This window comes from Pseudarthrobacter sp. 05T312, from assembly GCF_056396685.1.
On the sequence record NZ_JBFTLY010000012.1, the window covers coordinates 1 to 56,089 of the forward strand.

Here is a 56,089-nt window from a genome sequence, read left to right on the forward strand (position 1 = left end):
GCATGATGTATTGGGCACGCTCGGTGCCCTGTTCCCTGATCAACGCATCCAGGGACTCAACCCACTCGGCAGTCTCTTCCGGATCACGATCAGGCAGCTGGTTAGTCAACCCGCTGAGGATATGGGAGGTCTCTTCTCCTGCAGCCACGGCAGCCTCTTTTCGTCTTTGAAAGCGTTGGGCAGTGTTTTCGTATGGTGAGAAAACACTTTTGCCATTCGAGATTAGGAAGACGTGGACGTACGATGCAATTATGACTGCCGAACGAGGAGAGCATCGTGAGTACCCCTGAGCAACGCAGAAGAGTAGCTGTGGTCACCGGGGCCGGGTCCGGCATCGGCCGGGAGGTCGCACGGCAGATGCTGGCGGACGGCTACCGGGTGGCACTCGCCGGGCGCCGGGACGCGCAATTGAAGGAAACAGCGCAAGGCCATCCGGATGCGCTCGTGGTGCCTTGCGACGTCACGCGGCCCGACGACGTCGCGCGGCTGTTCGAGGCAGCCCGGCAACAGTGGGGACGGGTGGACGTGCTGTTCAACAACGCCGGCGTCTTCGGCCCGGCAGCGGGCGTGGACGAAATCAGCCTGGAAGACTGGAACGCGACCTTGGCCGTGAACCTCACCGGCTCAATGCTGTGCGCCGCGGCAGCCGTCAGGGCCATGAAGGCGCAGGTGCCGCAGGGCGGGCGGATTATCAACAATGGCTCCATCTCCGCGCATTCGCCCCGGCCAAGAACCGTGGCCTACACCGTCACCAAGCACGCGATGACCGGGCTGACCAAAAGCATTGAACTGGACGGACGAGGTTACGGCATCACGTGCGGACAGATCGACATCGGCAACACTGCCACGGAGATCATGGACACCATCGGCGTCGGCTCAGGGGCGTTGCAGGCGGATGGCTCCCGGAAGATCGAGCCGATGTTCCCGGTAGCGGATGCGGCGCGAGCGGTGCTGATGATGGCCAACATGCCGGCCTCGGCCAGCGTGGGTTCGGTGGTGGTTACGGCCGCGGGCATGCCGTTCATCGGCAGGGGCTGACCGACAGGGAGCGCAGGCCTAGAAGGGGAGCAGGGCCGAAAGGTCCGCACGCAGGCCGGATGCCGCAACCCTGCCGGCCGTGACGGCCTCAGCCCAGGCCAGCTGCCCGGTCACCATCTCAAGCCAGGTGGCGGCGTCGCACTCAATGACGGTGGGCGGCGTGCCGCGGGTGTGGCGCGGCCCCTCCACGCACTGGGTGACGCCGAATGGCGGCACCCGGACTTCGACCGAATTCCCCGGCGCCTGCGCCGTCAGCTCCTCCAGTGAATACCTCACGGCAGTGGCCAGGACGGTCCGCGGAACGGGAGTGTCCGACGGCGGTTGCGCGCCTTCGAGCCACGCCTTCAGCGCTGCTTTGCCTTCCTGGACGTCAATACGACGGCGGGCCACGCCCATGCTTTTAATCTTCCTTTTGCGTCGACAGGGAAATCAGGAGTCAGTCCAGGAGTGCGGACACTGCCGGACCCAACCGGATCTTGCCCACCGGATGGCCGCCGCCAAGCACGGGTTCCACCACTTTCTCCAGGGCGCTGGCGACCCCTGGGATCTCGACGGCCCCGGCGGCAGCAAGCAGCGTCAGGGCCACCAGGGACGTAGCCCGGATGTTGCCGTCCAGGATCTTAACGGCCACGGAAACCCCCTGCGGCGTTGCCATGGCAAGGACCCCCTCGGCCCCGATTTTGGCGATGATCTCAAGTTCATCCATCACCAGGGTGTTGGCTTCACCGCGGCCCTGGACGGCCCAGGGATAATCGAGCATCGACGTGGCAATGGTTGCGGCCCGGGCACTGAAGCTTTGGTCTCCCGGGGCCTTGGCCAGCTGGGAGTACGCCCGGGCAAGGCCTTTGAGGGAAACAGCAGCCACCGGAGCCCCGCAGCCGTCAATCCCCAGGTGGGCAATCTTCTCGTCGGTGTATTCCTCGATCACACTCCGGACCCGCTGCTGGAGTGGGTGGTTCGGCTCCAGGTAGCTGTTGGTGTCCCAGCCGTTTTCCTTGCAGGCCCAGAGGAAAGCGGCGTGCTTCCCTGAACAGTTGAACGCCAGCCGCGACTTCCCCTTTTCGGAACGGACCAGCCAGTTCCTGGCGGTTTCGTCCTGCGGCCAGGCTTCCGGGCACTGCAGTTGGTCCTCGCGGACCCCTGCAGTATTGAGCATGCCCGCCACCACGTCCATGTGGTCCAAGGATCCGGTATGGCTTCCGCAGGCGATGGCCACCTGGGCGCCGCGGAGCGGAACCCCGGACTGCATGGAGGCCAGGGCCTGGAAGGGCTTCAGGGTGGACCGGGCAAAGATGGGAGTGTTGATGTCGCCAAGCTCGGTAACCACCGAACCGTCGGCGGACAGGAGTACGGCGGAACCGATGTGCCGCGACTCCACAAAGCCGCTGCGTTCGATCACAGCCAGTTCGACGGCGGAGTCCACGGTAAAGGTTGCGTGCGGATTGTGCGGCATACCGCCAGTCTAGGGGCCAGGCCCCTACTGGACGGTGACCATCACCGACTGCCAGCCCGAGGCGCCGTCCGGAACCGGGTCCGCGCGCTGGTCAGTCTGGACCTGCCCTGTGCCGTCGGTGGCGCGCACCTTGATGTAGTGCGGGCCGGGCGTGGCATCCCATTTGTAGGACCACTGGCGCCAGGTAACGGTGGAGGCTTCGGTGGACAGGGTGGTTTCCATCCAGTCTCCGTTGTCGATCTGGACCTCCACCTTGGCGATGCCCCGCGTCTGCGCCCAGGCGGTGCCACCCACGGCCACCTTTCCGGCAGGTACTTTCGCGAAGGACTTGGGCACCTCCACGCGCGCCATTGTTTTGATGGGGCCACGTTCGGACCAGCCACGGTTGGTCCAGTACGCCTTGTTGTCGGCGAACCGGGTGACTTCCAGGTCAACCACCCACTTGGTGGCCGAGACAAACCCGTAAAGCCCCGGAACCACCATCCGCACCGGGTAGCCGTGCTCCAGCGGGAGCGGTTCGCCATTCATGCCGATGGCCAGCATGGCATCCCTGCCGTCCTGCAGGACCTCCAGGGGAGTGGAGGCGCTGAAACCGTCGATGGACTTTGACAGGACCATGTCCGCCCCGTCCTTGGGCTTGGCCCGGGCCAGGACATCGCGGATGGGAAGGCCCAGCCATTTGGCGTTGCCGGCGAGGTTGCCGCCGACGGGGTTGGAGACGCAGGTGAGGGTCACGTGGGATTCGATCAGCTGCGCGTCCAGGAGGTCCTTGAAGGTCAGCGTGACTTCCTGCTCCACGAGGCCGTGCACGCGCAGCTGCCAGTCATCAATGTTGATTTCAGGGACGCTCAGGGCCGTATCGATGCGGTAGAAGTCGTTGTTGGGTGTCAGCCATGGGGTTACGCCCGGTACCGGGGACTGGACTCCCGCGGGGACGGGCGCGGCGGACTTTGCCGGCGCGGGCAGCGTGAGCGCGTCGCGTGCCCTGGTGACGTTGCTGCGGGCGGCACCCAGGAGCCGCCCGCCCGTGGCGGCGATGCCGGCAGCCACCGCGGTAACCCCGGCAGTGGCGAAGAATCGACGGCGGTTGGTGCCTTGGCCCTGTTGCCGGGCATCGTCGTCGTACGCCTGGTCCGCCGGTGCTTCGGGCCACTTCTTGAGCCCCCACAGCTGCATCATGAGCCGGCGCAGGACCGCCAGGCCGGCAACCGTTCCCAGGACGGACGGGATGGCGTCCGCCGGGCCCACACCCGCGCGGGTGACCACGCAGGCCACGATCACGGCGCCCATGAAAAGCACCCCGAGGACGCCCAGCATCCACTTCCGGTAGGCCACCACGCCCAGGATGCACGCCAGCACCGCAATGGTCAGGCCCATGCCCACAAAGAGGGCGGCCTTGTCATTGGTGCCAAACGTGGCGATCGCAAAGTCCTTCATCCACGGCGGGGTGAAGTCGATGAAGGTCGAGCCCAAGGCGAACAATGGCGTTGCGCGGGCAGTAAAGAACGCGCCGATCAGCTCCGCAACGGCAAGCACGACGGCGGCCGCCACCACGCCTGCCAGTGCGGCCTTGGGGGCGGGTCCCGTCAGATGGTTTCGAAGCTTTGTCATGTTAAGAGTTCGGAGCGGCAGGTGGCGCGGATTGACCTGGCGGGCGGCCCAGGACACAGCTTAGGAGCGGAAAGGGTGCACAAAGTACCCTTGGAGACTGTGAAGGTACTCGTCATCGGCCCCGGAGGCCGCGAACACGCCATTGTCCGCTCCCTGCTTGCCGACCCCAACGTGTCCGAAGTCCACGCGGCGCCCGGCAATGCCGGCATCAGCAAGCTGGTCCCCACACACAAAATCGACGCCAACGATCCCGACGCGGTTGCGGAGCTGGCCACCCGGCTCGCCGTGGACCTGGTGGTGGTGGGCCCCGAGGCTCCGCTGGCCGCCGGTGTCTCCGACGCCGTCCGTGAGGCCGGCATCCCCGTCTTCGGACCGAGCAAGGCAGCGGCCCAGCTGGAGGCGTCCAAGGCATTCGCCAAGGAAGTCATGGCCGAGGCCGGCGTTCCCACGGCCATGGCCCTGGTGGCCACGAACGCAGAGGAAGCGGCATCCGCCCTGGACACCTTCGGCGCCCCCTACGTGGTGAAGGACGACGGACTGGCCGCCGGCAAGGGCGTCGTGGTGACCCGTGACCGCGACGAAGCCCTGGCCCACGCCCAGTCCTGCTTCGACGCCGGCGGCTCCGTGGTCATCGAGGAGTTCCTCGACGGTCCCGAGGTTTCCCTCTTTGTCCTGTGCGACGGCCAGAACACCGTGGCACTCTCGCCCGCCCAGGATTTCAAGCGCATCTTCGACAACGACGAAGGGCCGAACACCGGTGGCATGGGTGCCTACACGCCGCTCGAGTGGGCGCCTGAAGGGCTGGTGCAGGAGGTCCTGGACCGCGTAGCCCAGCCCACCGTGAACGAGATGGCCCGCCGCGGCACACCCTTCGTCGGCGTGCTCTTCGTTGGCCTGGCCCTGACCTCGCGTGGCACCCGGGTCATCGAGTTCAATGTCCGCTTTGGCGATCCAGAGACGCAGGCGGTCCTCGCACGGCTCAAGACGCCCCTGGGTGCGCTGCTCATGGCCGCTGCCAAGGGCGAGCTGGACAAGGCGGAAGAGCTGCGTTGGGCCAAGGACGCCGCTGTTGCCGTCGTCATCGCCGCGGAGAACTACCCGGACAAACCCCGCACGGGCGACCGCATCCGGGGCCTCAAAAAGGTGGAAGCCCTGGATGGCGTGCACGTCATCCATGCCGGAACCGCGCTGGACGAGGACGGCAAAGTGGTGTCCGCCGGCGGCCGTGTCCTGGCGGTCGTCGCCCTGGGCAGCGACCTCGTGGAAGCCCGCGAAAAAGCGTACGACGGAGTGGAGCTGGTCCACCTGGAAGGCTCGCAGTTCCGCAGCGACATCGCCCGCAAGGCCGCCCGCCGTGAAATCAAGGTTCCCTACGGCGCCACCGGTTCGATGCCCATCGTGAAAGCAAAGGCCTGACATGACTGAAACCCCGGAAAACCGCGGCTACGCCACCGAAACCCTGGACCTGCCCGGCTGGACGCACGTCTATTCAGGCAAGGTCCGCGACCTCTACGAGCCGGCCGACGAAGCCGTCCTTCAGCGCTTTGGGCAGGACTGCGTGCTGGTGGTGGCGAGCGACCGCATCAGCGCCTATGATCACGTGCTGTCCAGTGAAATCCCGGACAAGGGACGCATCCTCACCCAGCTGAGCCTCTGGTGGTTCGACCAGCTGGGCGTCGAACACCACGTGCTCGGCTCAACCGCCGAGGACGGAGTGCCCGCCGAAGTTGAAGGCCGGGCCATGATCTGCAAGAAACTGGACATGTTCCCGGTGGAATGCATCGCACGCGGTTACCTCACCGGCTCCGGGCTGGTGGAGTACAAGGCTTCCGGTACGGTTTGCAACATTCCGCTGCCTGAGGGGCTGGTGGACGGGTCGCGGCTGGAACGCGCCATCTTCACGCCGTCGGCCAAGGCCTTGATCGGCGAGCACGACGAAAACATCACCTACGACGCCGTGGTTGCCCTGGTGGGGGACGACATCGCCGCCCGCCTGAGCGAGCTGACGCTGAAGATCTACACAACGGCGGAAAAGATCGCCCGGGAGCGCGGGATCATCCTGGCCGACACCAAAGTGGAGTTCGGCTACGACGCCGTCTCCGGGTCCATCACCCTTGGCGATGAGGTGCTGACCCCGGATTCCTCGCGTTTCTGGGACGCTGCCACCTACAAGCCGGGCCAGGCGCAGCCGTCCTATGACAAGCAGTACGTCCGTGACTGGCTGACCTCGCCCGAGTCCGGGTGGGACAAGTCCTCCGACACCCCGCCGCCGGCGCTGCCGGCAGATGTGGTGGAGCGTACCCGCAGCCGGTACGTCGAGGCGTACGAGAAGATCACCGGCAAGACCTTTTCCTAGGACTTAGCCAAAAGCCGGGCAGGCCCATGTGGATGGGCCTGCCCGGCTTTTTGGTCAGCTGGCCTTCTTTGGTCAGCTGGCCTTGGAAGCCGAAGCCGCCCGTTTCTGTGCCAGGTTGATTTCAAGGATCGCATCCAATGCCTGCTGGACCCGGTCCTGCGCGCCGGCGGCGGCAAATGCCTTTCGTGATTCCTCCAGGTGCACCAAAGCCTCCTCTGTTTCTCCTGAGGCTTTCAGCGACTTGCCAAGCAGAAGTGAAACTTCTCCGGCTGTGTGCTTGCCCAGGGCGTCGCGTTCGGCATGGATTTCACGGAGCTTTTCGACGGCGGCCACGATGTCCCCGGTCAGGTAGAGCCAGCGCGCGCGAATAAAGGCGACTTCGAGTTCGTCGCTCTTGGTTCCGCCGACGATCGAGAAGGCCAGTTCCGCACGTTCGATGGCTGCCAGTGTTTCCGGCTCCACGATTCCAGACGATAGACGGACGGCTGCGGAAGCCTTGTTGAACCGGGCCCAAAGCTCAATATCGTTAGCGGGAGAGAGCAGTCGTGCTGCCCGCTCGTGGTGCTTGACGCCTTCGGTGTAATCGTGCCGCATGAACGCCACATTGCCGACAACCCAGGCGACTTCGCCAGCAAGCTGGGACATGGAGTGCTCGTCCACCTGCTCCAGCAGGGCCTGGCAGTACTTCCAGGCTTCATCCAGCCGTCCGCTTTCGGCGAGGGCGCCAATGAGAATCCGGTGCGCGCCGATGAGGACCGTGGACCCCCTGGGAAGGTTGACCGATAACTTTACGGCCTCAAGCGCATGGTCCACAGCGAGTGCCAATTGGCCCTGGCCATGGCAGACAGCGGCCAGCATCTGCAAGGCGCGAACGCCCAGGCCGACAGACTCTCTCGCCATGGGGTGTTCGAGGAGGCGTTCGATAATCTTCTGGCACTCCGGCAGGTCGCCCTGCTTCATGAGGCACTCGGCCTGCATGTAGGTCATATTCCACCAGGCACTGGTGTTTTTGCCGTCGAGCGCTATTTGCGCGGCGGTGGCTGCGTGGCTTGCCGCCAACGGATAATCCCGCAGATCCCATGCTTGGCGGGCGTAAAGCCCAGCGAGGACATATTCGGCGTCGCTTACGGAAATAGGTTGGCTCCAAGCCTCCAGTGCCTTGGGTGCCAACTCGAGCCGCCGGGCCAGTTCTTCGATAACTTCAGCTGTTGGTTCGCGCCGACCCGTCTCAAGTAAAGAGATGTAGCTGGGTGAATACAGGTCCTTGCCCAGTTCGGCCTGTGTCAGTCCACGCTCGAGGCGCTCCGCCCGGAGCTTTTCTCCGAATCCGTTGCCCACGCGTTTCCTCCTTCTGGACAGCCGGGACTGTGAATGCTTGACAGCCCCTGTGGAAAATATTTTACAATGTGTGTCAACAAGGACAGTGCTGGCTTTGTAACGAATCCGACTCGTATTGAGGAACTTATATGTTGAAGAAGATTGCAACCGCGGCCGCCTTGGCTGGGGCCCTGGCCTTTTCCGCGGCGGCTCCGGCCGTTCTGTCTGCAGGTTCCATCGCCGATAACTCGGGTACGTCGGTAGCTATTGGCAACTGGCCTGACCCCGCCTCCACCAAGGCGAAGAAGGACAAGAAGACCACCACTACCACGGACACCTCGATCGTCACCTACATCGGTAACTGGCCTGACCCGGCGTAAATAGCTTCCTCACAACAGGAGGCGAGGACAGCCCCGGAGCAACAGCTCCGGGGCTGTTCCTTTTAAATCGGCGAGAAACTTAGGCCGGCAACAAACTGTCGTAACCACATCGAGATACAAAAAGAGGGCCTCCGTAGGGAGACCCTCTTTCCGTTATGGTCGGGATGACAGGATTTGAACCTGCGACCTCTTCGTCCCGAACGAAGCGCGCTACCAAGCTGCGCTACATCCCGATCCGCTGCAAAAGCAACTTTACAAGGATAGCCGATTCCTGGTCCCGATGCGAAATCCGGGGGCCGGGCCCCGTGCCGGCAACCTCAGACCAGCGAATCCTTCCATGCGCCGTGGAGGTCAGCGAACCGTCCGCCGCCGCCAATGAGTTCTTCGGGCGACCCGTCTTCCACGATCCGTCCGTCGTGGACCACCAGCACCCGGTCCGCCGTTTCCACCGTGGACAGGCGGTGGGCGATGATCAGGGCCGTCCTCCGTGCTGCCTCAGTGCCGGTCAGCAGCCGGGCCAGCCCTGCCTGCACCAGCCGTTCGGACGGGATGTCCAGCGAGGAGGTGGCCTCATCCAGGATCAGCACGGCTGGCCGCGCCAGGAAGGCCCTGGCAAAGCTGATCAGTTGGCGCTGGCCGGAGGAGACCCTGCCGCCGCGCTTGTTGACGTCCGTGTCGTAGCCCTCGGGGAGCTCCAGGATGAACTCGTGCGCTCCCACGGCCTTGGCGGCCTCTTCGATTTCGGCCCGGGACGCTTCCGGACGGCCCAGTGCGATGTTGTCGGCAACGGAGCCACTGAACAGGAAGGCTTCCTGGGTGACCATGACGATGTTGCGGCGGAGGTCGGTGGTGGCCAGGTCGCGGAGATCGACCCCGTCCAGGGTGAGTGTTCCAGAGGTGACGTCGTAGAAGCGGGCGATGAGCTTGGCGAGGGTTGATTTTCCTGCGCCCGTCTGGCCCACCAGCGCCACGGTCTGTCCGGCCGGGATGTGCAGGTCCAGGGCGGGAACCACCAGGGGGCCGTCCCCGTAGCGGAACTCAACGCCGTTGAAGTCGATCCGCCCCGTGGCGGTGGGCAGCGCAACCGGGTTCTTGGGCGGCCGGACCGTGGGCACCTCTTCTAGGAGCCCGGAGACCTTCTCCAGGGCTGCCTGCGCGCTCTGGAACGAGTTGTAGAACATGGCCATCTGGTCCACGGGCTGGAAGAACCGCTTGGTGGACAGGATAAGGGCAAGGAGTACGCCCACTGCGAGGTCGCCGCCCAGCACGCGGAACCCGCCGAAGAGCAGGACCACTGCCACGCAGACGTTGCCGATCAGCACCAGGCCAGGCTGGAAAATCCCGTTGAGGTTGATGGAGCGGACAGTCACCTGCCGGTAGTCTTCAGCCAGTTTCCCGTAGCGCTCCGAGTTCTCCTTCTCCTTGCGGAAGGCCTTCACGGCTCGGATGCCGGTCATGGTTTCCACGAAATGCACGATCAGCCGGGCGGAGACCACACGTGATTCGCGGAAGGCGATCTGCGAGTGCTTCTGGTACCAGCGGGCCAGGAAGAACATCGGTACGCCGGCGGCCAGCACCAACAGCCCGCTGCGCCAGTCCAGCGCAAAGATGGTGGCGGCGGTGAAGGCCATGAACAGCATGCCGGAGGCCAGGGAGCTGACTCCCGAATCAAGGAGTTCGCGCAGCGCCTCCAGGTCAGAGGTCTGGCGCGCGATGATGCGGCCGGAGGTGTACTTCTCGTGGAACTCAAGGCTAAGCCGCTGCGTGTGCCGGAACACCCGGACGCGGAGATCCAGCAGCATGGCCTGGCTGAGCCGCGCCGTGGAGGTGACGTACAGGGCGGTGAGTCCCGCCGTCGCGATCGCTGCCAGCAGGTAAGCGACGCCGGTGAACACCAGCGGGAGGTTATCGCCGGCCTGGAGCGCTGGGAGGGCATGGTCGATGCCGAAGGCAATCAGCGCCGGGCCAGCCACGCGCGCAGCCTGGGAGAGCACCACCATGGCAATAGTGAGCCAGAACCGTACCCGCACCGGACGGATCAGCGACCCCAGCAGGGCCAGGGACCGGCGTCGGACTGCCCGGCTCTCAGCCTTGCTGAGGTGGGCATTGTCCTCGTTGGCTGTGCCAAACGCTGCGCTCATCGGGTCACTTCCTCGGCCTGGTCTTCAAGCGCCGACAGTTCGGAATCCAGGTCCCGCGGCTCCCGGTCCAGGCTGGCGATGACGTAGCGGTAGTGCGGGTTGCGGGACAGCAGTTCGGTGTGGGTTCCGACGGCGGCGATGCGCCCGTTTTCCAGCAGCGCCACCCGGTCAGCGAGGGCCACGGTGGAGGGCCGGTGGGCGACGATGAGGGTGGTGGTGTCCTTCAGCACCTCCCGGAGGCGTGCCTCCACCAATTCCTCGGTGTGGACGTCCAGGGCGGACAGGGGATCGTCCAGCACCAGGACGCGCGGCCGCGCGGCAATGGCGCGCGCCAGGGCAATGCGCTGCCGCTGCCCTCCCGACAGGCTCAGGCCTTCCTCGCCGATCAGCGTGTCCACACCCTGGGGCAGGGAGTAGGCGAAATGGGCCTGGGCAACGTCGAGGGCTTCATCGAGTACCTCCTCGGAGCGGACCGGGGCGCCGAGGAGCACGTTGTCCCGCACCGAATTCGAAAAGAGCGTGGTGTCCTCGAAGGCCACCCCCACCATGCGGCGCAGTTCGTCCACGTCGAAGTCCCTGATGTCGATGCCGTCAATGCTGATGGCACCGCTGGTGACGTCATACAGGCGGGGAACCAGTTGGATCAGGGCACTCTTGCCGCTGCCGGTGATGCCCACCAGGGCCATCGTCTCCCCGGGCCGGACCTCGAGGTTGATGTCCTTGAGGATCGGCTTGTCCGGGGCGTCTTCGAAAGCAAAGGTTGCGTTGGTGAAACGGAGCGCACCGGCGGGCTGCCCCGGGCGCCGTGGCTCCGCCGGGCTGGTGATGGTGTTGGGGGTATCCATCACCTCGTAGTGGCGGTCGACGGCGGTCTTGGCAGTGAGTGCCATGGCCAGCAGCATGCCGGAGAATTCAACGGGGGAAGCGATGACCGCGGCCGTGGCGAAGAAGGCAACCAGCGAGCCGATGCTGAGCTGGCCACTGGCGCACAACATCACGCCGACCACCAGTCCGGCACCGAGGGCAAGTTCGGGGAGCAGGGTGACCACCATGGTGAAGGTCGCCTGGTGGCGTGCTTTCGCAATCTCCGTCTGGCGCAGCTCCTCCGCCTGCTCGTTGAAGTTTTCCAAGGCTTCGCGGCTGCGTCCAAACGCCTTCAGCACGCGGATGCCATGGACCGATTCTTCAACGGTGGTGGCGAGGTCGCCGGCCTGGTCCTGGCTGCGACGGGCAACCTTGCTGAACCGGGTACGGAACCGGAAGCTGTTGATGGTGATGGGAACGGCGGCGGCAAGGAAGATCAGGGCCAGTTGCCAGCTCATGGCAAACATGGCAACGATGCCGATCACCACGGTCAGGGTGGTGACCACCAGCATGATGGCGCCGAAGGCCATCCACCGCCGCAGGAAGTTCAGGTCCGTCATGGCCCGGGACAGCAGCTGTCCGGAGCCCCAGCGGTCGTGGAAGGAGACGGTCAGTTCCTGCAGGTGGTCGTAAAGCGAAACCCGCATCCGGGTTTCCACCGTGGTGGCGGGGTTGATGACGAACTGCCGCCGGAGGGCCACCAGGCCCGCCTCGGCGATGCCCAGCACCAGGATGACGCCCGCTGCGGTCCAGACTGCCTCCGCGGTACCCCCGGGCTGAAGGGCTGTATTGACCAGGACGCGCAGCACCTGGGGGATGGTCAACGCCACGATGCTGGCCAGCAGTGCACAGAGAAGTCCCAGCACAAGCCTGGGAAGGATGGGCCGGACATGCGGATAAACACGGCTGATGGATCGGAAAAAGGGAGTCTGCTTGGCCATGCCCGCTTCTCAAGCTCTAAAACGAATGTAGTTTCCTCTAGCAACTACCCTATGCCATCGAGTGAGACGATTCACAGGGACGTTGGCACCCTTCGACGGCTTGCACAGTTATTGCACTCCGTAATGCCCGACGCGTCTTCAATTCTGGCCCCAGGAACGATGTTTTGGGACTCCGGCTGATGGGGCGACAGGTCAGCTGGGGGAGGTCAGGGTCAGCAGGACGGCCTCGGGCTTGCAGGCGATCCTTACCGGGGCGAAGCGCGAGGTGCCGATGCCGCCGGAGACGTTGACCGGCGTCGTCCTCCCGTTGCTTGACCAGTCATTGAGGCCCTTGGCGCGCCACGTGGGAATGTCGCAGTTGGCGATGATGGCCCCGTAACCGGGGATGCACAGCTGGCCGCCGTGGGTGTGGCCGGCGAGCAGGAGGTCTGCGCCGCTTTCCGTGAAGTGGTCCAGCACGCGCTGGTACGGCGCGTGGATGACGGCGATCCGGAGGTGGTCATTGGAATCCTGGTTGACCGTTCCCCGGGGCCATCCGGCGTAGCGTTCCCGCTTCAGGTGCGGATCGTCGACGCCGGAGAAATCGAAGCGCATGCCGTTGAGGATCAGCGACTGGTTGCGGTTGGTCAGGTCCACCCAGCCGCTCATGCCGAACCCGGAGCGGAGGCGCGGCCAGTCCAGGGCGACCGGCTTGGGCTTCACCTTGGAAGGACCCAGCAGGTAGGACGCAGGATTCTTGGGGCTCGGGGCGAAGTAGTCATTGGAACCCGGGACAAAAACGCCGGGAAACTGAAGCAGCGGCTTCAAGGCATCCAGCAGCGGGTCCACAGCCTTGACGTGGCTGAGGTTGTCGCCCGTGTTCACTACCAGGTCCGGCCGGAGGTCCGCCAGCGACCCAAGCCACTCAGTCTTCTTCTTCTGCCCGGGGACGAAGTGGATATCGCTCAAGTGAAGAATCCGGAAAGGGTCCCTGCCGGGCGGGAGGATGGCCAGGGTTTCCTCACGGAGGACGAACTGGTTCTTCTCCCAGAGCCCATAACCGAAGGCGGCCATCCCGGCCGCGGTTCCGGCTCCTGCAGTGACGGCAAAGCCGCGCCCGATGGAACGGGCGCGGCTTGCCAGGCTATCGATGTCCATGCGTGGTCAGCCGTTTCCCTTGCCGTTGCCGTTTCCGTTGTTGCTGGGTGCGGGCGCCGGCGCCGGCGCCTGGGTGGCGGGAGCCTGCGTTGGCTGCGTGGACGGGACCGGGACCGGGGCCTGGGTGGCCTGCGGCGCGGTGGTGGCGGGGGTGGTGTTCCGGGTGGGGCCGCTGACCATGTTGCTCGGCGGCGCGGGGAACGGGTTGGTCCCGTACGCCGGGGCAATCTTCGTCATGAAGTTGGAGAACATGGGGCCGGCAATCATGTAGCCGTCAATACCGGGGTAGAACTTCCCGTTGACCGTGATGTTCTGCCCTGCACGGGTCTGGCCGCCCAGGGGGTCACCGAACCAGGCGGCGGTGGCCAGACCGGTGGTGTGTCCAACAACCCAGGTGGAGCCGTTGTTGTTGGACGTACCGGTCTTGGCGCCGATGGGGAAGCTGGTCTTGGTGGAGAGCCGCGGCCGGATGAGGGAGCCGGAGCCCTGGTTCATGACTTCCTGCAGCGCGTAGTTCACGCCGCGGGCAACCTCCGGTTTGATGGCGTCGCGGCAGCTGCTGGACTGGGCCGGGAGCTGCTTGCCGGTGGCATCGACAACCGAGGTGATGGCGATGGGTTCGCAGTACTTGCCGTCGTTAGCGAAGGTGGCGAAGGCGCTTGCCATGGTCAGCGGCGCCGTCTGGGTGGAACCGAGCAGGTTGCCCAGGGTCATCATGTCCACCTTGGGGTTAGGCTCGCTGCCATCCGCGGACGGGAGGCCACTGTGCAGGCCAACGGCGTCAACGATCTTCTGGATTCCGCAGAAGTCCAGCTGGGCGGCGGAGGCGAAGGTCACCGTGTTGATGGAGTTGTAGAGGCCCTCAAGAACCGTGAGCGGTTTGTACCACTGCGGCTCGGCGTTCTGGAGGTCGTCCGCCGCGCCCAAGGACTTCTGCGCCGTGTTGTAGGCGCCGTTGACCTTGCCGCAGGTGTTCTTCCATGGGTAGTTCAGCGGGTAGACGCGCTGGGCTGCGTTGACCACGGTGTTCATGGTCTTGCCCTCGTTTAGCCACTCAGCGAAGGTGAACGGTTTCATGGTGGAGCCGGGCTGGAAGCCACCAACGCCGTTGAGGTCGTTGCCGTCCTTGTCCAGCTTGTCCACATTGAAGTTCAACTGGGAATCGAAGCCCTGGCCGGGCAGGAAGGTGGTGTTCTGGGCCATCGAGATGATCTTGCCGGTCCCCGGCTGCACCGACACCATCGACGATCCCCACTTGTCGGGATTGGACCCCGTGGCTGCGTTGACCTGCTCCTGGGCCGTGGCCTGGGCGTTCGGGTCAAGGGTGGTGGTGATGGTCAGGCCGCCGCCGTAGATCAGGCGCTGGCGGTCCTTGACGTCTGCGCCGTAAGCCGGGTTGTTTTCCAGCAGGTGCAGGATGTAGTCGCAGAAGTACGGGGCAGACGCGGCGTAGGCGCAGCCCTGCTTCGGCTGGGTCACCTTGGGCTCCACCGGGGTGGCGACGGCGGCTTCATACTCTTCCGCGGTGATCTTCTTCTGGTCCTTCATCAGCCCCAGCACCAGGTCCCGGCGCTGCTTGGACTTCTCGGGGTTGGTGATGGGGTCGAAGGCGGAGGGGCTGTTCACCAGGCCGGCAAGGAGCGCTGCCTGCGGCAGGGTCAGGTCCTTGGCGCTGGTGCTGAAGAAGTAATGCGACGCCGCCTCGATGCCGTAAGCGTCACGGTTGAAGAACACGATGTTCAGGTAGCCCTCAAGGATCTGGTCCTTGGTGAACTCCTTCTCCAGGGCGATGGAGAGCTTCATCTCGCGGAGCTTGTCGCCAACACCCTTGTTGACGCCGTTGAGCTTGATCTGGTCCTCTTCGCCGGCGGCCGCGAGGTTGGCGTTCAGGACGTTGTTGACATACTGCTGCGTGATGGTGGACGCGCCCTGCTTGTTCCCGCGGGCCGTGGCGACCAGCGCGCGGAGGATGCCGGTGGTGTCCACGCCGCCGTGGTCGTAGAACCTGCTGTCCTCCACCGCGATGATGGCGTTCTTCATGTTCGGTGAAATCTGGTCCAGCGGAACCTTCGTGCGGTTCTCCGTGTAGACGCTGGCGATCTCGCTGCCGTCCGCAGCCAGGATCCTGGTGGTCTGGCTCGGGGGATCAACCTTCAGTTCGGCGGGAAGGGAATCGAAGAAATCGATGGAACCGCTTGCCGCGCTGCCGGAGACAGCCGCGGCAGGGACCAGCAGGCCCGCCACGAGGACACCGCAAATCGCGCTCACACCAAGGAAAAGAAGGATCTTACCCAGTGTGGTGGCAGTGTCGAATAAGGGGTTGTTGCGAGTCGCCATGTTTTCCACTTTACCGGCAAGGGCTACGCTTTCTCTCATGACCAAATGGGAGTACGCGACGATTCCGCTCATCATCCACGCTACAAAGCAGATCCTTGACCAGTGGGGAGAGGACGGCTGGGAGCTCGTCCAGGTAGTCCCCGGACCCGACGGTAACGGCCTTGTCGCCTACCTCAAGAGGGAGAAGCAGTAGCATGAGCACCCCCGCAGAAGCCCAGTCCAGCGCGGCAACGGCACCCGTTTCCGCCGTCGAGCAGCGCCTCGCGGAACTTGGCCTTGCCCTTCCGGAAGTTGCCGCCCCGGTAGCCTCCTACGTTCCCGCTGTCGTCTCCGGCAGCCACGTCTACACCTCGGGCCAGTTGCCGTTTATTAACGGCAAACTCGAAGCTACGGGCAAGGTTTCCGCCGGAACGGAAGGGTTCGCCGATGAGCCCACGGTGTCCCCGGAGGACGCCCAGCGTTACGCGGCAGTGTGCGCCGTCAACGCCCTGGCTGCCGTCAAGAGCGTGATCGGTGACCTTGACCGCATCACCCGCATCGTCAAAGTTGTGGGATTCGTCGCCTCGGATCCCTCCTTCACGGGCCAGCCCGCCGTCGTCAACGGTGCCTCGGAACTGCTGGGCCGCGTCCTTGGTGACGCCGGGCAGCACGCACGTTCCGCCGTCGGCGTTGCCGTTCTTCCGCTCGACTCTCCCGTAGAGGTCGAGCTGATCGCCGAATTCAGCTAAGACCGGACACTTCCCTTGCCGCACCTCGCACGACGCCTTTTTGCACTGCCCCAGGATCTTGAAGGGGCAGCGCAAAGCTGGCTCGAACACGGCGAGCGGACCCCCAGGGCCGCCCGCTTTGCATCATCCGTAGTCCTCCTGCGCGATTCCCCCTCCGGTTTGGAGACGTGGCTGGGTTACCGGCCCGGCTCCTCGCCGCTGGGGGTCCTCGCCTTCCCCGGCGGGTCCCTTGACCCGGCCGACGACGAGCCCATGGGGTGGCTTGGCCCGTCGCCGCAGCACTGGGCTGAGCAAATGGGAACGGACGACGTCGGGCTGGCGCGGCGCCATGTGGTGGGAGCCATCCGGGAGCTCTTCGAGGAAACCGGCATCCTGCTGGCTGGTCCGGACATGTCCAATACGGTCGAAGCCACGTCAACGTCCGAATGGATGCGCGCCCGCGTGGCCGTCGCCGACCAGGAAAAGACGCTTGCCCAGGTCCTGGGCAAGCGCGGACTTTCCCTCCGCACCGACCTGCTGAAGTCCCTGGTCAACTGGCGCAGCCCCGACTTTGCGCACCGCAGGTTCGACACCCGGTACTTTGCGGCCACCCAGCCGCTTGGCCAGGAACCGTCGCTGCTTGAGGGCAAAGGCGTGTGGGGCCGGTGGGTCAACGCCGCGCAGGTGGTCCAGGAACGGAACACCAGCAACCTCGGTGACGAGGCCGGCCAAGACAACACCGTGGGCCGGCGCTTGGGCGAACTGCTCGTGCCGGGCTCTGAAATCATGCTGGAAAAGATGGCGACGGCCAACGGCTGCATCGCGTACCTGAGCTACAAGCGGAAGCACCACGTGTACCAGCCGGCCCTGGTCGAAGAAGACGGCAGGCTCATGCTCGAGGTCGAGGCGGCCAAGACCGTGGCAGGGGACCACCAGCGGGAACGCTGACGCCGCCCGGTTGAGCTCGTCAGTGTGACGGCTCCGCCGTGCGCAATAAAAAGGCCGCCCCGTGGGGCGGCCTTTTTTATATGGTCCTAGCGGGAGCGCTGGCGGAGGCGCTGCATGTCCAGGATGACCACCGCGCGGGCCTCGAGCCGGAGCCAGCCACGCTGGACGAACTCGGCCAGGGCCTTGTTGACGGTTTCGCGGGAAGCGCCCACCAGTTGCGCCAGTTCCTCCTGCGTGAGCTCGTGTGCCACCAGGACGCCGTCCGTGGCCGGGCGGCCGAAGCGGTCCGCAAGGTCCAGCAGGGCCTTGGCCACGCGGCCCGGGACGTCGGAGAAGACGAGGTCCGAGAGGGAGTCGTTGGTGCGCCGCAGTCGGCGGGCCAGGGCCTGCAGCAGCTGGGCCGAGACCTCGGGGCGGGTGCGCAGCAGGGCGTTCAGGCTCTCGTTCTTGAGCCCGGCCAGCCGGGTTTCGGACACCGCGGTGGCGGTGGCCGTGCGGGGGCTGGGGTCGAACAGGGCCATCTCGCCGAAGAGCTCGCCCGGGCCGAGGATGGCCAGGAGCGACTCGCGGCCGTCCGGGGACGTGCGGCCGAGCTTCACCTTGCCGGAGACGATGAAGTACAGCTGGTCACCCTGGTCGCCTTCGCGGAACACTGATGCACCGCGGGAAAGGTCCACCTCGGTGAGCTCGTCCGTCAGCAGCCGGAATGCGTCGTCGTCGAGCGTGGCGAAAAGGGGTGCTCGGCGCAGTACCTCGATGTCCATGAAATCTCCTGAGTAAAAGTATCGGCTGTGGGCGCTTTTGCCATTGTTTCAGAATTTTCAAGGTTCTGTGACGAACTTGGCACGGGAAACACGGGCGGGCTGGCCGCAGCCGGTCTTCCGCAGGCCGCGGCAGCCCACAGAAGATTGTCAGCGTCCGCCACTAGAATGGGGGTTCAACTGTAAATAAGGAGCCTTTGTGGTCGGCCTGACTGTCCTGGACATTGTCCTGATCCTGGCGCTGCTGTCATACCTGATCTATGGCTTCCGCAATGGGTTCCTGGTCACTGTCGGCGGCCTTGTGGGCTTTGCTGCCGGCGCCATCGCCGCGTTCTTTGCCGTCCCCCTGGTCAGCACGTTCGTTGAGGACTCCGGGTGGAGGCTCACTGCGATCATCGCTGCCGCCGTCGTCCTGATGGCGTTGGGGCACGGCCTGGGAACCATGGTGGGGCGCCAACTCCGCGGCGTGGTGCGGATCCGGCCCCTGCGGGCGGTGGACCGGCTCGTGGGCGGGGCGCTGAACCTCGTGGTCTCCGCCCTGGTGATGTCCATGCTGGCGTTCAGCGTCAGTTCACTCGGCGTGCCCGTTGTGTCCCAGCAGTTGGCCGAATCCAAAGTCATCCGCTTCATCGACGGGCTGACGCCCACACCGGTCAAGGCCACCATGGCGGAGCTGCGGTCCACGGTGATCGGCAACGGCATTCCCACCCTGCTGGAAGGGCTGGACCAGGGCCAGGCGGTCCAGGTGCCGAACACCAGCACGAATACGCCCGCGCTTAACAAAGCTGCCCAGTCCGTGCTGAGGATTGCCGGCACTGCCTATGAGTGCGGGCAGAACCAGACCGGCAGCGGGTTTGTCGTCTCAGAGGACCGGGTGGTCACCAACGCGCACGTGGTTGCCGGCGTGTCGCAGCCGGTGGTGGAAATGCCCGACGGCGGCGCGATGCCCGGACGGGTGGTCTACTTCGACACCCGGCGCGACCTTGCAGTCTTGGCCGTGGACAACCTGCCCTCGCAGCCGTTGCAGTTGAGCCGCGACCTGCCCGGCGGAAGCCAGGCCGCGTTCGCCGGGTACCCGCACGGCGGTCCGTTCCAGTCCAAGCCGGCCACCGTCCAGGACATTGCCACGGTCCTGGTTCCCGACATCTACGGCAACAATCCCTCTCCGGAGGACATCTACCGCCTTGCCGGTGACGTCCAGCCGGGAAATTCCGGTGGCCCGCTGCTCACCACGGACGGCCAGGTGGCAGGAGTGGTCTTCGCCAAGGCAACCTCGGACGCCGAGGTGGGGTTCGCCATCACCATGGGTGACCTGGACCCGGTAGCCGAGCAAGCGCCGTCGCTGTCCTCACCGGTTTCCTCGGGACAGTGCATCAAGAAGTAGTCTTTTCCGGCTACAGGACCTCTGCCAGGTAGTCGATGGCGAGTTTGTAGCCAAACACTCCCGCGCCCACAATCACTGCCGCGCATACAGGCGACAGGTAGGAGTGGTGCCGGAATTCCTCCCGCTGGTGCACATTGGTGATGTGAACCTCGACGGCGGGAAGCTGCACGGCTGCCAGGGCGTCACGAAGTGCCACGGAGGTGTGCGTGAAGGCGCCCGCGTTCAGGACGATTCCCACGGCGGTATCCCGGGCCGCATGGATGGCGTCCAGCAGGACGCCTTCATGGTTGGACTGGACGCACTCCACGGCGAAACCGTGGTTCTTCCCGGCGGCGGCAGCCAGCTGTTCCACGTCGGCGAGGGTGGAGGTGCCGTACTTTTGCGGCTCCCGCGTACCCAGCATGTTTAGGTTGGGGCCATTGATTACGAGGATGGTGCCGCGGCCGGCTGCGACAGTGGAGGAGGCTTCAGTCATGCCTGCAAATCTATCGGTTGGCCCTCCCCGCCGCGCATTCTTACGAAGTATGCGGACTGCGGGCTCCAGAATTGATGGGCTATACGGGGACCACGCGCAGCTTCGAACGTTCGCCCAGGACGCGCCGGGCCTCGGCGCTGAGGCCGTCATCGCTGATGACCTCGTCCACATCATCAAATGCGGCGATGGAGCTGATACCCAACATGCCCCACTTGGTATGGTCAGCCAGAACCACAGTCCGGCGGGCGGCTGCCACGAAAGCGCGGTCGGTCTCGGCCTCGAGCAGGTTTGGCGTGGTGAACCCGGCGTGGGCATCCATGCCGTGGACGCCCAGGAAAAGGACATCAAGGTGCAGCTGCTTGAGGGCTGCCGTGGCGATGGGCCCGACCAGGGCGTCCGACGGCGTGCGTTCGCCGCCGATCAGGATCACGGTGGACCCGCCGGGGTGGAAGAGGTCGGCAATCCGCATCGAGTTGGTCACCACGGTAATGCGGGGACCCTCGGCCAGCTCCCGGGCCAGTGCCCACGTCGTGGTGCCGGCGCCTAACCCAACCGCCATGCCCTCATGGACCAGGGCCGCCGCTTCCACGGCAATGGCCCTTTTCTCCGCGGTCAACTGCGTGGACTTCAGCTCGAAGCCCGGTTCATGCGTGCTGGCGTCCCCGGGCAGTTTCGCGCCGCCGTGGATGCGCTCCAGCTTCCCGCCCTCTTCGAGCTGCTCAATGTCCCGGCGCACGGTCATCAAGGACACGCCCAGCTGCGCGGCCAGGTCCGAAATCCGCACCACCCGCTCCCGCTGGACAGCATCCACGATGGCCTGGTGTCGGGCGGCTGCAAGCATGTGAACGGGTTCCTTCATCGGGGATACAGGTTTGCTCCCAGCATACGGCGACGGCGCCGCCCGGGGAGGGCGGCGCCGTCGTCTAACTGATGCGACTACTTCCGGAGTGACGCGGCGATCTGCTGCATGATGGTCGGGTCCGACAGGGTGGTGGCGTCGCCCGGGTCGCGGCCTTCGGCGACGTCCTTGAGCAGGCGGCGCATGATCTTCCCCGAGCGGGTCTTGGGCAATTCCGGCACCACCAGGATGTTTTTCGGCTTGGCGATGGGGCCGATTTCCTTGCCCACGTGGTTGCGGAGTTCCTGGACGGTGGCGTCGCCATTGTTCGCGGCGTCGCCCCGGAGGATGACAAACGCGACGACGGCCTGGCCGGTGGTTTCGTCCGTGGCACCCACGACGGCGGCCTCCGCCACGGCGGGGTGGCTCACCAGTGCGGACTCGATCTCCGTGGTGGAGAGCCGGTGCCCGGAAACGTTCATGACGTCATCCACCCGGCCCAGCAGCCAGATATCGCCGTCTTCGTCCCGCTTGGCGCCGTCGCCGGCGAAGTACATGTTCTCGAACCGGGACCAGTAAGTGTCCTTGAAGCGCTCCGGGTCACCCCAGATACCGCGCAGCATGGAGGGCCATGGCTCGCGGATCACCAGGAAACCGCCGTGCCCGTTCGGGACGGACTCGCCCATTTCGTCGACGACGTCCACGGCGATGCCGGGCAGCGGCACCTGTGCCGAACCGGGCTTGGTGGCGGTGACGCCGGGCAGCGGGGCGATCATCTGGGCGCCGGTTTCGGTCTGCCACCACGTATCAACGATGGGTGCCTTGTCGCCGCCGATGACCTTGCGGTACCACATCCAGGCTTCGGGGTTGATCGGTTCGCCCACCGAGCCCAGTACGCGGAGCGAGGAGAGGTCGTACTTCGCCGGGATCTCCGAGCCCCACTTCATGAAGGTGCGGATGGCCGTGGGGGCGGTGTAGAGGATGGAGACCTTGTACTTTTCCACGATCTCCCACCAGCGGCCCTGGTGCGGGGAGTCCGGGGTGCCTTCGTACATGACCTGGCTGGCACCGTTGATGAGCGGCGCGTAGGCGACGTACGAGTGGCCGGTGACCCAGCCGACGTCGGCCGTGCACCAGTAGACGTCCGTCTCAGGGTGGAGGTCGAAGACTGCCTTGTGTGTGTAGGCCGCCTGGGTGAGGTACCCGCCGGTGGTGTGCAGGATGCCCTTGGGCTTGCCGGTGGTCCCGGAGGTGTAAAGGATGTAGAGCGGGTGCTCGGAGTCGTGGCCGACGGCAGTGTGCTCGGCGGACGCGGTGTCCACGGTGTCTGCCCACCAGTGGTCCCGGCCCTCGGTCCAGTCCACGTCCTGGCCGTTGCGCTTGACCACCACCACGTTCTGTACCGTGTGGCCGTCGTGGGCCAGGGCGTCGTCGACGGCGGCCTTGAGGGGGCTGGGCTTGTCGCGCCGGTAGGTGCCGTCCGCGGTGACCACGAGCTTGGCCTCGGCGTCATCGATCCGCGAACGCAGTGCTTCTGCGGAGAAACCGCCGAACACTACCGAGTGGACCGCGCCGATCCGGGCGCAGGCCAGCAAGGTGATCACGGCCTCCGGGATCATGGGCAGGTAAACCGCCACGCGGTCGCCCTTGGCCACGCCCAGGGACTCGAACGCGTTGGCTGCCTTCTTCACTTCTTCGGTGAGCTGCGCGTAGGTGTAGGTCCGCGTATCGCCGGGTTCGCCCTCGAAGAAGATGGCCACCCGGTCGCCGTTGCCAGCTTCGACGTGCCGGTCCAGGGCGTTGTAGGCGGCATTGAGTTCGCCGCCCACAAACCACTTGGCGAAGGGGGGATCGGACCAGTCCAGGGCCTGCGTGAAGTCCTTGTTCCAGGTCAGCAGTTCCCGCGCCTTTTTGGCCCAAAACGCCGGCCGGTCAGCGTCCGCTTCTCCGTACTCGGAGGCGGTAACGACGGCGTCGGCCGCGAACTCAGGGGAGGGCGGGAAGGCCCGGGTTTCGTGCAGCAGGTTCGCGAAGGCATCGCCCTGGTGGCCCTGGTCCGCCGGCTGGGCGGAAGCTGAAGGAACGGTGGCCGTGGAGCTGGGGGTGTCCTGGGACATGTGAACCTCATCATTCATCGATCGTCGCCGCGCGGAACGCCGCCTGCGCAGGGCCCTCCGTTCGCACGGCACTGGGCGCCAGCCGGGCGGACGTACCGCAAAGAGCTGTTCCGCAACCTAGCCTAATGCTTGCCGCGCACGCCCTGTGCTCCCCGTCACAAACGCGACCATGAGCGGCATTTTTTAAGCGGTGAATGGCGTCTTCGTTACTTGCCGTGGTCCCCTGCGGGCCTGCTCCAGCTAGTGATCAGCCAGGCTGTTGACTAGGCTGAGATGGAATTGTGACTTCACTTTGGGCCGCCCCGGCCAGGCATAAACAGTGCCCGGCCGGGGCAGGGCCGCATGTCAAGACGGCACAGTTTTCGGGTCCGGACCGGGCCCGGTGCCGCCACGCTAAGGAGAGCAGAATGAACCAGCAGAGCTTCGGCCAGCGAACGGCCCCGGACACCGGGTCAGGTCCCGGAGGCTCCGGATCCGCCGCCGGGGGACCAGGGCACCCTGCCCCCGCCGGCAACGCGGCAACGGGACAGGCTGCCGGACCCAAGGCTGCCTCCGGAAAGATCGACCCCAACGCCCACCAGGCGGTTCTGGGCCCGTTCACCGTGCGGGACCTCGCTGTCTTTGCCGGCACGCTGATCCTGTTCGTCGCGTCCCTGCTGCCCCTCTTCGGTACCCGCTACAACCTGTGGAACCTGAACAACCTGTTCTTCCTGGGGCTGGGCATCATCCTGCCGTTGATCGCCAGTGCACTCTTCGCCGCGCGCAGGCTCGCCCCCGCCACGAAGATACGCGTGGGTTCGCTCTCAATTGACCAGTTCGCCTCCGTGGTGGCCTCCTTCGCCGTGGCTTTCTTCTTCCTGTCCGTTGCGGGCGGCTATGTGACCAGCCTGCTGGTGGGCCTGATCGGCTCCCTGGTCCTGTTCGTTGCCACGGTGCTGGGCCGTTTCGTGCCCTATCTGTCCGGTGATTTCAAGGACCGGCCCGAGATGCCGGCGCATGTCGTGGCCCGGGAAGCCGCGGTCCCGGCCCGGAAGCCGCGGGCCCCTAAAGCGCCCAAGCCGGAGACCGGCGCCAACCAGTCCAAGGCCGGCTTCAAGGGCGCCGGCATCTTCGGGGGTGCCGGTGCCGGTTCCTCGGCGGTCCAGCCTGGATCTGCCAGCCCGAGCCCTGAACCTGCGAAGCCTGAACCTGTCCGCTCGGCACATGCGCCCGCCACCGCTGCCGTTCCGGTGGCCGCCGCCGGGACATCAAACCCGGGAACCGCCGGAGCCGCAGCTGCCGCCGCAGGAGCCGGTGCCGCGGCCGCCGCATCCGGTGCCCACGGGCCTGCCGGGTCCGCATCGACCGCGCCCGCCCGCGAAGCTTCCGAACGGACCCCTGAAGTGGAGGCCGGGCCGCCCACCCAGGCAGCCGACGTCGTCCGCCCTGCCCCTGAAGTGGAGGCCGGGCCGCCCACCCAGGCAGCCGACGTCGTTCGTCCTGCCCCTGTGCCGGATGCCGGCGAGACCCGGCACGCGGACATTCCTGCGGCCAATGCCCCCCAGGCGGCGTGGGAGCCGCCCGCTGCCACCGCGGTACACCAGCAGGTCCGGTCCGAACAGCCCATCGGGGCAACGGTGGACCCGGCAAGCCGCCACGATGACACCGACGGGCAGCCGATCCACGAGGCCTTTTGGTTCGCCGTGGCCCAGCACCGCACCGCGTTCGATCCCCGCACCGGAGCGCCCGCCTTCGTGATCGAGCCCGGTGGCTGGGTGCTGGCGCTCGAGGACCGCGGCCACGAGTTCCTGGTGCAGCACACTGACGGACGGCTGGGCGTCCTGCGCGACCTCAGCAACATCGAGCGCGGCTGACACCGGTGGCCGGGGCCCGCACCAAGACCGGCCAGGCCACGGGGATGCCCGTGGTCTCATCCGAATCAGTCCTCGCGCTGAAGCGGAGGGCGCGGCGCATCCATAGGGCCCTGGCCGAGAAATACCCGTACGCCCACGCGGAACTGGACTTCCGGAACCCGTTCGAACTGCTCGTGGCCACTGTCCTGTCCGCCCAGACCACCGACGTCACGGTCAACCAGGTCACCAAGGTGCTGTTCGCGCGCTGGCCTGATGCACGGGCACTGGCAGAGGCGGATCCCACGGAGCTTGAGGCCATCCTCAAACCCACCGGGTTCTTCCGTGCCAAGGCGAAGAACGTCCAGGCCCTGTGCACGCGGCTGGTGGACGAGTTCGACGGCGAGGTTCCGGGCCGGATGGAGGAACTGGTCACGCTGCCCGGGGTAGGGCGCAAGACGGCCAACGTGGTGCTCGCCAACGCTTTCGGCGTCCCGGGCATCTCGGTGGACACCCACTTTGCCCGGCTGGCCAAGCGGTTTGGCTGGACGCAGTCAGAGGATCCCGTGCAGATCGAACAGGACGTGGCGGAGCTGTTCGAGCGCAGGGACTGGACCATGCTGTCCCACCGGGTGATTTTCCATGGCCGCCGCGTCTGCCACGCCCGGAAACCCGCCTGCGGCGCCTGTCCCGTTGCCACCTGGTGCCCCAGCTACGGGCTGGGCGAAACCGACCCCGCCAAGGCAGCCAAGCTCCTCAAATACGAACTGGCCCCCGGCAGCGAGGAGCTGCTGGAGCGGTACCTGGCAGAGCAGCACCGTGCCGCGGAAATCCGGATGGCTTCCCAAAAGAGGACCCCGTGAGCGCACGCGAAGACCTCGCCGAGCTGGTGCGGCGCGCCGAAACCGGAACGGCCGGACCTCCTGATCCGCGCTGGGCGGCGTTGACCGTTGATGCGGCACGTGCCCGCAGGGCTGCAGTCCTGATGCTCTTCGGCGTCCTTGACGACGTCCCCGCTGTATCCGGCAAACCGCTCGCCCCGGCGGACCTCGACGTCCTGCTCCTGGAACGCGCCCACACGCTGGGCTCCCACCCCGGCCAGGTGGCCTTTCCCGGCGGCGGGATCGACAAGGGCGAAACCCCGGTAGCGGCTGCGCTTCGGGAAGCCGAAGAGGAAACAGGGCTCGATGCCGGCGGAGTTGAAGTTCTCGGAACACTCCAGGAACTGGGCCTGGCATACAGCAACTTCCTGGTGACGCCAGTCCTCGGGTGGTGGCACGCGCCCTCACCGGTCCGCGTGGTGGATTACGGGGAATCCGCGCAGGTGTTCCGGGTGCCGGTCCGGGACCTGCTGGACCCGGACAACCGGGTGATGGCCACGGTCCACCGCGCGGGCCGCACCTTCGACAGTCCCGCGTTCACCGTAAATGGCGTGGTGGTGTGGGGTTTCACCGGCATTGTGCTGAGCGGCCTCTTCGACCAGTTGGGCTGGTCGGTTCCCTGGGACCGGAACCGGCTCCATCCGATGGGTGTCTAGGGGGGTATCCGGGGCCTCAGGCCCGCCGGCGCAGATCCACCACGATTCCGGTGGCCGCGTTCTCCCGCATCGCCTTGATGCCGTCGCGCAGCATGGCCAGGGACTTGAACGTCGGTGAAAAAGCAACGGTGTTGCCCTCGGCGTCGGTGAGCCGCAGCCGGTACGAATCGTCGTCTGCGCGGTGTATTTCAAATCTTCCCGCCATGGACGGGGACCTCCCTGGTATGCGTCGTTGCATCAGCGTGTGGACCGGTCTGTTTCAGTCACCGCTTTCGACTGTAACCTCCGCCACCGCACCCGTCGACCTACTGCCGGGTAGGTTACCTTGCGTCTCGTTGGCAGGATTTTCAGGACCCGCGGGACCTGCTATTTGGCCAGGTCGTAGGAGTCGACGACAGCGAGGCTTACCGGGAACTCCACCGGGATCCGCCCGAACAACAGCTCCTTCGCCGCCACGGCTGATTCCTCAATGGCTGCGATGCAGGCGTCCACCCTGTCCGCGGGTGCATGCACCATCACCTCATCGTGCAGGAAGAAGACCAACTCGGCCCGGACAGGGCCGCCGCCGCTGGCGCCGGTTCCCGCCGTCGCCAAGGTGCGCAGGCGCCGTCGTAATTCCGCGAGCCAGCATGCCGCCCAATCCGCTGCGGAGCCCTGGACCACGAAATTCCGGGTGAAGCGCCCGCGGGACCGGGCGATGGACTCTGCCCGCCGCTGCTCTTCGGCGGTGGTGGAGCGCTGGCTCAGGAACCACCGCTCCGAGGGCGGCGGGCTGCTGCGGCCCAGCCGGGTGGTCACCGTTCCACCGGCTTCACCCGCCCGCGCCGCACGCTCCACAAAGTCGACGGCGCGCGGATAGGTGCGCGCCAGCTGCGGCATCAGGCGGCCTGCCTCACCGGAGGTTGCCCCGTACATGGCGCCCAGCAGTGCCATCTTCGCTTTGGCCCGGTCCCCGCCGAAGCCCTTGGCGGCGATGCCGGCATATAAGTCCTGGTCCCGTGCCGCCTCGGCCATGGTGGAATCCTGGGCCAGGGCCACCAGGACACGAGGTTCCAGTTGCGAGGCGTCCGCGACGATCAGTTTGTGGCCCGGATCTGCATGCACCGCACCGCGGACCTGGCGCGGGATTTGCAGTGCGCCTCCGCCCCGGGAGGCCCAGCGTCCGGAAACCACTCCGCCCACCACATACTCGGGGCGGAACCGTCCGCCGTCCACCCAGACGTCCAGCCAGGACCAGCCGTTGGCCGTGTGGAGGCGGGAAAGCTTCTTGTATTCGAGCAACGGCTCGATGACGGGGTGGCTGGATTCTCGAAGCTCCCATTTCCGGGTGCTCTTCACCTCGATGCCGTTGCGGTGCAGGGCCCGCATCAGGTCCTGCGGCGAATCCGGGTTGAGCCCCGGGGAGTTGAGCAGGGCGCGCAGCTCCGCAGCCAGCGCCTCCAAGCGTTGCGGACGCTGTCCGGCGGGCGGGCGGGGACCCAGGTGGCCCACCAGGATCTGTTCGTGCAGGTCCTCCCGCCACGGGACCCCGGCGTGCTGCATCTCCGCGGCCACCATAGCGGCTGCGGACTCCGCCGCGAGCAGCAACTGCAGGCGGTTCCGGCGGTTCTCCTCTGTCCCCACGGCGGCCAGGGCTCCCTGCTGGGCAGCATACTCGGCGCGGAGTTCATCCAGGGTCCACCCCGGCGCCGGCCCGGCGGCAGGTTCGTCGAACAGCGCGCCCTGGTCGGCAGGGGGACGCGGGGGAAGCAGGGTTTTCGGTGGAAGCAGGGGATCCTCCACCGGAACCCTGTCGGTGTTTTTGGCGTAATCGGTCTGGGCGCTGAACTGCGAAAAGGCCAGGATGTTGCCGCACAGCGTGACGTCGTAGCAGCGCTCCACTTCCACGCCGGCGGCGAGCAGCGCGGGGTACCAGTCCTGGGTCCGGTGCCAGATCCAGCGGGGCGGCTGGCCGCCCGGGCGCCGGGCCTCCAATTCACGGACGACGCCGGCAAGCCCGCCAGGTGCCACCACCCTCGGTTCGGGGTTGGCGGGTAAGGGGTGGCCGGCCTGTGTCAGTTCCTGCAGTGCCGCGCCGCGGGGGTGGGCGGCAAGCAGTAGGTACATGCTCCCATTGTGCCCTGCCGGGAGGGGTTGCTTGGTTGTCCACATAGGGGAGGTTCCCCCTTAACTGGCGTTTGCTGCCGCGGCAGAGTGGCTGCATGAGCAGGCATCAGCTGAATGCAGCGCAACCCGGGCCGGAGCAGGTCCCGGATTCTCTCCGGCGCCCACCGGGCCGGGGATCACCAGCCCGTGCTCCGTCGCAGGACAACGCGGCCGCCGGCGCACCCTGGCTGCCGAACAGTTCCCATCCGAATGGGTCAGCGCCGGACGGTGCGGGGGAAGTGCTGCTGGTTACCTCATCCGCCGTCCTCCGCGCCGAAGTGGAACGCATCGTGGCGGCCGCCGGCTCCCGACTGCGCGCTGTTCCGGACGCGGTGGAGGCCGGACGCTACTGGGACGCCGCCTCAGCAGTCCTGGTGGGCAGCGACGTGCGGGAACTGCCACCACGCCGGCGCACGCCCGCAGTCCTGATAGGCCTGGACGGCGAAGGCGACAGCCTCTGGCACCTCGCGGCCGCCCTGGGTGCCGAACGGGTTGCCGTGCTGCCCGATGCTGCTGCCTGGCTGGCGGACCACCTGAGCCGGTCGCGCTCCCCGGGCCCGGGCGGCCTGGTCCTTGGCATCACGGGTGGTTGCGGCGGGGCAGGGGCCACCACTGCCGCTATTTGGATAGCCCAGGCCGCGGCTGGCCTGGGGGCGCGCGTGCTGCTCGTTGACGGCGACCCCTGGGGCGGGGGCCTTGAACTGGCGCTCGCCGCCGAGGAAACCCCCGGACTGCGCTGGCCGGACCTCGCCGAGGCCAGGGGCAGTATCGACCCCCTCCAACTGGCCGATTCCCTGCCGGTGGCAGGAGGCTTCTCCTTCCTGTCCTGGCCCGCAACCCGGGAACAGCCGTCCCCCGTCGCTGCTGCGGCCGCAGCCGGGGTGCTTGACGCTGGCCGCCGGGGCTATGAGCTGGTGGTCGTGGATGTGGGCAGGGGTTCAGAGCCGCTCCGGACTGTGGCCTGGGACTGCGACCGGATCATGGTGGTGGTGCCGGCACAACTGAAGGCGGCGGTGGCGGCGGTGCGGCTGCTCCAGGAACTCCCGCCGGTGGAAGCAGCCCTGCTGGTGCGTGGCCGGCCCGGTGCAGCACTGGACAGTTCCCTGATCGCCGATGCCGTCGGGCTGCCGGTGCAGGGCCGGATGCCGGAGCTCCGGGCTGTCCCCGGGGCCATGGAGTCGGGCCGGCTGCTGGACTGTGGGAAGCGGCGGGCAATCCGGCATTTCGGCGCCACCGTGCTCGACTGGCTTGGCGAGGACCTGCAGGCGGGGGATGCCGCATGAGGCGCGCGGCCGGTGCCCCTTCGAGTCCCGCCCCCGCCATCGTCAGCCCGGCCGGTCCCGCAGGCCTGGGCGCACGGCGCAGCGCCCGGATCCTGGAGGCAAGCCAGGCCGTCCGCCCGGAGCACGGAAGGGATGGTGCCGGACGTGGCCGGGTCGATTCAGGGCTGTTGGAATCTGTCCGTGACTCAATGATGGCCGAGGCAGGGGCTGTGACCCCCTCCCGCGTCGCTGCGGCCGTCCAGGCCACCGGCAAGCTGCTGGGCACCGCCGGAGCGCTCGCCGCGGTGGAACGGATCAGCGCCGAGCTCAACGGGCTGGGCCCATTGCAGGAGCTCACGCGTGACCCCGCAGTTACAGACATCTTCGTCAACGCCCCCGATTCCGTGTGGGTGGACCGCGGCGCCGGCATTGAACGCGTCCCGGTGGTGTTCGATGGCGAGTCCCAGCTGCGCGCGCTTGCCTGCCGGCTGGTGGCCGCCGGCGGCCGCCGCCTGGATGACGGTTCACCGTGTGTCGATGTCAGGCTTGCCGGCGGCTACCGTGTCCATGCCGTGTTGCCGCCGGTTTCCACGTCCGGGACGCTGCTCAGCATCCGGATCCGCAGGGAGCGCGTCTTCGCCATGGAGGAGCTGCGGACGGGAGGCATGTTCACCCATCGGGTGCAGGACGTGTTGGAACGGATTCTCGAGCGGCGGTTGAGCTTCCTGGTCAGCGGCGCCACAGGATCAGGGAAAACCACGCTGCTGTCTACCCTGCTGGGCCTGTGTTCCCCGGACGAACGGCTGGTCCTGATCGAGGACGCGGCGGAACTCAACCCGGTCCACCCCCACGTTGTGGCCCTCGAATCACGCCATGGGAACCTTGAAGGCGGCGGCGCCGTCGACTTGGGGGAGCTGGTCCGCCAGGCCCTGCGCATGCGCCCTGACAGGCTGGTGGTGGGGGAGTGCCGGGGCGCAGAGGTCCGTGAGCTCCTGACTGCGATGAACACCGGGCACAGCGGCTGCGGCGGAACCATCCATGCGAACACGGCTGCCGCGGTCCCCGCCCGGCTCAACGCGCTGGGAGCACTCGCCGGGCTGGGTCCGGAAGCGGTCCGCCTCCAGGCAGCCAGCGCCCTGGACGTCGTCATCCACGTTGGCAGGACGCCGAGGGGCAGGGAAATCCAGTCCATTGGACTCATTGCCGATGGACCGCAGGGACTGGCCGTGCAGCCGGCGGTGGGGGAATCGGGCGTCCCCGGTCCGGGCTGGCCGGCGCTTGCTGCCCGGCTGGGAATGGATGCCGAGGGTGCCCTGTGACGCTTCTCCTCACCATCCTCCTGTCCTGCGCTGCGCTGTTGCTCTTCAAGCCTCGCCTGGATGCTGCTTCCAGGCTGCGCACGGCAACGGGCCACAGGACCAAAGTGTCCGGCTCCGGGAAGGGACGGGCGTTGCCGTGGGGCAGGGCTGCAGTCGGCCGCGCGCAGGTCCGGAGCCCAGGCCTGACTCTCATCGTGCAGCAGCTGGCGGCGCTGCTGCGGGGCGGCCGGACGCCGGCGCGGCTGTGGGATGAGCTGTGGACGGTTTATGGCACGGGTGACGATGCAAACCGGCGCCCGGGGGACGCACCCCTGCCCGGCGCGGCGCCCTCCGGCTGGGCGCCCTCCGGCTCGGCGCCTTCCGGGCCGGTCCTGACGGCGGGTTCTGCCGCCGTCCTCGCTTCCGCGCGGGCCGCTGCCGCCACCGGGGCACCCGTTTCGGAAACCATCCGCCGGGCAGTATCCACGGCGCTCCCGTCCCGGGGCCGCGACGCAAGGACCTGGCTGGAGCTTGCCGCTTGCTTTGACATTGCCGAGGCGAGCGGTTGTCCGCTCGCCGATGTGCTGACCCGGTTCGCAGCCCAGCTGGAGGCGGAGGATGATGCGGATGCGGCCCGGCAAACAGCCCTCGCCGGTCCCAAGGCAACGGTCCGGCTCCTGACCTGGCTTCCTTTGATGGGCCTTGGACTCGGCGCCGCCCTGGGCGTGGATCCGCTGGCCACCCTGCTGGGGACACCCCTCGGACTGGCCGCGCTGGTCGGCGGGGTGGTCCTCACCGCCGCGGGAAGGGCCTGGTCCGCCAAGCTGGTTGCTGCCGCTGCCGGGCCAGGGACGCCGTGACTACGGGGTGGGTGCCGGGCGTGGCCTTGTTCCTGCTGCTCGCGGCCGGGGCCTGGCTCGCCTGTTCCAGCCAGGCCGTGACGCGTCGGCGGCTGCACCGGCTGTTGCCTGCCGCTGACCGGACCCAGCGGGCGGCAGGTACTAAGAAGGCGTCAGCCCGTGAGGACAGTGGCCTGAAGGACACAGCCATGATGCTCGAGCTTGTGGCCGCGATGCTGGATGCGGGCGCCGGGATTGGCCGGTCCCTCGACCTGGTGGCCACTTCGGCTGCTCCCCGGTACCGGGACTCGCTGCGGCCGGTGGTTTCGGCGCTCGCCATCGGCGCCGACTGGCACACAGCCTGGCGCAGCTCCGCCGTCCGGCTCCCCGAAATCCTGGAGCTGCGGGACGCCCTCGGCTTCGCTGTACTGACAGGTGCACCGTCATCGGCGATCTTGTATGCCCAGGCTGCACGGCTTCGCCGGGAACGCTTCCGGGAGGCCGAAAAGCGCGCCGCTTCACTCGGCGTGAAGCTGGTGATACCCCTGGGCCTTTGCTCGCTGCCGGCCTTCATCTGCCTTGGCGTCGTTCCGGTACTGCTGGCCCTGGTGCCGTCCGGGGCCTAGGCATCCCTTCGCGGCTGCACGTCCCCTCCTCCACAGCGGCGAAGGGGCACGGCTTATCCACTTAGCCCATCCCATCACTTACCGGCAACTGCTGCGCCGGGAAGAGTCAGGAGCGCCGGAACACTGCCGGCATCATCGGAAAGGAAACCAGATGTCCATCAACTACTACTACCGCCGCAACTACTCCGCCGGAACATCCGCTGTGGCCGCTTCCCGGTACGCGCCAACGGGACGAACCGGCAGCCGTGGCCGCGCCTCCGGGAGGCCGTTCGCCTACGCCACCGGATCTGCGGCAGCCGCCTCAGTTCCCGTCGCATTCGATCCGCAGGCACCGGGAACGGGGTTGCCCTCTCGAGCAAACTCGTTGGCGTGGCCTGGCAACGTGGTGGAGCTCTATCCCGGTGCCGGTGCCGGAGCCGGAGCCGGTACCGGAGTTGCTGTCACCAGGGTCCGGCGCAGCGTTCGGCTGTTGGGCTCCGAAGCCGGCATGGCCACGGCCGAATACGCCATCGCTACCCTGGCCGCCGTCGGATTCGCCGGGCTGTTGGTGTTCATCCTCCGCAGCGACGAGGTGCGTGGTTTTCTCCTCAACCTCATCCGCACGGCCTTGGCGCTGCCGTGACGCGTTCGGGAGCAGGGGTACTCACGCCACGGAAGCCACCTGAAGCGGTGGCCTCCATGGCGGCCCGCGTCAACGGGGACCCGGAACCGGCCGACAGGACGGCGAACGCCCGGGGCACAGTAACGGCCGAGTTCGCCGTGGCGCTGCCTGCCGTGCTTGGACTGCTGGCCATGCTGCTGGCCGGGGCGGCCGCGGGCATGACGCAGCTTCGCATCGAAGAGGGAGCCCGGGCCGGCGCCAGGGCCCTGGCACGGGGCGAGGACCCCGCAACGGTGGAACGGACCGTCAGGACGCTCGCCGGCGGTTCGGCAACCGCGTCAGTCTCCGCCGACGCCGGGTGGTTCAATGTCACGGTCACCGACCGGGTCCCGGGCCCACTGGGTTCCTCGATTCCGTGGACCCTCACCGCCCGCGCTTCCACGCGCAGCGAGACTCCAGGGACCGGCGCTGGCGGCGTCGGCGAAGGCACGAGCGATGCCGGGGCCGTCAGGTGATGCAAAGCCCCGCGGATGGCCGTGAACGTGGCTCAGGGACGGTCCTTGCGGCCGGGCTGGCCCTGGTGGTCATCACGGCAATGGCTGTCATGCTGCTGCTTGCGCAGGCTGCGGTGCTCGCCGGCAGGGCCGCAACGGCAGCGGACCTCGCAGCCCTCGCCGGGGCGGACGCCCTCCGCGGCCTCACCACGGGGAACCCCTGCACGGTCGCGGCCGAAGTGGCAGCCCGCCATGCAGCGACGGTAGTGAGCTGCTCCGAGGGTTCGGGACAAACTGTTGAAGTGCTGACTGAGCTCGGCGAACGGCCGCTGCTGGGTGCCGCGACCGGACGGGCCCGGGCAGGTCCTCCGCCATAGGGATGGAGATCCCGTGCCGGGTTCAGCTCCGGGCTTCGAGATCCACCGGAGTGGGTTCAGTGGCGTCCTTGAGCAGCACGTCCAGGAGGGTAACCGCCGCCGCCTTGTCCAGCGGGTTGTTCTTGTTGCCGCATTTAGGGGACTGCACACAGGATGGGCAACCTGCTTCGCATTCGCAGGCCTTGATGGCATCGCGGGTCGCCGCCAGCCAGACCATGGCCTTGTCGAATCCCCGTTCGGCAAAGCCGGCTCCACCGGGGTGCCCGTCATAGACGAATATGGTGGGCACCCCGGTGTCGGCGTGCAGGGCAGTGGACACCCCGCCGATGTCCCACCGGTCGCTGGACGCCACCAGCGGCAGGAGTCCTATGGCGGCGTGCTCCGCAGCGTGCAGGGCCCCCGGGAACTGCGCCTCGATGAGGCCAGCGCCAGTCAGCGAACGGTTGTCGACTACGAACCACACGGCCTTGGTGAAGAGGTCGCGGGCACCCAATTCCAGCGGCTCCTCGCCCAGGACTTCATTGGAAATCAAGGCCTTGCGCTGGAAGGAGACAACCTGGGTGGTCACCTTCACGTCGCCGAAGTGGACGGTCACGTCCCCCCACTGCATGGTCCGCAGGGTCTCCAGGACTTCGATCTGCGTTACGTCCCGGGCGGTCGTGTAGTAGTCCGGGTTGGCCCGGCGGACCATGACGCAGTGGTCGTCCTCGTTCAGGTCCTCCACCACGTAGGTGTCGCCCTGGTGGACATACACCGCACCGGTGTGGGCCTGGTAGTGGGTCTGCGGCGAGTCCATGGTGCCAAGGAGGGATCCGGTCTCGGCGTCGACGATGCTCACGGGGCCGCCGCCGTCCGCCCGGAGGTTGACCATCGCCGCGGCACTTTGCGAGTGGGTCCAGAACCAGCCCGCGGGCCGCCGCCGAAGGTAGCCCTGGGCCACCAGCCGGTCCAGGAGCATTTCAGCGGTAGGCCCAAAGAGGTCCAGCTCGGCCGGGCCCAGCGGAAGTTCGGCCGCCGCCGCGCACAGGTGCGGCCCCAGAACGTAGGGGTTGGAGGGGTCGAAGACCGTTGCCTCCACCGACACGTCGAAGATGGCTTCGGGATGGTTTACCAGGAAGGTGTCCAGGGGGTCGTCGCTGGCCACAAAGGCGGCAATGGCGTCCTGGCCCGCCCGGCCGGCCCTGCCGATCTGCTGGAACAGCGATGCCCGCGTGCCCGGCCAGCCCGCCACCAGGACGGCATCAAGGCCCGAAATATCGATCCCGAGCTCCAATGCGGACGTGCTGGAAACGCCCAGCAGCTGGCCCGACCGCAGGGCTTTCTCCACGGCCCGGCGTTCCTCCGGCAGGTACCCCGAACGGTACGCGGCGACCCGTTGCGGCAGGCTCGGATCGACCTCGTCAAGGAGGCGCTTGGTGATGGCCGAGATGGTCTCTGCTCCGCGGCGGGACTTGATGAAGGCGATGGTGCGGATCCGGGCGGACACCAGGTTGGCCAGCAAGTCCGAGGTTTCCGCCACGGCTGTGCGCCGCTCCTTGGCTCCGTTCTCGCCCCTGACCTCGGTCAGTGCCGGCTCCCAGAATGCCACGGTGGTGGCGCCGTGGGGGGAGCAGTCGCGGGACACTGCTTTGACGGGCGCGCCGATGAGGCGGGAGAAGGAGGCATCGGGCTCGGAAGCGGTCGCTGAGGCGGCAATGAACACCGGTTCTGGGAATGCGGTCCCGGCGCCGTAGTAGGCGCAGATCCGGCGGAGGCGCCGCATCAGGTTGGCCACGTGCGAACCGAACACACCCCGGTAGCTGTGTGCTTCGTCCACGATGACGTAGCGGAGCCGGCGGAAGAAACCGGCCCACCACGCGTGGTTGGGGAGGATGCCAAAGTGCAGCATGTCGGGGTTGGCCAGGATGAAGTTGGCGTGGTCCCGGATCCACCGCCGGGCGGAGGGATCGGTGTCGCCATCGTAGGTTTCCGCCCGGACCGTGGGCAGCTTCAGGGCGCGGATGGCGTTCAGCTGGTCCGCCGCCAGCGCCTTGGTGGGGGAGAGGTAAAGGGTGACGGCGCCGTCGTCGTGGATCTTGCCCGGGTCCGCAAGTACGCGCAGCTCGGACCGGTGGATCGCATCCAGCGCCGGCAGCTGGTACGCCAGGGACTTGCCGGACGCAGTGCCGGTAGCCACCACAACGTGCTGGCCCGAATGCGCGGCATCGGCCGCGTCCACCTGGTGCCGGTACGGTTCGCGGATCCCCAGCGAGCCGTACGCCGCAGCAATATCCGGATGAACCCAATCAGGCCAGGGCGCGTGGACTGCCTCCCGCGCCGGTATGGTGCGGACATGACGCAGCTGCTCCGGTTCCGGGCCGCGGCCCAGCAAGGGAATCAGGGAGTCATGGGGGTTCACCCCACCATTCTTCCATTCGGCACCGGGCCCATGTCCCCGGTTCGCCGACGGGAAAACCGCAGGGCTGCCTCCGGCGGGAGCAGGGTCAGCTCAGCGAGAGGTCCGCTCCGTCATGGGACGCAGACAGCATCAGGACCCGCGCCACCGTGGTCCAGCCAAGATGCGAGTAGAGCTTCTGCCCATCCAATGAAGCCAGCAGCAGGCCGGTACGGACATCGTGCCCGAAGGCCTGGGCTGCCAACGCGCGCATGATGAAGCTGCCCAGGCCCCTGCGCTGGAACGCCGGCTCCGTGATGATTTTGTCGAACACGGCGGTGTCACCCACCACGAACACCCTGCCGCTGGCCGCGATGGCGTCCCCGGAGCGGACCTCCGCGTAGTGGACACCGTCCTGTTCGAAAGTGGACAGGTTCAGGTCGTCGTCGGAAAGCCAGGGGTCCTCAGCGTCCTGCGTCTCCATGTCCACAATCATCATGGTCTGCGAATCAGAGGTGACGTTCAGGCCTTGCCGGGCTGCCAGGGCCGCGTACCGGGAGGGATCGTTGGTGAGGATGGTCAGGACCCGGGCGGGGGATTCCGCCGTCCTGGCGGCGAGGGCGCCGAACTCATCGTCGGTGGGTTCGGACGCAAAGATCTCCCACTCCCCGCTGGTGTCAGCGCGGAGCGCGGCGGGAAATCGACCCTCCGTGGAGGTCCGGTAGCCGCGACATCCGGCCCAGCCGGCAACCCACACTTCGAGCAGGCCAGTGATGTCTTCAACCAGGGTTTCCGGGCTCATGGCAAGAACACTATTCCAGCCCGATCGGAAGCAACAGAGGGGGCGGCAGTGCTTATGCAATTGTGATCAGCGTCGGGCCCTGCCGGCCGGTGCCACGCCGGAGAGGGACAAACGTAGCCGGTACCCTTAAATACGTGGCTTTGAACAAGATTGTGCTCTTTTACGGTTTTACCCCCCTTGCAGACCCGGAGGCTGTCCGCCTTTGGCAGCGTGCCCTGTGCGAGAAGCTGGGACTGACCGGCCGCATCATCATTTCCAAGGACGGGATCAACGCCACCGTGGGCGGGGAAATCGGTGCAGTTAAGCAGTACGTCAAGACCACCCGGGAGTATGCCGGGTTCCGGGACATCGACGTCAAATGGTCCGATGGCGGCGCGGCGGACTTCCCGCGGCTCAGCGTGAAAGTGCGGGACGAGATCGTCTCCTTCGGCGCGCCCGGGGAACTCAAGGTCGACGCGGCGGGCGTGGTGGGCGGCGGGAAGCACCTGAAGCCGGAGCAGCTCCACGAACTCGTTGACGCCAGGAAGAAGGACGGCGAGGACGTGGTCTTCTTCGACGGCCGGAACGCCTTCGAGGCCCAGATCGGCCGGTTCAAGGACGCCGTGGTACCGGACGTCGCCACCACCCACGACTTCATCAAGGAGCTGGAATCCGGCAAGTACGACGCCCTGAAGGACAAGCCGGTGGTGACCTACTGCACCGGTGGCATCCGCTGCGAGGTGCTGTCCAGCCTCATGGTGAACCGCGGCTTCAAAGAGGTGTACCAGCTGGACGGGGGGATTGTCCGGTATGGCGAGGCGTTCAAGGACCAGGGCCTCTGGGAAGGCTCGCTCTACGTCTTTGACAAGCGCATGCACCTGGAGTTCAGCGAGGACGCCAAGACCATTGGCCAGTGCGTCCGGTGTTCGGCGCCCACCAGCAAATTCGAGAACTGTTCCAACCCGAGCTGCCGCACCTTGACGCTGTACTGCGCCGATTGCGCCGCGAACCCGGAGACGCTCCGCTGCCCGGACGGCTGCGCCGCGGCCTGACCCGCCACCGGGCACGCCGCGGCCTGACCCCGGTTGCCGTGCCGGCAGGGCTCAGAGCCGTTCCACACGGAACGCATAGTCCGCTGCGGTCCGGGCCTCCACCCGGACCGTGAGCACGCTGTCCGTCGATACATAAATGACGTTTTGGCGGTTGACGCCGCACCGCAGGCCCAGATCCACCAAGGTAAGGGTCTCCGTGCTGACCGTGAAGGTCACCCGGCGCTGGCTGCGGCACGCGATGGCCAGCATGTAGGTTCCGGTTGCCAGCACCGGCGACCGGACGGTGCGGACTTCCGCGGCAGCGAGGAGTCCTGCCTCGGCCTGGACCACGGGGCCCGTGGTGCCCGGAAGCGCCCGCGATTGCCAGTCCCCCAGATCGGCCTCGCCGACCGGATCCTGCTGCAACGGGTCGCGGGTGAACGCCGGCGCCGGGGCAGCGGTCGTGGTGTCCTGCGCGCTGGAGGCCCGGCCGTCGTCGTACGTATATTCACAGCCAGCCAGGGCACCTGCCGCAAGCACAAGTCCAAGGGCGACGGCGGCGGCCGGCTTCAGCGCCAGCGGCGCCCGTGCTGTCCCTTCCGGAAGGGGCGTGGAGAATCCCCGCACGCTGGGCATAGTCCGACTTTAAGCCCCCGCCGGGCAGCAGGCCAGAGCCGGAACGGCGTTATTGCGCCGGTGCCAGCTGGTAGGCGTAAAGCAGCGGAGCGTCCACGCTGGAGCTGCTGATTTCGACCCGGCCCGCGGCGGGCAGGTTGATCCGGGTGGCCTCCTGCCGGCCGTTGCAGGCGGCACCGGCTTCGGCTACGGCCTTGCCGTCCAGGGACACGGCGAAGAAGGCCTTGCCGGTGCCGTCGCACACCGCCGTGAGCGTGTAGCTGCCCGCGGGAACCCTGGCGGCCTCCTGCACAATGCGGTCCCGGTTGAGGATCTTGCCGGAATCCTGGAGAACAACAACAGCCGGGGACGACGGCATCGCTGTGGCCCGCCACTTCGATACATCTGCGTTTTCCACCGGATTCGACGGTGAACACCCTGCCACGGCAAGGCAGAGGCCAGCGGCAACCACTGCCCCCGGCAGCGAACGGCGTGCAGCGGCGGCCATGCGGGCGCGCGGAAGGAAGGCAGAGCGGGAAGGCATGGGACCACCGTACCCCGCACCCACCCCGGACTAAACTTGAGCGGTGCCTGCATCCCCTTATGAGTTCACCGCCGGAAACACTCCCGACGCTCCCCGCAGCGACCTCCCCGCGTTGCTGTCCGCGCTCGCCGCCGACCTGCGCGGGCTGGACTACACGCTCGACGGCGTGGCCCAACTGCTGGGCCCTGAGGCCTCGGCGGCGCTGAACCGGGACCAGATCATCCCCGCGGTCCTCGCAGTTGAGCAGGCGGTGCGGGCCGACGCCGGCGCTGTGCCGCTCGCCGCCGTCGTCCGCCTTTGGCTCCTCGCCGAACCCCAGGAAAAGGAAATGCTCGACGCCGCACTGCCGGGCACCGGGGCCGACGGCCTCCTCGAACTGGGGCTGGTGCAGCCCGTCCCCGGCTCCGGGCTCCTTACGGCGAAGGCTGACCTGAGGCCGTACGGCTGGGACAAGAATGAGGACGGCAGCGGCGGCGCGGAGCTCTGGGTGGCCAGCGACCTCGCCGCCCACCAGCAGGCCGGGGTGCTCCGGCATGACCACGTCCTGGGCATAGGGCAGGCATCCACCACCCTGGTGCAGACCACCATCCGCCGCCACACCGAGCGCGCGCTGGACCTGGGGACAGGGTGCGGCATCCAGGCCTTCCACCTGCTGCACCACTGCCAGCACGTGACCGCCACCGACATCTCCGAACGTGCCCTGGCCTACGCGCGGTTCAACATCCTGCTCAATGCGGAGGCGCTGTCCGTCGACCCGGACCGCCTCGAAGACCGGGTCAGCCTGCGCCTGGGTTCACTCCTGGAGCCGGTGGCCGGTGAAGAATTCGGCCTGGTGGTCTCCAACCCGCCGTTCGTGATCACCCCGCGAAGTGCCGGCGAGGACGCGGCGGACCAGTTCACCTACCGCGACGGCGGCCTGCCGGGCGACGGGATCGTGGCCTCCCTGGTGGCGGACCTGCCCGGCGTTTTGGCACCCGGCGGGTGGGCCCAGATGCTGGGCAACTGGGAAGTCACCGCCGGCAGCAGCTGGGAAGAGCGACCAAAGTCCTGGGTGCGGCAGGATACGGACGCCTGGTTCATCCAGCGGGAACTGGTCAGCCCGGAACAATACGCCGAAACCTGGCTCCGCGACGCCTCCGAATCCCGCGACCGGCAGCACTACCGGGACGCGTACGCCGCCTACCTGGCCGATTTCGGATCCCGGGATGTTGCCGGCATCGGCTTCGGCATGGTCTGGCTCCGCCGCCCCGCTGACGGCCGCGCTGCCGCCATCAGCCGCTTCGAGGAAATCACCTACTCCATCGAGCAGCCCATCGGCCCCCACCTGGGTGCCGCCGTCGAACGCGCCGACTGGCTCGCCGCCCATGACCTTGCGGCCACGCACCTGCTCGTGGCGGAGGACGTCACCGAGGAGCGCCACCAGCGCCCGGGCGCCGAACACCCCGGCGTGATCCTGCTCCGGCAGGGCGCCGGGCTGCGCCGTACCAATTTGATGAGTACCGAGCTGGCCGGCTTTGTGTCCGCGTGCGACGGCGACCTCACCGCCGGTCAGATCGCCGGCGCTTTGGAGGCCCTCCTGGGCGGCGGGGAGGGGTTCGACGCCGGGACTTTCCAGGGTGCGCTGCTCGCCGACGTGGCCAACCTGGTCCGGGACGGCTTCCTGCTTCCGGCCGGAAATCCCGCCCTGGAGTAGGCCCCCTCAAGCCCTCAACGGAGCCCCGTCTTTTCCACATGAATGCGCACGATTGCCCAAAATATGGTGAACTAGGCGAACATGGGCTCATCTGCCCCAGCAACCTTTTTCTGTAGGAGCACCGTGCCAAGCAAGGCCAAAACCGGCAAGAAACTCGTGATTGTGGAGTCTCCGGCCAAGAGCAAGACCATCGCCAAGTACCTCGGCGAGGGCTTCATCGTAGAGGCCTCCATCGGTCACATCCGCGACCTGCCGCAGCCGTCCGAACTCCCCGCCGAGCTGAAGAAAACCTCCGTCGGGAAGTTCGCCGTCGACATTGACCACGACTTCAAGCCGTACTACGTGGTGTCCCCGGACAAGAAGAAAAAGGTCACCGAGCTCAAGGCCGCCCTCAAGGATGCCGACGAACTCTATCTCGCAACCGATGGGGACCGCGAAGGCGAAGCCATCGCGTGGCACCTGCTCGAGGTGCTCAAGCCCAAGGTCCCCGTATACCGGATGACGTTCGGCGAAATCACCAAGGAAGCCATCCAGCGCGCCATGGGCAACCTGCGCGACGTGGACCAGGACCTGGTGGACGCCCAGGAAACCCGCCGCGTGCTGGACCGGCTCTACGGCTACGAAATCTCGCCCGTCCTGTGGCGCAAGGTTGCCCGCGGCCTCTCCGCCGGCCGCGTGCAGTCGGTGGTCACCCGCATGGTGGTGGACCGCGAACGCGAACGCATGGCCTTCAAGGCCGCGTCCTACTGGGACCTGACCGGCCAGTTCGGCGCGGATTCGGGCTCCTTCAAGGCCAAGCTTGCCGCCGTGGACGGCGCCAAGGTGGCCACGGGCCGCGACTTCAACGACAACGGCGAGCTCACTTCCCGGAACGTGGCCCACCTCAATGAGGAACTGGCGACCTCCCTGGCTGCCGGACTGCAGAACGCCGACTTCCGGGTCCGCTCGGTGGACACCAAGCCGTACACGCGCCGCCCGGCTGCGCCGTTCACCACCTCAACGCTGCAGCAGGAGGCCGGCCGCAAGCTGCGCTTCTCCTCCAAGAGCACCATGCAGATCGCCCAGCGGCTGTATGAAAACGGCTACATCACCTATATGCGTACGGACTCCTCCGCCCTGAGCGACGAGGCCGTCACGGCGGCCCGCCGCCAGGCCTCCGAACTGTACGGTCCCGAGTACATTCCGCAGTCGCCGCGCGTCTACTCCAACAAGGCCGCCAACGCACAGGAAGCACACGAGGCCATCCGCCCCGCCGGTGACTCCTTCCGCACCCCTGCCCAGGTGGCGAAGCAGCTCTCCGGCGACGAGTTCCGCCTGTACGAACTCATCTGGAAGCGTACGGTCGCCTCCCAGATGGGCGACGCCAAGGGCTCGACCGCCACCATCCGCCTCGGCGCGGTGTCCGCCGACGGCCGGGACGCAGAGTTCTCCGCCTCCGGCACCGTGATCACGTTCCCCGGCTTCCTCGCCGCCTACGAGGAAGGCAAGGACGAGACCCGCGGCGACGACGACTCCGACGAAGCCCGGCGGCTGCCCAACGTGGCCAAGGACGACTCGCTCACGGCTTCTGACATCCAGGCCGTGGGCCACGAGACCTCCCCGCCGCCGCGCTACACGGAAGCCTCGCTGACCGCGGAGCTGGAGAAGAAGGGCATCGGCCGCCCGTCCACGTACGCCTCCACCATCTCCACGATCCAGGACCGCGGCTACGTCCGTAAGCAAGGCTCGGCCCTGGTGCCCAGCTGGATCGCCTTCTCCGTGATCCGGCTACTGGAACAGCACTTCTCCGATTACGTGGATTACGAGTTCACCGCCGACATGGAAGGCGACCTGGACAAGATCGCCAACGGCCAGGAAGCCGGCGCCTCCTGGCTGCGTCACTTCTACTTCGGCGAGGATTCCGATCCGGGCCTGCTGAGCATCGTCAACAACCTGGGCGAGATCGATGCCCGGGAGATCAACTCCATCCCGATCACCGACGAGATCACGCTCCGGGTGGGCAAGTTCGGCCCTTACCTGGAAAGCTCTGCCGCCGTGGTGGACCCGAAGACGGGCGAGATCGTCGAATCGGCGCGTGCCAACGTCCCCGAGGACCTGGCCCCGGACGAACTGACCGCGGCCAAGGCCATCGAACTGATGGAGACGGCGGCGCCCGAGGAACGCGTGCTCGGCGCGGATCCGCACACCGGACACACCGTGGTGGCCAAGAATGGCCGCTACGGCGCCTACGTCACCGAGATCATCCCGGAAATGACCGACGAGGAACTGGCCAACCAGCCGGTGGAGTACTACAAGAACGGCAAGCCCAAGCCGCCGAAAAAGCCGGTCAAGGCCAAGCCGCGCACCGGTTCGCTCTTCAAGTCCATGACGGTTGAATCCGTCACCCTGGACGAGGCGCTGCAGCTCATGAGCCTGCCCAGGGCACTGGGGGAGGACGCGGAAGGCAACCTCATCACGGTCCAGAACGGCCGGTTCGGCCCCTACCTGAAGAAGGGGACGGACTCACGCTCCATCGGCTCCGAAGAGGAAATCTTCACGATCACCCTGGAACAGGCGCTGGAGATCTACTCGCAGCCCAAGCAGCGCGGCGCCCGCGCCGCGGTGCCACCGCTGGCCGAGTTCGGCCCGGACCCGGTGTCCGAGAAGAACATCGTGGTGAAGGAAGGCCGGTTTGGGCCCTACATCACGGACGGCATCACCAACATCACGGTTCCCCGTGCCACGTCCCTCGAGGAACTCACGCGGGAACAGGCCGTGGAACTGCTCGCCGAGAAGCGCGCCAAGGGACCGGTCAAGCGGACCACCACCCGCAAGGCTCCGGCCAAGAAAAAGGCCACGGCCAAGAAGTAACCAAGTGGCCGGCGCGTTTGCGCCGGCCACAGTATCGTGATCGGCTAGGGGAATGACTGAACAGCCCGCGCACACGGACCTCCAGCCGCTCAACGACCTCGAGGAGAAGCTCGCCACCGGTGGCCAGCCGGACGCAGACCCTGTGGACGTCATCCTGTCGTTCCTCAACAGCGAGGTCTACATCATCAGCTCGGACACGGTGGAGGGCGTGGACTCCCAGGTGGAGCCCCTGGTTCTCGCCAATGCCGACGGCGACCCCGTCCTGGCCGTCTTCTCGCACCCCAGCAGGGTGGACCAGCAGTACCTGGAAGCCGCTCCCAACGTCCTGGGCACGCAGGGCGCTGCCATCATCGCCAACATCGGCGACGAACTGGGCATGGTGATCAACCCGGGCGCGGCCTACGGTTTCGAAATCAACCCCGAGGGTGTTGCCAACATCAGGCGCGACTTCAAGCGCGCCGACGAGCAATAATGTCCCCATGCGTCTAGGCGTCCTCGATATCGGGTCCAACACCGTCCACCTGCTCCTGGTGGATGCCCACCCGGGCGCCCAGCCGGTCCCGTTCGCTTCCCACAAACGGCCGCTGTCCCTGGTCCAATACCTTGAACCGGACGGCAGCATCAGCGATGAGGGCCAGCGGGAGCTCACGGACTTTGTGCTGGAAGCCTGGGAATTCGCGGCCCGGCACAAGGCAGAGGACCTCCTGGCTTTCTGTACCTCAGCGATCCGGGAGGCCACCAACGGGCCCGCCGTCCTGGCCAGGGTCAAGGACGAGACCACGGTGACCCTGCAGGAACTGAGCGGCAGCGAAGAGGCGTCCATGACGTTCTTCGCGGTCAGGCGCTGGCACGGGTGGGGCGCCGGGCCCATCCTGAACCTGGACATCGGCGGCGGCTCCTTCGAAATGGCGTTTGGCCAGGACGAACTTCCCGAGGTGGCGACTTCCGTGCCACTGGGCGCCAGCCGGCTAACCCGGGACTGGCTGCCCGAGGACCCGCCGACCGCTAAGAGCGTCAAGGAACTGCGGCGCTATATCAGGGCCACCCTCAAGCCTGCCGTCCGCGAATTCGACGGCCTGGGCCGGGCCAACGTGGTGGCCGGCACCTCCAAGACGTTCCGGTCCCTGGCCCGGATCGCCGGTGCCGCACCCAGTGCGGAAGGACCCTACGTCAAGAGGGAACTGCACGCCTCGGACCTGGGAATCTGGACGCAGCGGATCTCGGCCATGAGTTCGGAAGACCGCCTGCACCTTCCCGGAGTCTCCGAGGCCAGGGCACGCCAGGTCCTTGCGGGCGCGTTGGTGGCCGAGGCAGCCCTGGAGATGTTCAAGTTCAAGAAGCTCCGCATCTGCCCGTGGGCGCTGCGTGAAGGGCTGATCCTGCGGCGCCTTGACCAATTGGTCTTTGACGGACCCCTGGAGCCGGCACCCCACGTGGCTGGCTCCCGCACCGTGGAGGCAACTGTCTAGCCCTTGACGCACCCTTGACGCCGGGGCGCCAAAGGAGCTGGCCGTTAAACGCGGAAGCACCGGGGCCGGCAACAGGAAAATGGGGGAAAACCTGTTGCCGTGCCACCGGTGCCCTGGCAGACATCCCCATGCCTGCCGCATCACTCGCACCCTCAATGAGGTAATAACTACGTTAGGACGCCAAGTTGTGTGCTGCCTGCGCTGAGGATGGGAGTTGCCTGTGAATGCCTGCGAACTGTAATGATGGAGGCATGAGCAACCGAATCGCATTCCTTGGCTGTGGATCCATGAACGAAGCCATTCTTGGCGGCCTGCTGGAGGCAGGGAAGGACCCGGGGGATGTGGTTGCCACCGTCCGCCGCGCGGAACGCGCCTCGGAGCTGGCCGAGCGCTACCAGGGGATCACCGCCATTGCCGGTGAGGAAGAACCGGACAACAACAAGCAGGCCGCCAAGGGGTCCGCCGTCGTCATCCTCGGCGTCAAGCCGGTGGGCATCGCGGACCTGGCGAAGGAAATCAGCCCCGCCCTGTCACCGGAAACCGTGGTGGTCAGCGTGGCCGCGGCCGTGTCCATCGCCCAACTGGAAGCCGCACTCCCTGCGGGGCAGCCGGTAATCCGCACCATGCCCAACACTCCCGCCAAGCTGGGCCGCGGCGTCGTGTCCGTCTCGCCGGGCACGCACTGCAGTCCTGAACAGCTCCAAATGGTCAAAGACCTCCTGCAGGGTGCCGGAACCGTCGTGGAAGTCCCCGAAGGGCAGGTGGACGCGCTCTCGGCCATCAGCGGCTCCGGTCCCGCCTACGCCTTCTATCTGGCCGAGGCCATGGCCGCGGCAGGGGAGGAACTGGGCCTGGACCGCGAGCTTTCCCTCCTGCTGGCCCGCGAAACCGTGGCCGGTGCCGGCCTCATGCTGGCCGAACCCGGCGCCGACCCCGCAGCCCTGCGCAAGGCCGTCACGAGCCCCAACGGCACCACAGAACGCGCCATCGCCACCTTCGACGAACAGGGCATCCCGGCAATCATCGCCGCCGGCGCACGCGCGGCAGCCGACCGGGCAGCGGAAATCACCAAGCAGCTCGGCTAGCGGACGGACTAAGGCCGGGCGGCGAACCGCTCCAGCAGGTCCACGTGGCCGGAGACAATGAGCATGTCCCGGGAGGACACCTTGGTCTCGGGTCGGGCGTACGTGAAATCTTCACCCGGGGACTTCACTCCCACAATGGTCACCCCGTACTTGGAGCGGACCTTTGACTCGTCCAGGGTGAAGCCCACGGTTTCACGCGGCGGGTACATTTTCACGATGGCGAAGTCGTCGTCGAACTCGATGAAGTCCAGCATCCGGCCGGACACCAGGTGCGCGGCGCGGACTCCGGCGTCGGCCTCGGGGTAGATGACGTGGTTCGCGCCGATCCGGGTCAGGATCTTGCCATGCGACGGGGTGATGGCCTTGACCCAGAGGTGCTCGATGCCCAGGTCCACCAGGTTCACGGTGATCAGTACCGAGGACTCGATGGAGGTTCCCACGCCGACCACGGCGGAGCTGAACTCCTGGGCGCCGAGCTGGCGGAGGGCATCAATATTGGTGGCGTCGGCCTCCACCACGTGGGTCAGGAGGGGTGCCCATTTCTGCACCAGGTTCCGGTCCCGTTCGATGGCGAGCACTTCCCGGCCCTGCTTGACCAGCTGCTCCGCGGTGGATGATCCAAAGCGGCCCAGCCCGATCACCAGGACCGGAGCGTTGTGGGCGGGGCGCCGGGGGGCGTCTGTGGAACTAGCCAATGATCGGCCTCTCTTCGGGGTAGTGGTACAGCTGGCTGCGCTGGCGCAGGGCCAGGGCGGCGGCGAGGGTTACGGTGCCCACGCGGCCGGCGAACATCAGGGCCGTGAGGACGTAGACGCCCTCGGGGGGCACCTCGGCGCTGAGGCCGGTGCTCAGGCCAACGGTGGCGAAGGCCGAGATCGTCTCGAACAGCACCCGGTCCAGTGACGCGCCGCTGAACTGCAGGAGCAGGAACGCGGAGACGGAAACCAGGGTGGCACCGGCAACGATCACGGAGATGGCCACCCGCATGGTGCCCTGCGGAATGGTCCGGCCGTACACCTTCACGTCGGCATCGCCGCGGGCCTCGGCAACGATGGCCAGGAACATCACGGCGATGGTGGTCACCTTGATGCCGCCCGCCGTCGACGCCGACCCGCCGCCGGCGAACATCAGCGCGTCGGTCAGCAGCTTGGTGGTGGATTCCATGTGGTTCTGGTCCACCAGGTTGAATCCACCTGACCGCGTCATGACCGATGCAAACAGGGAGTGGGTGATCTTGTCACCGAGGCCCATCGGCCCGATGGTCCGGGCGTTGTCCCACTCCATCAGGGCCCACAGGAACGTGCCCGCGGCGAGCAGGATGAGTGAGACCTGGATGGTGAGCTTCGTGTGGAGGTTCCATTTCTTCCAGTTCAGCCCGTTCTGCTGCAGCACCATCACCACGGGAAAGCCCAGGCTGCCCAGGAAGACGCCCACCATCAGGGGGATGAGGATCCACAGGTCCGTTTCGTAGGGCACGATGCCGTCCGAATGGGGGGTGAAACCGGCGTTGTTGAACGATGAAATGGCGTAGAAGATGCCGTGCCAGACAGACTGCCAGAACGGCTCGCCCAAAATAAGGAAGCGCGGGACCAAGGTCAGCGCCAGGATGCCTTCGATGACCACTGATGTCGTGATGACGATCCGCAGCAGGGTGCCCACTTCGCCCAGGCGGCCCGCGTTGTTCATGGATTCCGCGGCGATGATCTTGCCGCGCACCCCCAGCCGCTTGCTCACCATGAGGGCGAGCAGCGAGGCGAGGGTCAACGTGCCCAAGCCGCCGATGAAGATACCCACCAGGATCACCAGCTGGCCGAAGAAGGACCAGTGGACCGCCGTCGATACCACCGTGAGTCCCGTGACGCAGACGGCCGAGACCGCCGTGAACAGCGCCTGGTGGATGGGGGTGGGGGTTCCGTCGGCGGCAGAGACCGGAAGGGTGAGCAGGAAAGTAAAGAGTGTGCAGACGGCGGCGAACGCAGTCAGTGCCAGCCGTGCGGGGGAGGTATTGGCGATGTCGTCAATGAAGTCGCGCAGCCGGGTGAAGATCCAGAGGCCCTCCCGGTCCTGCGCCGGGGGGTGCCAGGGGGCCGGCGTCCGGGGCCTCGACTGGCTTTGCGTCATGTGTGGCTTTTCCTCGGTTGAAACGGCTTCCTTCAGTAGTAAACCACTAAAGCCCGCGTCATGGCCGGGCCGGCGGCGGCGCAGGCTCGGGTAGCCTATGATTGATGACATACCTGCCCGGACTCCGCCAGCCCGCGCCGCCAACGATGGTGGCGTGGAGTCCTGACATGACAGCCTACAACTTCGGCCCCGGCCACCCCATGGCACCGGAGCGAATGGACCTTACGGCGCGCCTCTCACGCAGCCTGGGGCTCTTCGACCTGGACCATGTTGACCTCGCGGCGCCGGAGGTGGCATCCGACGCGGAGCTGGAGTCCGTCCACTCGGCCGACTACGTGGCAGCCGTCCGCAGGGTCAGTGCGGACCCAACCCGGCCCGACGAATCACGCGGGCTGGGAACCGAGGACGACCCCGCGTTTGCCGGCATGCACGAGGCCGCGGCCCGCCTGGCCGGCGGCTCGCTGCTGGCCGCCCAGCGCCTGCTGGAAGGATCGGCCCTGCATGCAGTGAACTTCGGTGGCGGCATGCACCACGCGGCCCGGGAGCGCGCCAGCGGATTCTGCATCTACAACGACGCCGCCCTTGCCGTGCAAAAGCTGCTTGACGGCGGCGTGGGCAAGGTGGCCTACATCGACGTCGACGCCCACCACGGGGACGGCACGCAGAACATCTTCTGGGACGAACCGCGGGTCCTCACGATCTCGCTGCATGAGACGGGGCTGACCCTCTTTCCGGGGACCGGGTTCGCCAATGAAACCGGCGGTCCGGCTGCGGAAGGGACGGCGGTGAACGTCGCCCTGCCGGCTGGTACCTCCGATGCCGGCTGGCTGCGCGCCTTCTACGCGGTGGTGCCCCAGCTGGTGGGGGCCTTCGAACCGGAGGTGATCGTCAGCCAGCACGGGTGCGATTCGCACCGCAACGACCCCCTCACGCACCTCAACCTCAGCGTGGACGGGCAACGCGAGGCGGCCAGCGCCGTCGGGAATCTGGCCGAGCGCTACTGCGGCGGACGCTGGATTGCCACCGGCGGCGGAGGCTACAACGTGCTGGATGTGGTGCCGCGGGCCTGGAGCCACCTGGTGGCCATCGCGGCGGGACGTCCGGTGCCGCTGCGGACCCCTGTGCCGGCGGAGTGGCGGCAGTACGTAATGGAGAAGTTCGGCAGGGAGGCGCCAAGCCTCATGGGGGACGACGTGGAGCTCTGGTGGCGGTCCTGGGAAGTGGGCTTCGACCCCAATGACGCGGTGGACCGCACCGTCATGGCAACCCGCAAGGCAGTGTTCCCGCTGCACGGGCTGGACCCCTGGTTCGACTAGTCCGTCCGGAAACCTGTGCCGCCGAAATAGTTGATGCCTTTAGACGTATATGTCGCTAGGGTGGGAGGCATGGTGACAGACGACGTATTTGCCGTCATAGCGGAATCCACCCGGCGGGATATCCTGGTGGCGCTTCGGGCAGGCGACAAAGCCGTGGGGGAACTGGTGGAGGAACTGGCGGCGAGCCAGCCCACCATTTCCAAGCACCTGAAAGTCCTCCGTGAAGCGCAGCTGGTCAGTATGCGCGCGCAGGGCCAGAAGCGCTACTACGCCCTGAACCGGGGCCCTTTGGAGGGCATCGCCAGCTGGCTGGAGACATTCGACGTCGGCACTGGCGGCAGTAGCGCAGCCTCACCGGAGGGACCCGGCCGGGTGGCCGCCGGCCAGCCGGTCCCGGCCCACCTGCAGGAAAGCGTCGCGGCAGCGGTGGCCCCGCTGCCGCAGGCCGCGAGGGCTGCCGCGCCTTCGCAGCCGGCCCGGGAAGACATTCCTGCGCCCGTCCTGGTGAGGGAAGGCGCAGAGCTGAGCCCCGCCGTCGTCATTCCCGGCGGTACGGCCGCCCCGTTGAGCGACGACACCGTGCCGCAGCAAATCGGCCGGACCGTTGGCCGCGCCGCCACCAAGGCAGCCGACCTGCTGGCCAACCTCCCCACCCTGCCGAAATTCGGGCGCAAGAAGTAGGACTTAACGGGGGAGCAGCCGCACGTGGTCCGGGGTGAGCTCGGAAATCCGGCTGACACCCAGCAGCGCCATGGTGCGGGCCATGTCCTTTTCAAGGATCTGCAGGGTCCGGTCCACACCCGCGCGTCCGCCTGCCATCAGCCCGTAGAGGTACGCGCGGCCGATCAACGTGAAGTCGGCGCCCAGTGCCAGTGCCGCCACGATGTCCGCGCCGCTCATGATGCCGGTGTCCAGCATGATGGCGGCATCACTGTTGTCAGCGGTGAAGGCCTGCCTGACCTCGGGGAGCAGGTGGAACGGGATGGGGGCCCGGTCCAGCTGGCGGCCGCCGTGGTTGGACAGGACCACGCCGTCGGCGCCGTGGTCCACCACGCGGCGGGCATCCTCGACGGTCTGGATGCCCTTAACCACCAGCTTGCCCTTCCAGGTTTCGCGCAGCCAGTCCAGGTCCCCGAACGTCAGCGTTGGGTCGAACATGGAGTTGATGAGGTCCGCGACAGTGCCGGTATAGCGGGACAGCGAGGCGAACGTCAGGGGCTCGTGGGTGAGGAAGTTGAACCACCAGGCGGGCCTGTAGGAGGCGTCCAGCACGGTTTTGAGGGTCAGTGCAGGCGGGATGGTCATGCCGTTCCGGACGTCGCGGAGGCGCGCGCCTGCCACGGCGGTGTCCACGGTGACCATGAGGGTGTCGTTGCCGGCTTTGGCGGCACGCTCGATCAGTTCCAGCGAGCGGTCCCGGTCCGTCCACAGGTACAGCTGGAACCAGTTCCTGCCGTTCGGGGCGGCGTCGGCCACATCCTCGATCGAGGCGGTGCCCATGGTGGACAGCGTGTAGGGGATGCCGGCGGCTTCGGCCGCCTGCGATCCGGCGTACTCGCCCTCGGACTGCATCATCCGGGTGAAACCGGTGGGGGCGATGCCGACGGGGAGGCGGGACGGCTTGCCCAGGATGTCGGTGCCGAGGTCGATGCTGGAGACGTTCCGGAGGATGCCGGGCCGGAACTCGATGTCCAGGAACGCCTGGCGGGCGCGGCGGAGGGTGATCTCCTCCTCCGCGGCACCATCCGTGTAGTCAAACGGCGCCTTGGGGGTGCGCCGTTTGGCGATGTCGCGGAGCTCCCAGATGGTGCTGGCCCGCTGCAGCCGGGCCGCCTTGCTGAATTCCGGCTTCTTGAACTGCATCAGGGGCGCCAGGTCCGAGTACTTGGGGACGCGCCGCTTGAGGGCGGCAGGCAGGGCGGACGACGACGGAGCCCTGGCAGGTGCCGGTGCTGCGGGAATATCCGTGGCATCCGGCGCCGGGGTGGCTTCCGGATTGTTGGGCTGAATGGTGTGGGTCATGGCTCCTCCTATGGTCCAACCACACTCTAGGGCATGTGGTCCAACCACATCAAGTACCATTGGCCTATGCGCACCCACCAGTTGGTCCTGCACTGGATCGAGGACAGGCTCTCAGCCGGCGACCTGGCCGTCGGCGGCCGGCTCCCGGCGGAGCGCACGCTGGCCGAACAGCTCCAGGTCTCCAGGACCTCGGTACGCGAGGCCATCCGGATCCTGGAAGCCATGGGCGTTGTGCGGTCCGGTGTCGGTTCCGGTCCGGACGCCGGGACGGTAGTGATCTCAGACCCTGCCGCGGCCCTTGGTTCGGCCCTTCGGCTCCATGTGGCCACGCAGCACCTGCCGGTGGCAGACATCGTGGAAACCAGGGTCCTCCTGGAGTCCTGGGCTGCCGCCCAGGCGCGCCCGGATGCGGCGGAGCTGGAAGAGGCGGCCACGCTCCTCGCGGCGATGGATTCGCCCGGGGGCCTGTCCGTGGATGACTTCCTGGCCCTCGATGTCCGGTTCCATTTGGCCCTGGCCAACGCGGCGGGCAATGCGGTGGTCAGCGCCATGATGGGATCGCTGCGCGAATCCATCCAGGGGTACGCGGCCGGCCTGACCGGAAACCTGCCGGACTGGAACGCCACAGCCTCGCGCCTGCGCACCGAGCACCATGCCATCCTCGCCGCGGTCAAGGAGGGCGACGGCCGCCGGGCAGCCCAGCTGGTAGCTGCCCATATCGAGGGATTCTACAAAGAAGCGGGGCTGGGCAGGGATCACCCTGCCCAGCCCCGCCCCGCGGGCTAGCGGACCTCGATTTCCAGTTCCTGGAAGTCGTCCCCGGAGTGCCTGCCCACCAGGATCCGGAAAGTGCCGCGCTCAAACTGCCAGCCGCCGTCGTAATGCGCAAAGGAGCGTGCCGGAATCCGGACCTCCACGCTCTCGGTGCCGCCGGGCGCCTAGGGAGCCTTAGCCGTGGACCGTGCTGCGGGGTGCCTTGGCGGGGCCCGTGCTGGCCCGGACTTCGAGCCGCGGCTGGTAGCGGCCGCCGGGGGTCCCGGTCGCCTCCTTGCGGATCAGCGCCCGGAGCTGCTGCCAGGCCTGCTCTCCCAGTTCGGTGATGGGGACCGCGCCGGTGGTGAGTGCCGGCGTCGTATATCTGGCGAAGGGAATGTCATCGAAGCCCGTTACCGAGATGTCGCCGGGGACGTCCAGGCCACGTTCATGGAGGCCGCTCATCAGGCCCATGGCCACGAGGTCGTTGAAGGCAAGGATTCCGGTGGCCCCGCTAGCCAGTACGGCATCCACTGCCTCGTGCCCGGTGTCGAAGTCCGAGCCACCGTCCAGCATGGTCACCTCCACCTCGGGGTGGGCGGCCTTGAACGTCTCCAAGCCTTTGAGCCGCAGGTCGTTGGAGGCGCTGTGGGGCGGCCCGGCGAGGAAGGCCAGGCGGGTGTGGCCCAGTTCCACCAGGTGCCCCGCGATGTCCTGGACGCCCTGGCCGTAGTCCACCACCAGGCTGGGCACGTCCGGGGCGGCTGTGGTGCGGTTGATCAGCACGAGCGGGTGGAGTGAGGGGACGATCTCCTCGAGCTCCGCATCGGTCATGCGCGGAGCGCACAGGACCAGTCCGTCACAGCGCCTGCGGGCCTCGCCGGCCAGGATCGATTCCTCGCTGGACACTTCGAATGAATCGGCGATGAGCACCCGGTAGCCATCCTGCGCTGCCGCCCGGCTCAGGCCCCGGAGGATCGCCTGGAAGGTGGGGTTGGCGAGGTCCGGCACCACGATGCCGATAGTGTCCGTCTTTCCGAGGGCAAGGCTCCGGCCCACCGGGTTGGGCTGGTACTTGAGTTCCGCAGCTGCCGCCCGGACCCGGGCCGCGATGTCCGGATCCACTGTGAAGTTGCCGTTCATGACACGCGAAACGGTGGCATGGGAAACCCCCGCCTTGGCGGCGACGTCAGCGATGCCGATCCGGCCGCTTGCCGATTTCCTGGCCATGGGAACCCCTCTTCCTTGCCGCCCGGCCGGCGCCGCCGCGAACTGTTGCTGTCCGGTGGTGGCCCGGCCCTGCTGCGGGTGCTTTGAAAGAAAGCATATACGGAGCCGCGAAAACGATTTCCCTTGCCTTTCCCGGTGATTTTCCGGTGCGGGCCGCGAGGCGCAAGCTGCAGCCGCTGGAAAACGCTTTCTTCCAGTGCTGGAGTGGTTGACTGATCCGCCGCCGTCTTGATACAACTTCTATAGAGACGTGAGAAAACGCTTTCTGGGGCGGTCTGCCTCAGCGCCACCCCGTCCCGCGGGGAGCGTTCAACGGCCCGCCCATGAGCTTTCGAAAGGACCCCCCATGGTCAATACAGCCGAGACCACTCCGGCCGCCGCCCCATCCGCGCGTCGGCGCGATGGGCAAAAAGCCCGGATCGCCCTTATCGGCACCGGCGGACGCTCCGAGATGTACATCCGCGCCATCTATGGCAAGCACGCGGACACCGCCGAACTGGTGGCTTTTTCGGACGTGAACCCGGGGCGCGTGGAGTTCTACCAGAAGCTCATCCAGGAACTGGGCGCGCCGGGGCCCGTGGCTTCGTTCGATCCAGCCGAGCTCACCGCCTTCATCGAGGCCAACGCCATTGACCGGGTCATCGTCACCACGCCCGATTACACCCATGCCGACTACATTGTGGAGGGGCTCCGGGCCGGTGCGGACGTCGTCGTCGAAAAGCCCCTGACCATTGACGCCGAGAGCTGCCGCCGCATTGTCCAGGCCGTCCACGAGACAGGCCGCAACGTGGTGGTCACGTTCAACTATCGCTACTCGCCGCGCAACAGCGCCCTCAAGGAGATCATCCAGAGCGGCGTGATCGGCAAGGTCACCTCCGTCGACTTCAGCTGGGTCCTGGACACGGTGCACGGCGCGGACTACTTCCGCCGGTGGCACCGGGAGAAGAAGAACTCCGGTGGGCTGCTCATCCATAAGGCCTCCCACCACTTCGACCTGGTCAACTGGTGGATCGACGACGTCCCTGAGCGGGTCTTTGCCTCCGGCGGCCTGAAGTTCTATGGCGACAGGAACGCCGCAGAGCGCGGCCTTGGACCCCGCCCCGAACGCGGAACGCCCGACGCCGGTGCCCCCGTGGGCGGGAAGGATCCCTTCGCCCTGGACCTGAGGGAGGACGAACGGCTCAAGGCCCTCTTCCTCGATAACGAACACTACGACGGCTACCGCCGCGACCAGGACGTCTTCACCGCAGGAATCACCATTGAGGACAACCTGGCGCTGGTGGTGGAGTACCAGGGCGGCCCGCGCCTGAGCTATTCGCTGAACGCCCACAGCCCCTGGGAGGGTTACCGGGTGGCGGTCAACGGCACCGAGGGCCGGGCGGAGCTGGAGGTGGTGGAACGCGCCGCCGTCCTGCACAGCACCGACCAGAAGACCGTGGTGGACCCGAGTGCCACCCCGGTGGAGGAGGAAGACGCGGTGCGCCGCAACGGCGAGCGGCTGGTGGTCCAGCGCCACTGGGAGGCTGCCTACGAGGTGCCGATCGTCAACGGTGAAGGCGGCCACGGCGGCGGTGACGAACTCCTGCTCTCGGACCTCTTCAACGGGCCCGGCGAGGACCCGCTGGGCCGTCCCTCCGGCTACCTGGACGGGCTGCGCTCGGTGTCCGTGGGCATTGCCGGCAACCGGTCCCTGGAAACGTCCCTGCCCGTGCGCGTCGAGGACCTGGACCTCGGCGCCGACCTTCGCCGCGGCAAGTAGGGGAGCACCATGAGCAGGATCCTTGTCACCGGCGGCTCCGGCCGCCTGGGCCGGAGCGTGGTGGCGGGCCTGGCCGAAGCGGGCCACCACGTCACCTCCGTGGACCGCGAAGCCGTACCCGCAGGACTGCTGCCGCCCGGCGTCGTCCAGGAAACCGCTGACCTCCTGGCCCCGGGCGAGGCACTGCGTCTCTTCCGGGACGCCAAGCCCGACGCCGTCATCCACCTTGCGGCGATCGCGGTGCCGTTCAGTGCGCCCGAAGACGTCATTTTCGCCACGAACACCCGGCTCGCCTTCGCCGTGATCAGCGCGGCGACGGAGGTGGGGGTGCCGAAGATTGTCACGGCCAGCAGCCCCACGGTCCTCGGCTACGGCTGCCCGGCGGGCTGGCTGCCGCCGTCGTTCCCGCTTGATGAACGGACCCCGCCGAAGCCCTGGAACGCCTACGCGCTGTCCAAGCTCATCGCGGAGCAGACCATGCAGATGTTCGCCGCCGCGCAAGGGGAGAAGATCCGGTACGCCGCGTTCCGCCCCTGCTTCGTCATCTCCCCGGAAGAATGGGAAGGCGCCCCCACGCAGCAGGGCCACACCCTCGCCGAACGCCTCGCCGACCCCGCCCTCTCCGCACCTGCG

At 67.0% G+C, this 56,089-nt stretch carries 51 protein-coding genes, 1 tRNA gene and 1 pseudogene (1 of these 53 cut by a window edge); 29 read left to right on the forward strand and 24 right to left on the reverse strand.

Translation table 11 applies throughout. The features are described 5' to 3' along the window. Window positions 1-276 precede the first annotated feature (276 nt). Window positions 277-1,038 (forward strand): SDR family oxidoreductase, encoded by a 762-nt coding sequence (locus AC1DIP_RS14920; RefSeq protein ID WP_477734188.1) that lies wholly within the window; start codon window positions 277-279, stop codon window positions 1,036-1,038. Between the two features lie 18 nt (window positions 1,039-1,056). Here AC1DIP_RS14920 and AC1DIP_RS14925 read toward each other — a convergent pair whose 3' ends face one another. Genes AC1DIP_RS14925 through AC1DIP_RS14935 form a run of 3 tightly spaced genes read right to left on the reverse strand, consistent with a single transcriptional unit; the run spans window position 1,057 to window position 4,102 of the window. Beyond that, entirely contained in the window at window positions 1,057-1,434 is a 378-nt protein-coding gene (locus AC1DIP_RS14925) for a sterol carrier family protein (protein ID WP_477734189.1), read from the reverse strand. Window positions 1,435-1,474: 40 nt separating this feature from the next. Continuing rightward, a complete protein-coding gene (locus tag AC1DIP_RS14930) occupies window positions 1,475-2,491 on the reverse strand; it encodes an asparaginase (RefSeq protein ID WP_477734190.1) in 1,017 nt (338 codons plus the stop codon). Window positions 2,492-2,515: 24 nt separating this feature from the next. Next, on the reverse strand, window positions 2,516-4,102 hold the full coding sequence (locus AC1DIP_RS14935; RefSeq protein ID WP_477734191.1) for a molybdopterin-dependent oxidoreductase: 1,587 nt from the start codon (window positions 4,100-4,102) through the stop codon (window positions 2,516-2,518). Between the two features lie 99 nt (window positions 4,103-4,201). On the opposite strand from AC1DIP_RS14935, the gene purD reads away from it, so the two are divergent. Next, a complete protein-coding gene (gene purD / locus AC1DIP_RS14940; RefSeq protein ID WP_477734249.1) occupies window positions 4,202-5,518 on the forward strand; it encodes a phosphoribosylamine--glycine ligase in 1,317 nt (438 codons plus the stop codon). A gap of 1 nt (window position 5,519) precedes the next feature. Continuing rightward, window positions 5,520-6,458: a phosphoribosylaminoimidazolesuccinocarboxamide synthase gene (locus tag AC1DIP_RS14945; RefSeq protein ID WP_477734192.1), complete on the forward strand. Its 939-nt coding sequence runs from the start codon at window positions 5,520-5,522 to the stop codon at window positions 6,456-6,458. A gap of 72 nt (window positions 6,459-6,530) precedes the next feature. Here AC1DIP_RS14945 and AC1DIP_RS14950 read toward each other — a convergent pair whose 3' ends face one another. Next, complete coding sequence (locus AC1DIP_RS14950) at window positions 6,531-7,796, reverse strand: helix-turn-helix domain-containing protein (protein WP_307362754.1); 1,266 nt, start codon at window positions 7,794-7,796, stop codon at window positions 6,531-6,533. A 128-nt stretch (window positions 7,797-7,924) separates the two neighbouring features. Between AC1DIP_RS14950 and AC1DIP_RS14955 the strand changes: the two genes are divergently transcribed. Then, window positions 7,925-8,155: a hypothetical protein gene (locus AC1DIP_RS14955; RefSeq protein WP_141159357.1), complete on the forward strand. Its 231-nt coding sequence runs from the start codon at window positions 7,925-7,927 to the stop codon at window positions 8,153-8,155. A 156-nt stretch (window positions 8,156-8,311) separates the two neighbouring features. Here AC1DIP_RS14955 and AC1DIP_RS14960 read toward each other — a convergent pair. The 5 genes from AC1DIP_RS14960 to AC1DIP_RS14980 all read right to left on the reverse strand — a co-directional run bounded on the left by AC1DIP_RS14960 (window position 8,312) and on the right by AC1DIP_RS14980 (window position 15,575). Continuing rightward, window positions 8,312-8,388 (reverse strand) — tRNA-Pro (locus tag AC1DIP_RS14960). 84 nt (window positions 8,389-8,472) lie between these two features. After that, window positions 8,473-10,296: an ABC transporter transmembrane domain-containing protein gene (locus AC1DIP_RS14965; protein WP_476207201.1), complete on the reverse strand. Its 1,824-nt coding sequence runs from the start codon at window positions 10,294-10,296 to the stop codon at window positions 8,473-8,475. After that, window positions 10,293-12,101: an ABC transporter transmembrane domain-containing protein gene (locus AC1DIP_RS14970; RefSeq protein WP_476207200.1), complete on the reverse strand. Its 1,809-nt coding sequence runs from the start codon at window positions 12,099-12,101 to the stop codon at window positions 10,293-10,295. Before AC1DIP_RS14970 ends, AC1DIP_RS14965 begins: the two co-directional genes overlap by 4 nt. 192 nt (window positions 12,102-12,293) lie before the next feature. Further along, window positions 12,294-13,238, reverse strand: coding sequence for a metallophosphoesterase (locus AC1DIP_RS14975; RefSeq protein WP_476207198.1), 945 nt, complete (start codon window positions 13,236-13,238; stop codon window positions 12,294-12,296). A gap of 6 nt (window positions 13,239-13,244) precedes the next feature. Continuing rightward, window positions 13,245-15,575, reverse strand: coding sequence for a transglycosylase domain-containing protein (locus AC1DIP_RS14980; protein ID WP_476207196.1), 2,331 nt, complete (start codon window positions 15,573-15,575; stop codon window positions 13,245-13,247). Window positions 15,576-15,612: 37 nt separating this feature from the next. On the opposite strand from AC1DIP_RS14980, the gene AC1DIP_RS14985 reads away from it, so the two are divergent. The 3 genes from AC1DIP_RS14985 to AC1DIP_RS14995 are packed head-to-tail and all read left to right on the forward strand — an operon-like array spanning window position 15,613 to window position 17,230. Further along, the gene (locus AC1DIP_RS14985) at window positions 15,613-15,768 is read left to right on the forward strand and encodes a DUF4177 domain-containing protein (RefSeq protein WP_009359196.1); all 156 of its coding nucleotides are present in this window, start codon (window positions 15,613-15,615) and stop codon (window positions 15,766-15,768) included. 1 nt (window position 15,769) lies between these two features. Continuing rightward, entirely contained in the window at window positions 15,770-16,303 is a 534-nt protein-coding gene (locus AC1DIP_RS14990; RefSeq protein WP_476207191.1) for an Atu1372/SO_1960 family protein, read from the forward strand. Window positions 16,304-16,318: 15 nt separating this feature from the next. Further along, a complete protein-coding gene (locus AC1DIP_RS14995; protein ID WP_477734193.1) occupies window positions 16,319-17,230 on the forward strand; it encodes an NUDIX hydrolase in 912 nt (303 codons plus the stop codon). Between the two features lie 86 nt (window positions 17,231-17,316). Here AC1DIP_RS14995 and AC1DIP_RS15000 read toward each other — a convergent pair whose 3' ends face one another. Then, entirely contained in the window at window positions 17,317-17,994 is a 678-nt protein-coding gene (locus tag AC1DIP_RS15000) for a Crp/Fnr family transcriptional regulator (RefSeq protein WP_011775987.1), read from the reverse strand. A 196-nt stretch (window positions 17,995-18,190) separates the two neighbouring features. On the opposite strand from AC1DIP_RS15000, the gene AC1DIP_RS15005 reads away from it, so the two are divergent. After that, window positions 18,191-19,375, forward strand: coding sequence for a MarP family serine protease (locus tag AC1DIP_RS15005; RefSeq protein ID WP_477734194.1), 1,185 nt, complete (start codon window positions 18,191-18,193; stop codon window positions 19,373-19,375). A 10-nt stretch (window positions 19,376-19,385) separates the two neighbouring features. On the opposite strand, the gene aroQ is transcribed toward AC1DIP_RS15005, so the two are convergent. The 3 genes from aroQ to acs all read right to left on the reverse strand — a co-directional run bounded on the left by aroQ (window position 19,386) and on the right by acs (window position 22,805). Continuing rightward, a complete protein-coding gene (gene aroQ, locus AC1DIP_RS15010; protein WP_476207186.1) occupies window positions 19,386-19,850 on the reverse strand; it encodes a type II 3-dehydroquinate dehydratase in 465 nt (154 codons plus the stop codon). A gap of 79 nt (window positions 19,851-19,929) precedes the next feature. After that, window positions 19,930-20,691 carry a DeoR/GlpR family DNA-binding transcription regulator gene (locus AC1DIP_RS15015; protein WP_477734195.1) on the reverse strand — a complete coding sequence of 254 codons (762 nt, stop codon included), beginning with the start codon at window positions 20,689-20,691 and terminating at the stop codon, window positions 19,930-19,932. Window positions 20,692-20,786: 95 nt separating this feature from the next. Continuing rightward, window positions 20,787-22,805: an acetate--CoA ligase gene (acs, locus tag AC1DIP_RS15020; RefSeq protein WP_477734196.1), complete on the reverse strand. Its 2,019-nt coding sequence runs from the start codon at window positions 22,803-22,805 to the stop codon at window positions 20,787-20,789. A gap of 407 nt (window positions 22,806-23,212) precedes the next feature. Here acs and AC1DIP_RS15025 point away from each other — a divergent pair, with 407 nt between their 5' ends. Genes AC1DIP_RS15025 through AC1DIP_RS15035 form a run of 3 tightly spaced genes read left to right on the forward strand, consistent with a single transcriptional unit; the run spans window position 23,213 to window position 26,171 of the window. Further along, window positions 23,213-24,658 (forward strand): reticulon family protein, encoded by a 1,446-nt coding sequence (locus AC1DIP_RS15025; RefSeq protein ID WP_476207180.1) that lies wholly within the window; start codon window positions 23,213-23,215, stop codon window positions 24,656-24,658. 44 nt (window positions 24,659-24,702) lie between these two features. Beyond that, window positions 24,703-25,497, forward strand: a complete 795-nt coding sequence (nth, locus tag AC1DIP_RS15030) for an endonuclease III (protein ID WP_476207178.1) — start codon at window positions 24,703-24,705, stop codon at window positions 25,495-25,497. Beyond that, a complete protein-coding gene (locus AC1DIP_RS15035; RefSeq protein ID WP_476207176.1) occupies window positions 25,494-26,171 on the forward strand; it encodes an NUDIX domain-containing protein in 678 nt (225 codons plus the stop codon). The genes nth and AC1DIP_RS15035 overlap by 4 nt, the downstream gene beginning before the upstream one ends. 16 nt (window positions 26,172-26,187) lie before the next feature. Here the strand turns inward: AC1DIP_RS15035 and AC1DIP_RS15040 are convergent, their stop codons facing one another. Both AC1DIP_RS15040 and AC1DIP_RS15045 read right to left on the reverse strand, forming a co-directional pair. After that, entirely contained in the window at window positions 26,188-26,376 is a 189-nt protein-coding gene (locus AC1DIP_RS15040; protein ID WP_476207174.1) for a DUF1508 domain-containing protein, read from the reverse strand. Between the two features lie 161 nt (window positions 26,377-26,537). Continuing rightward, window positions 26,538-28,277, reverse strand: a complete 1,740-nt coding sequence (locus tag AC1DIP_RS15045; RefSeq protein ID WP_476207173.1) for a bifunctional 3'-5' exonuclease/DNA polymerase — start codon at window positions 28,275-28,277, stop codon at window positions 26,538-26,540. Between the two features lie 281 nt (window positions 28,278-28,558). Here AC1DIP_RS15045 and ssd point away from each other — a divergent pair, with 281 nt between their 5' ends. The 7 genes from ssd (at window position 28,559) to AC1DIP_RS15080 (ending at window position 33,813) form a co-directional block, all read left to right on the forward strand. Continuing rightward, window positions 28,559-29,599, forward strand: coding sequence for a septum site-determining protein Ssd (gene ssd, locus AC1DIP_RS15050; RefSeq protein ID WP_477734250.1), 1,041 nt, complete (start codon window positions 28,559-28,561; stop codon window positions 29,597-29,599). Continuing rightward, window positions 29,596-30,897: a TadA family conjugal transfer-associated ATPase gene (locus AC1DIP_RS15055; RefSeq protein WP_477734197.1), complete on the forward strand. Its 1,302-nt coding sequence runs from the start codon at window positions 29,596-29,598 to the stop codon at window positions 30,895-30,897. The genes ssd and AC1DIP_RS15055 overlap by 4 nt, the downstream gene beginning before the upstream one ends. Beyond that, entirely contained in the window at window positions 30,894-31,736 is an 843-nt protein-coding gene (locus AC1DIP_RS15060; RefSeq protein ID WP_477734198.1) for a type II secretion system F family protein, read from the forward strand. Before AC1DIP_RS15055 ends, AC1DIP_RS15060 begins: the two co-directional genes overlap by 4 nt. Next, window positions 31,733-32,341 carry a type II secretion system F family protein gene (locus AC1DIP_RS15065; RefSeq protein ID WP_477734199.1) on the forward strand — a complete coding sequence of 203 codons (609 nt, stop codon included), beginning with the start codon at window positions 31,733-31,735 and terminating at the stop codon, window positions 32,339-32,341. Before AC1DIP_RS15060 ends, AC1DIP_RS15065 begins: the two co-directional genes overlap by 4 nt. Before the next feature lie 151 nt (window positions 32,342-32,492). Beyond that, the gene (locus AC1DIP_RS15070; RefSeq protein WP_477734200.1) at window positions 32,493-32,963 is read left to right on the forward strand and encodes a DUF4244 domain-containing protein; all 471 of its coding nucleotides are present in this window, start codon (window positions 32,493-32,495) and stop codon (window positions 32,961-32,963) included. After that, complete coding sequence (locus tag AC1DIP_RS15075) at window positions 32,960-33,457, forward strand: TadE family type IV pilus minor pilin (protein WP_477734201.1); 498 nt, start codon at window positions 32,960-32,962, stop codon at window positions 33,455-33,457. Before AC1DIP_RS15070 ends, AC1DIP_RS15075 begins: the two co-directional genes overlap by 4 nt. Beyond that, entirely contained in the window at window positions 33,457-33,813 is a 357-nt protein-coding gene (locus AC1DIP_RS15080; protein WP_476207165.1) for an Rv3654c family TadE-like protein, read from the forward strand. The genes AC1DIP_RS15075 and AC1DIP_RS15080 overlap by 1 nt, the downstream gene beginning before the upstream one ends. A gap of 22 nt (window positions 33,814-33,835) precedes the next feature. On the opposite strand, the gene AC1DIP_RS15085 is transcribed toward AC1DIP_RS15080, so the two are convergent. After that, window positions 33,836-36,211, reverse strand: a complete 2,376-nt coding sequence (locus AC1DIP_RS15085) for a DEAD/DEAH box helicase (RefSeq protein WP_477734202.1) — start codon at window positions 36,209-36,211, stop codon at window positions 33,836-33,838. An 85-nt stretch (window positions 36,212-36,296) separates the two neighbouring features. Continuing rightward, complete coding sequence (locus tag AC1DIP_RS15090; protein WP_476207162.1) at window positions 36,297-36,989, reverse strand: GNAT family N-acetyltransferase; 693 nt, start codon at window positions 36,987-36,989, stop codon at window positions 36,297-36,299. 134 nt (window positions 36,990-37,123) lie between these two features. Here AC1DIP_RS15090 and trhO point away from each other — a divergent pair, with 134 nt between their 5' ends. Continuing rightward, window positions 37,124-38,020 (forward strand): oxygen-dependent tRNA uridine(34) hydroxylase TrhO, encoded by an 897-nt coding sequence (trhO, locus tag AC1DIP_RS15095; RefSeq protein ID WP_477734203.1) that lies wholly within the window; start codon window positions 37,124-37,126, stop codon window positions 38,018-38,020. Between the two features lie 51 nt (window positions 38,021-38,071). Here the strand turns inward: trhO and AC1DIP_RS15100 are convergent, their stop codons facing one another. Next, window positions 38,072-38,635 (reverse strand): hypothetical protein, encoded by a 564-nt coding sequence (locus AC1DIP_RS15100; RefSeq protein WP_476207159.1) that lies wholly within the window; start codon window positions 38,633-38,635, stop codon window positions 38,072-38,074. A gap of 49 nt (window positions 38,636-38,684) precedes the next feature. Next, window positions 38,685-39,158, reverse strand: a complete 474-nt coding sequence (locus tag AC1DIP_RS15105; RefSeq protein WP_476207158.1) for a hypothetical protein — start codon at window positions 39,156-39,158, stop codon at window positions 38,685-38,687. A gap of 43 nt (window positions 39,159-39,201) precedes the next feature. On the opposite strand from AC1DIP_RS15105, the gene AC1DIP_RS15110 reads away from it, so the two are divergent. The 5 genes from AC1DIP_RS15110 (at window position 39,202) to proC (ending at window position 46,255) form a co-directional block, all read left to right on the forward strand. Further along, window positions 39,202-40,851, forward strand: coding sequence for a DUF7059 domain-containing protein (locus AC1DIP_RS15110; RefSeq protein ID WP_477734204.1), 1,650 nt, complete (start codon window positions 39,202-39,204; stop codon window positions 40,849-40,851). A gap of 123 nt (window positions 40,852-40,974) precedes the next feature. Continuing rightward, window positions 40,975-43,701 (forward strand): type I DNA topoisomerase, encoded by a 2,727-nt coding sequence (gene topA / locus AC1DIP_RS15115; RefSeq protein ID WP_476207155.1) that lies wholly within the window; start codon window positions 40,975-40,977, stop codon window positions 43,699-43,701. Window positions 43,702-43,753: 52 nt separating this feature from the next. Continuing rightward, window positions 43,754-44,173 (forward strand): SseB family protein, encoded by a 420-nt coding sequence (locus AC1DIP_RS15120; protein ID WP_141159392.1) that lies wholly within the window; start codon window positions 43,754-43,756, stop codon window positions 44,171-44,173. Between the two features lie 7 nt (window positions 44,174-44,180). Further along, window positions 44,181-45,170 (forward strand): Ppx/GppA phosphatase family protein, encoded by a 990-nt coding sequence (locus AC1DIP_RS15125; RefSeq protein ID WP_477734205.1) that lies wholly within the window; start codon window positions 44,181-44,183, stop codon window positions 45,168-45,170. Window positions 45,171-45,421: 251 nt separating this feature from the next. Then, entirely contained in the window at window positions 45,422-46,255 is an 834-nt protein-coding gene (gene proC / locus AC1DIP_RS15130) for a pyrroline-5-carboxylate reductase (RefSeq protein ID WP_476207152.1), read from the forward strand. Between the two features lie 8 nt (window positions 46,256-46,263). Here the strand turns inward: proC and AC1DIP_RS15135 are convergent, their stop codons facing one another. Beyond that, entirely contained in the window at window positions 46,264-46,950 is a 687-nt protein-coding gene (locus AC1DIP_RS15135) for a potassium channel family protein (RefSeq protein WP_026265713.1), read from the reverse strand. After that, window positions 46,943-48,376 carry a potassium transporter TrkG gene (locus tag AC1DIP_RS15140; RefSeq protein WP_476207149.1) on the reverse strand — a complete coding sequence of 478 codons (1,434 nt, stop codon included), beginning with the start codon at window positions 48,374-48,376 and terminating at the stop codon, window positions 46,943-46,945. Before AC1DIP_RS15140 ends, AC1DIP_RS15135 begins: the two co-directional genes overlap by 8 nt. A 104-nt stretch (window positions 48,377-48,480) precedes the next feature. Here AC1DIP_RS15140 and AC1DIP_RS15145 point away from each other — a divergent pair, with 104 nt between their 5' ends. Together AC1DIP_RS15145 and AC1DIP_RS15150 are read left to right on the forward strand one after the other, a co-directional pair. Beyond that, complete coding sequence (locus AC1DIP_RS15145) at window positions 48,481-49,692, forward strand: acetoin utilization protein AcuC (RefSeq protein WP_477734206.1); 1,212 nt, start codon at window positions 48,481-48,483, stop codon at window positions 49,690-49,692. A 69-nt stretch (window positions 49,693-49,761) separates the two neighbouring features. After that, the gene (locus AC1DIP_RS15150; protein WP_477734207.1) at window positions 49,762-50,373 is read left to right on the forward strand and encodes an ArsR/SmtB family transcription factor; all 612 of its coding nucleotides are present in this window, start codon (window positions 49,762-49,764) and stop codon (window positions 50,371-50,373) included. A gap of 3 nt (window positions 50,374-50,376) precedes the next feature. On the opposite strand, the gene AC1DIP_RS15155 is transcribed toward AC1DIP_RS15150, so the two are convergent. Then, the gene (locus AC1DIP_RS15155) at window positions 50,377-51,714 is read right to left on the reverse strand and encodes an alpha-hydroxy acid oxidase (RefSeq protein ID WP_477734208.1); all 1,338 of its coding nucleotides are present in this window, start codon (window positions 51,712-51,714) and stop codon (window positions 50,377-50,379) included. A gap of 66 nt (window positions 51,715-51,780) precedes the next feature. On the opposite strand from AC1DIP_RS15155, the gene AC1DIP_RS15160 reads away from it, so the two are divergent. Beyond that, complete coding sequence (locus AC1DIP_RS15160) at window positions 51,781-52,500, forward strand: FadR/GntR family transcriptional regulator (protein ID WP_477734209.1); 720 nt, start codon at window positions 51,781-51,783, stop codon at window positions 52,498-52,500. On the opposite strand, the pseudogene AC1DIP_RS15165 reads toward AC1DIP_RS15160, so the two are convergent. Beyond that, window positions 52,497-52,640 (reverse strand): annotated as a pseudogene (locus AC1DIP_RS15165) (hypothetical protein); the annotation flags it as partial. The gene AC1DIP_RS15160 and the pseudogene AC1DIP_RS15165 overlap by 4 nt on opposite strands. A gap of 22 nt (window positions 52,641-52,662) precedes the next feature. Continuing rightward, window positions 52,663-53,697, reverse strand: a complete 1,035-nt coding sequence (locus AC1DIP_RS15170; RefSeq protein ID WP_476207136.1) for a substrate-binding domain-containing protein — start codon at window positions 53,695-53,697, stop codon at window positions 52,663-52,665. Between the two features lie 346 nt (window positions 53,698-54,043). Between AC1DIP_RS15170 and AC1DIP_RS15175 the strand changes: the two genes are divergently transcribed. Then, window positions 54,044-55,456, forward strand: a complete 1,413-nt coding sequence (locus tag AC1DIP_RS15175; protein ID WP_477734210.1) for a Gfo/Idh/MocA family protein — start codon at window positions 54,044-54,046, stop codon at window positions 55,454-55,456. 9 nt (window positions 55,457-55,465) lie between these two features. Next, a protein-coding gene (locus AC1DIP_RS15180; protein ID WP_477734211.1) for an NAD-dependent epimerase/dehydratase family protein crosses the window boundary here: on the forward strand, window positions 55,466-56,089 show its 5' portion. 342 nt of this gene lie beyond the right edge of the window; the window shows 624 of its 966 coding nt (coding positions 1-624); its start codon is at window positions 55,466-55,468; its stop codon lies beyond the right edge, outside the window.

Bases quoted from the DNA above. Each gene is read 5' to 3' on its own strand.
- nth (WP_476207178.1), top strand. From the start codon at position 24,703: ATGCCCGTGGTCTCATCCGAATCAGTCCTCGCGCTGAAGCGGAGGGCG.
- AC1DIP_RS15100 (WP_476207159.1), bottom strand. From the start codon at position 38,635: ATGCCCAGCGTGCGGGGATTCTCCACGCCCCTTCCGGAAGGGACAGCA.
- AC1DIP_RS15070 (WP_477734200.1), top strand. From the start codon at position 32,493: ATGTCCATCAACTACTACTACCGCCGCAACTACTCCGCCGGAACATCC.
- AC1DIP_RS15055 (WP_477734197.1), top strand. From the start codon at position 29,596: ATGAGGCGCGCGGCCGGTGCCCCTTCGAGTCCCGCCCCCGCCATCGTC.
- AC1DIP_RS15090 (WP_476207162.1), bottom strand. From the start codon at position 36,989: ATGAGCCCGGAAACCCTGGTTGAAGACATCACTGGCCTGCTCGAAGTG.
- AC1DIP_RS15025 (WP_476207180.1), top strand. From the start codon at position 23,213: ATGAACCAGCAGAGCTTCGGCCAGCGAACGGCCCCGGACACCGGGTCA.
- AC1DIP_RS14990 (WP_476207191.1), top strand. From the start codon at position 15,770: ATGAGCACCCCCGCAGAAGCCCAGTCCAGCGCGGCAACGGCACCCGTT.
- acs (WP_477734196.1), bottom strand. From the start codon at position 22,805: ATGTCCCAGGACACCCCCAGCTCCACGGCCACCGTTCCTTCAGCTTCC.
- AC1DIP_RS14965 (WP_476207201.1), bottom strand. From the start codon at position 10,296: ATGAGCGCAGCGTTTGGCACAGCCAACGAGGACAATGCCCACCTCAGC.
- AC1DIP_RS15150 (WP_477734207.1), top strand. From the start codon at position 49,762: ATGGTGACAGACGACGTATTTGCCGTCATAGCGGAATCCACCCGGCGG.
- AC1DIP_RS15175 (WP_477734210.1), top strand. From the start codon at position 54,044: ATGGTCAATACAGCCGAGACCACTCCGGCCGCCGCCCCATCCGCGCGT.
- AC1DIP_RS15140 (WP_476207149.1), bottom strand. From the start codon at position 48,376: ATGACGCAAAGCCAGTCGAGGCCCCGGACGCCGGCCCCCTGGCACCCC.
- AC1DIP_RS14985 (WP_009359196.1), top strand. From the start codon at position 15,613: ATGACCAAATGGGAGTACGCGACGATTCCGCTCATCATCCACGCTACA.
- AC1DIP_RS15120 (WP_141159392.1), top strand. From the start codon at position 43,754: ATGACTGAACAGCCCGCGCACACGGACCTCCAGCCGCTCAACGACCTC.
- AC1DIP_RS14980 (WP_476207196.1), bottom strand. From the start codon at position 15,575: ATGGCGACTCGCAACAACCCCTTATTCGACACTGCCACCACACTGGGT.
- AC1DIP_RS14975 (WP_476207198.1), bottom strand. From the start codon at position 13,238: ATGGACATCGATAGCCTGGCAAGCCGCGCCCGTTCCATCGGGCGCGGC.
- AC1DIP_RS15145 (WP_477734206.1), top strand. From the start codon at position 48,481: ATGACATACCTGCCCGGACTCCGCCAGCCCGCGCCGCCAACGATGGTG.
- AC1DIP_RS15125 (WP_477734205.1), top strand. From the start codon at position 44,181: ATGCGTCTAGGCGTCCTCGATATCGGGTCCAACACCGTCCACCTGCTC.
- aroQ (WP_476207186.1), bottom strand. From the start codon at position 19,850: ATGACTGAAGCCTCCTCCACTGTCGCAGCCGGCCGCGGCACCATCCTC.
- AC1DIP_RS14935 (WP_477734191.1), bottom strand. From the start codon at position 4,102: ATGACAAAGCTTCGAAACCATCTGACGGGACCCGCCCCCAAGGCCGCA.
- AC1DIP_RS15040 (WP_476207174.1), bottom strand. From the start codon at position 26,376: ATGGCGGGAAGATTTGAAATACACCGCGCAGACGACGATTCGTACCGG.
- AC1DIP_RS14970 (WP_476207200.1), bottom strand. From the start codon at position 12,101: ATGGCCAAGCAGACTCCCTTTTTCCGATCCATCAGCCGTGTTTATCCG.
- AC1DIP_RS14930 (WP_477734190.1), bottom strand. From the start codon at position 2,491: ATGCCGCACAATCCGCACGCAACCTTTACCGTGGACTCCGCCGTCGAA.
- AC1DIP_RS14955 (WP_141159357.1), top strand. From the start codon at position 7,925: ATGTTGAAGAAGATTGCAACCGCGGCCGCCTTGGCTGGGGCCCTGGCC.
- AC1DIP_RS15155 (WP_477734208.1), bottom strand. From the start codon at position 51,714: ATGACCCACACCATTCAGCCCAACAATCCGGAAGCCACCCCGGCGCCG.
- AC1DIP_RS15080 (WP_476207165.1), top strand. From the start codon at position 33,457: ATGCAAAGCCCCGCGGATGGCCGTGAACGTGGCTCAGGGACGGTCCTT.
- AC1DIP_RS15170 (WP_476207136.1), bottom strand. From the start codon at position 53,697: ATGGCCAGGAAATCGGCAAGCGGCCGGATCGGCATCGCTGACGTCGCC.
- AC1DIP_RS15045 (WP_476207173.1), bottom strand. From the start codon at position 28,277: ATGTACCTACTGCTTGCCGCCCACCCCCGCGGCGCGGCACTGCAGGAA.
- AC1DIP_RS15000 (WP_011775987.1), bottom strand. From the start codon at position 17,994: ATGGACATCGAGGTACTGCGCCGAGCACCCCTTTTCGCCACGCTCGAC.
- AC1DIP_RS15160 (WP_477734209.1), top strand. From the start codon at position 51,781: ATGCGCACCCACCAGTTGGTCCTGCACTGGATCGAGGACAGGCTCTCA.
- AC1DIP_RS14945 (WP_477734192.1), top strand. From the start codon at position 5,520: ATGACTGAAACCCCGGAAAACCGCGGCTACGCCACCGAAACCCTGGAC.
- proC (WP_476207152.1), top strand. From the start codon at position 45,422: ATGAGCAACCGAATCGCATTCCTTGGCTGTGGATCCATGAACGAAGCC.
- AC1DIP_RS14925 (WP_477734189.1), bottom strand. From the start codon at position 1,434: ATGGGCGTGGCCCGCCGTCGTATTGACGTCCAGGAAGGCAAAGCAGCG.
- AC1DIP_RS15105 (WP_476207158.1), bottom strand. From the start codon at position 39,158: ATGCCTTCCCGCTCTGCCTTCCTTCCGCGCGCCCGCATGGCCGCCGCT.
- AC1DIP_RS15015 (WP_477734195.1), bottom strand. From the start codon at position 20,691: ATGCTTGCAGCCGCCCGACACCAGGCCATCGTGGATGCTGTCCAGCGG.